Here is a 55,702-nt window from a genome sequence, read left to right as displayed (position 1 = left end):
GCACGTCGCGCAGCACGCGCGGCACGATCCGCCGGCGGTCCAGGGCCGCCCGGTTGGCCCGCGCGGTACTGCCGTTGCCCGCGCTGCCCGCCACATAGCCGACCGGGCCCGGACCGAGCCGCCGCTCGGTCAGTTCCTCCAGGCGGCTCATGTCGGTGGGCAGCCGGAGCACCTCGCCCGTCATGCCGCGCAGATAGATCTCGTACTGGAAGTCCGCCCGGTGCCCCGCCATCCGTACGCCGCCTCTCGTCGTCCGCCGCCTGCCGGCCGCCGCCCATACTGGCGGGCCGGGGCGGGGGCGTCCATGGTCCGGGGCCGCGCACCGGGGCGCACGCGCCGGACGGCGGCATCGGGATACGGAGACGGGGCGCGCGGGTGGCCGGGAGGTGAACCGGGGGCGGAACCGGTCCGGACCAACCGGAATGTTTCAGGCCGATTGCCGAGCGCGCAGATCAGGCCATCCGGCCGGATTCCGTGATCGTCGGGCCCATGGATGGGGGCCCGGCACGTGAAGATTCCGTGACTTCACGCCACTGATTCAACACGCAAGGTTACCGAAAGCAGTGGGTCCGATGTGAGTTTCCGTCGCGGACTCGGCAGACTCCCGCTCGCCGGGCCGGTACCGACCGTGCCGGACCCGCGACCCGACGACACCTTGCGGAAGGAAGCACACAATGCGGAACACCGCGCGCTGGGCAGCCACCCTCGCTCTGACGGCCACCGCCGTCTGCGGACCTCTCACCGGAGCCGCCCTGGCCGCTCCGTCCGGCGCCCCCGCCTCGCTCTACGCACCCTCGGCCCTGGTGCTCACCGTGGGCCACGGCGACAGCGCCGCCACCGCGGCCCCGGAACGCGCCGTCACCCTGAGCTGCGCCCCCACCGCCTCCGGCACACACCCGGCCCCGGCCGACGCGTGCGCCGAGCTGCGCGCCGCCGACGGCGACCTGGCGGCGCTGGCCGCCGGTAGGGACACCGAGGTGCTGTGCACCCGGGAGTACGCCCCCGTGACGGTCACCGCCGACGGCGTCTGGCAGGGCCGCCGGGTCTCCTTCCTGCACACCTATGCCAACGCGTGCGCGAAGAACGCCGCCCTGACGAGCGTCTTCGCCTTCTGAGACCGGGATCGCGCGGTCCCCGCGCAGCAGTCGAGGGTCCCGTGACTGGGGAGTGCGGGGCCCGGCGCGGGGACCGGCGGCGATCCCGCCCCAGGGGCCGGCGGGCGGAGTGGGGCCTTCCGCCGGCTCCTGGCATCGCGGCGTGTCACCCGGGCGCGTCCGGCACGGTACGGTCACGGCCTCCGACCGGCCCGCCGGACGGGCCCGGGGCGCGCCTGCGGTGACTCGTGTCGCACCACGGATAGCGGCGGCTGCGGCGGCAGGTGCACAGCGCCACCCGGAACCGGTCGGAGGAGACCGTGGTGCCGTCCTCCAGTTCCACCTCCACCGGGCCGTCCAGCAGGATCGGGCCCTGCCGCCGCACGGTCACCCGGCACGGCGGAGCCTCCGGCCGCGGCGCGGGCCCGGCGCTGTCACAGGGGTCGTTCGGCACGGATGACCACCAGCTCCTCCTGTTCCTCGGCCGCGTCCAGCAGCCCGCTGGCCCGCAGCCACTCCCGCCGCGTCCGCAGCACCGGCCCGAATCCGATCCAGCGCCTGCGCACCACGGCCGCCTTGCAGCCGCCCGTCCGCAGCAGGTCCAGGGTGCGGTCCGGATCGCTCAGCGCCGAGTGGACCAGCAGCAGGACGCCCGCGGGGCGCAGCAGTGCGGGGCCGTCCCGGCAGATCCGGTCCAGGACGAGCCGCCCGTCGTGCCCGCCGTCCCAGGCGCGTGACCTGCCCCGCGGGGCGTGCCGGGCCGGGGGAGCGGGGACGTAGGGCGGATTGGCGAGGACGAGGCCGAAGGACCGCCCGCGCACCGGCCCGAACAGGTTGCCGCGGCGGGCGCGCACCGGCAGCCGGTTCAGCCGGGCGTTGAGCCGGGTGGTCCACACCGCCCGGCGCGACACGTCGACCGCGGTCACCCGGGCACCGCGCCGGGCGGCCGTCAGCGCCAGCTCACCGCTGCCCGTGCCCACGTCCAGGACCCGCGTCCCCGGCCCGAGGGCCTCGTCGGACAGGGCCTCGGCCAGCAGCGCGGTGTCCTCCTGCGGGGCGTACACACCCGGAAACACGAATCTGCTCACGTCCCGCGAGTACCCCGCGTCCCGCGTTCAGTGCCGTTGGCCCGCCAGGGCCGGTGCGGGCGCGCCGAGCGGGACGCGCAGCGCCGAGCGGCCCGCGCGCCAGTCGGTGAGGAGCCGGTCGCCGAGCCGGTCCTCCAGATGGCCGGTGGCGTCGATGCCGAAGGCGACGTCGGCCGCCAGGTGCGGTTCCTCCGCCAGCAGCCCGGCGATCACCTCGTGGCGCACCACCTGCTCGTGCACCGCGTCCGCCTCGACGTGCTCGTCGTAGAAGAAGACGGCGGCGGGTCCGGCGCCGGTGCGCCGCAGCGCCTCGGCGAGCCGCCGGGAGCCGGGCGAGGAGGTGATCTCGACCGCGGCGAAATGCCCCACCAGCGCACCGCGCAGCGCCCGGTGCAGCCCGAACAGCGACATCAGGTTCACCGTGGCCAGCACCTCCGCCGTGCCCGCTTCCAGATAGCGGCCGTACGACGTGTCGAGGTCCAGGTCCCGCATCAGGCCGGCGAAGAGCCGGGCGTGCACGCGTTCGGCCCGGCCGCCCCCGTACTCGTCGAACTCCACCGCCGCCATCGCCGCCTTGGCCCGGCCCCACAGCCGGGGCAGCACCCAGGCGTGCGGGTCGGCCTCCTTCAGGTGGTACAGGGAGCGCAGGGCGGCGTACTCGCGCAGCTGCCACAGCTCGCCCTCGCCCCGCAGGTAGTGGGAGACGCCGGTGCCGTGCACCGGTTCGACCAGGAGGTCGTCGAGCGCGTCGTCGACACCGGCGTGGCGGGTCGCGTCGGCGCGCAGCGCGGTGAGGAAGCGCCGCTCCAGCGCGGCCCGCACGGTGAGCAGGGCCGGGTCCCACTCACGCTCGGCGGCGACACCGGCGAACGAGCGGTAGTGCAGCTCGTAACAGAGGTAGAGGGCCAGGTGCAGATCGTCGCCGTACGGCGACGCGGCGGCGGCGTCCTCGGCGCGGGGGAGCGGGCCGGTGCCGCGCAGATACTCCCGCACGCCCGCGCTCAGCGGGCCGCGGGCGGACGGCAGCTCGGGTCCTCGGTGATCGTCGTCCATGGCGCACGGGTACCCGGCAACCGCCCCGCCACCCCGGCCCGGCCGGTCCCCGGGCCGTCCCCGCTCAGTCCGTCCCCGCCCCTGTCCCCGTCCCCGTTCTCGTCCTCGTCCGTGGCCTCCTTCTTCGCCTTCCTTCCCCTTCCGCCTTCGCGCCCCTCCGTGGTCCGTGCGGTGACGTCAGCCCCGGGTGGTCGCCGGTGTCCGGGTGGCGGTCGCCGCGGCCAGCCGCAGGGGTACGGGGTCCAGGGGCGCTGCGGGCTCCTCGCCGAGCCGGGACACCCGCTCCCACCAGGTCGCCCCGGCCGCGCCCTCCTCGATCTGGCGCAGCAGCACCCCCTCGCGGATGGCCCAGGGGCAGAGGGTGAGCGACTTCAGGCCCATCAGCTTCATCGCGGTGTGCCCCACCACGGCGCCGGCCAGGCTCTGCGCGGCGCGCGGCGCCGAGATACCGGGCAGCGCGGAGCGTTCGGCGGCGGGCAGGGCGGCCAGCCGGCCCACCGCGCGGCGCAGCGCCGCCCGCTCCAGCCGCCGTTCCACGAACGGACCGTGCCGTCCGGGCGCGGCCCCGCACAGCCGGCCCAGTTGCTGGAAGGTGCGCGAGGTGCCCACGGCGGTGCGCGGCCCCTCCCAGCGGATCCGGGCGGCCACGTCCCGCAGCTGGTGCCGCACATGGCGCCGCAGCTCCTTGAGCCGCTCCGGGGACGGCGGGTCCGCGTCCGCCAGGAACTCATGGGTCAGCCACCCCGCGCCCAGCGGCAGCGAGGCCGCGAAGTCGGGCAGCCGGCCGCGTCCGAAGGCCACCTCGAAGCCGCCCCCGCCGATGTCGAGCAGGGCCAGCGGCCCGCACCGCCAGCCCATCCAGCGCCGGGCGCCGAGAAAGGTCAGCTCGGCCTCGACCTCACCGGGCAGGGTGCACAGCGCGACGCCGGTGCGGGACCGGACGGCGCGCAGCACCTGGAGCCGGTTGGGCGCGGCGCGCACCACGGCGGTCGCGAAGGCGGGCGGGCCGGCCGCGCCCCACCGGGCCGCCGTGCGCCCGGCCTCCGCGACCGCCCGTACGAGGCGTTCCACCGCCTCCTGCGGGATGTCCTCCCCGGGCCGCACCTGCTCGGAGAGCCGCAGCCGCCACTTGGCGGTGTGCACCGGCAACGGTGCTCCGCCCACGGCGTCCGCGACCACCAGCCGGACGGTGTTCGACCCCACGTCCATCACGCTGATTCGCATGGCCCCGTGGCTACCCAGCCCGGTGATCGCCCACGCCTGCCACCGGAGTGAACGGCGGACGGACACCGGGAGAACGGCCGGTTTCGTCCGGGTTGAGTCCCGGTGAAGCGAAGGGGCCGCCGTCGCGTGGACGGCGGCCCCGGTTCGCGGTCGCGCACGGGCGCGGCTCCGGCGGAATCACATGTGCACGACCGGCTCCGCGTGCGTGTCCTGGCGCGGCACGCCGGGACGGAAGAGCAGGAAGGCGATCACCGCCCCGGCCGCGAAGAGACCGGCCGACCACCAGAAGGCGGTGGTGTAGCTCTCGATCGTGGCCTGGGCCCGGACGGCCGGGCTGGTCGCGTCGTGCCCGGTGAGATAGTCCGTGGCGGCGCTCGCGGCCAGCGTGTTCAGCAGCGCCGTACCGATCGAACCGCCCACCTGCTGCATGGCGTTGACCGTCGCGGAGGCGACACCGGCGTCCTCGGCGGCCACGTTGCCGGTGGCGAGCTGCATGGCGGGCGGCATGACCAGACCGAGGCCGACTCCGATCACCACGAGCTGCGGCAGCACCGCGCTCACGTAGTGCGAACCGGTGCCGATGCCGGTCAGCCAGGCCATGCCCGCGGTGGCGACGGCGAAGCCGAGCGGCAGCACGGTCTTCGGGCCGAGCCGGGGCACCAGGACGGTGGTGCCGAGCTGCGCGGTCACCATCAGCGCGCCGACCATCGGCAGGAACGCCGCACCGGTCCTGGTCGGGCTGAAGCCCAGGTTCAGCTGGAGGTAGTAGGTGAGGAAGAGGAACACGCCGAACATGCCGGCGCCGGTGATCAGCACGGTGACGAACGAGGCGGCGCGGTCGCGGTCGAGCAGGATGCGCAGCGGCATCAGCGGGTGCGCCGCCCGGGTCTGCCACCAGGCGAACGCCGCCAGCAGCACCCCGCCCGCCAGCAGGAAGCCCCAGGTCAGCGGGGAGCCCCAGGCGTGGGTCTCGGCGTTGGAGAAGCCGTAGACCAGGGTGAAAAGACCGGAGGCGACCAGGACGGTGCCCGGTACATCGAGCTTGGAGCCGGCGGCGTCGCGGTGTTTGCCGAGCAGGATCCAGCCGCCCGCGAAGGCCACGACCGCGATCACCACGTTGACGTACAGCGTCCAGCGCCAGTCCAGGGCGTCGGTGAGCAGACCGCCCAGGAGCAGGCCGACCGCGCCGCCGGCTCCGGCGATGGCGCCGTAGACGCTGAAGGCGCGGGCGCGTTCGCGCGGGTCGGTGAAGGTGGTGTTGAGCAGGGAGAGGGCCGCGGGGGCGAGCAGCGCGCCGAAGACGCCCTGGAGGGCGCGCGCGGTGACCAGCATGCCGAAGCCGCCGGCGGCGCCGCCCAGCGCGGAGGCCGCGGCGAAGCCGACGACGCCCACGAGGAAGGCGGTCCTGCGGCCGAACAGGTCGGCTATGCGCCCGCCGAGCAGCAGCAGGGAGGCGAAGGCGAGCGCGTACGCCGTCACGATCCACTGCCGGTTCCCGTCGGAGAAACCGAGGTCGCGCTGGGCGGAGGGCAGGGCGATGTTCACGATGGTGGCGTCCAGCACCACCATCAGCTGGGCGACGGCGACGACGGCGAGGATCCACCACCGCCGGGGCGAGGCGCCGGGCACGGTGCCGGGCGCGGCGCCGACGGCGGTCGCCGGGGTGCCGTCGGTCAGGGTCTTGTCGGGCATGTCGGGAACCCATTTCCGGTGAGGTCGGGCGGGGCGTCGCAGCGCCGACCGGATAAAGGAAACGTAAACGAAACGGTTTCGTACACATCGAGCCTAGACGACCGCGAGCGAAACGGCAACGTTTCGCTGCGGCTCAGTCGTCCGGGCGGGCGCGCAGCAGGAGCACCGCCACGTCGTCGACCCGTTCCCGCGCCGCCGCGCTGTGCCGCAGCAGCAGATCGGCCAGGTCGCCCAGCGGCGCGTCACCCGCCTCGCCGAGCCGTCGGCCCAGCTCGGCGAGCGCGTCCTCGATGTCGGTGCCGGGCGATTCGACCAGCCCGTCGGTGTAGAGGGCGAGCACCGAACCGGGCGGAAGCTCCACCCGGGTCGTCGGGTACGCCGCCGCCGGGTCGATCCCCAGCAGCGGGCCCCCGGCCAGGTCCAGCACCCGCACCCGCCCGTCCGGCCTGCGCAGCAGCGGCGGCGGATGCCCGGCCCGGGACATCACGGCACAGCGTTCGGCCGGGTCCAGCCGCAGATACAGACAACTGGCGAACAGTTCGACGCCGAGGTCCATCAGCAGCCGGTTGGTGCTCGCCATGACGTCCTGCGGGTCCTGGCCGACCGTCGTGTACGCCCGCACCGCCGTGCGCAACTGCCCCATCAGCCCGGCGGCGGTCACGTTGTGCCCCTGCACGTCCCCGATCACGGCCGCGGCCCCCGGCCGGGTGGGCACCAGGTCGTAGAAGTCGCCGCCGATCTCCATCCCCTGGGTGGCCGGCAGATAGCGGGCGGCGGCGTCGAAGCCGGGCAGCCGCGGCAGCGTGTGGGGCAGCAGCGCCTGCTGGAGTCCGTGCGCCAGCCGGTGCTTGGCGTCGTACAGCCGGGCCCGTTCCAGCGCCTGCGCGATCAGGCTGCCCAGGCTCGTCAGGACGGCCCGCTCGTCGGCGGGGAAGGGGTGCGGTTCGGCGTAGGCGAGCACACAGGTGCCCACCGGGCGGCCGGACGCGATCAGCGGCAGGTACGCCCAGGCCGCGAAGCCGTCGCGGACCGCCTGGCGCACCGGGTACAGCCGTTCGAGCTGCCGGCGGGACTCGAAGAAGGCCGGAGCGCCGGTGGACAGCACCCGGGCGCTCGGGGTCGGCGCGGTGAGCGGGGTGCCGTGGAAGTCCTCGACGGCGCGGAGGTTGTCGTAGCCGCGATGCCCGAGCACATGCAGCCGCCCCGCCTGGGAGCCGAGGATCATCAGCGCCCTGCTGCCCACGGCCGGTACCACCTCGTCCGCGACCAGCCGGACCACGTCCGCCACGCCCACCGCCTCGGTCAGCGCCCCGGCCAGGCCCAGCACCCGCGAGATGGTCACCAGACCGGCCGCGGGCACACCCGCGCCGGGCCGGGGCGTGCCGCGCCCCGGCTCCGCGACCGGCCGGGCCCGGCTGATCCGCACGGTCAGCCCGGTGGTGCTCGGATACATCCGGAAGGACAGCCAGTCGCCCGGCGGGCGCAGCGCCACGAACGACGTCACATGCTGGCTGAGCAGGGCGGCCCGGTAGCGGTCCTCGTACATGGGGTCGTTCAGCCACGGCACCGACGCCCACAGCCGGGTGCCCAGCAGTTCGCCCGCGGGCAGGCCGAGCAGGTCGGCCGCGGCCGTGTTGGCGAAGGAGAGCCGGCCGTGCAGATCGAGCGAGACCAGCCCGTACGGCAGCCGGGCCGCCATGCGCACCGCCTCGGCCGAGCCGAGCGTCCCGGCCACGCCCCCGGTCGGCGGCGCGGCCAGCAGATCGGGTTCCGGCAGGACCGGCCGGTGTTCCGCCGCCGCCCGTTGCAGCCGCAGCGCCAGCCGGTCGCAGGCCGCCGTCAGATGGTCGCGCTCCCAGTCGGACAGCACCGGCGGATGCGCGTCCGGCCAGGTCACGAAGACGGCCCCGTACGCGGTGGCGCCCGCGGCCAGCGGCATCGCGGCCAGCGCGAAGGGGTAGGGCAGGACCACGGCGATCCGCGGATAGCGGCGGGCCATCTCCTCCTCGCCGCCGACCCAGATCAGCCGCCGCTCGCGCACCGCCTGCGCCACCGGGATCGGCGCGCTCAGCCCGACCCGCTCCCAGGGCGCGGCGAAGGCCCGGGGCATGCCCGCCATGACGGCCATCTCCAGCACCGGCTGGTCGGGGGCCAGCAGATACACGGCACCCGAGTGCGCGTGCACCTCGTCCAGCAGGGCGGCGAGCGCGAGGGACAGCAGCGGACGGCCGAGCGGCCCGGTGGCGGCCGGGCGCTGTCCGGACGTCCGCCCGTCCGACACGGCGACCACCTCCTCGCGGGCCGTGCCATGGCTCCGGCCCCCAGACTCTCTCCTGACGGCCCGGCCCGCACGGCGAGCGGGACGGAACGGCCGGTGAGGCGGCAGCGGGACGGACGCGGTCGCGGCGCGGGCCGTCACCGGGCGGGAGGGGCGGCCGACGGGGCGCGGGGCGCCACCGGACGGGGAGGACGGCTGTCGGCGGGGCACCGGTCGCGGGCCCCGGCCGGGCGGCGGAGGCGGCCGCGCTTACCCCGATGGGGCGCTGTCCATGCACCCCCGCTCGGGCGCGTTGCGGCGGACGACCGCCGTGCGTGCGCCCCCGCGCCTCCCGTTGGCCGATTCTCCGTACCTCCGCCCTGTCCGTCCGCCCAACAATTGGGCACGCGCACACCACCATCACAGAACCCGCGCAAAGCGAACCGAGGGGGCGGCAGTGATACGGATACTTCTGGTGCACGACGCGTGTCTGGTGCGATCGGTCATGGCGGAGTGGCTGCGCCGGGAGCCCGGCCTGGGGGTGTACGACACGCCGTGGCGCGGCGCGCCAGGACTGGTGCGGTCGGTGCGGCCGGACGTGTGCGCCGCCGACCTCGACCACACCAGGGCCCGCGAACCCGTGCCCCTGGGCGAGCTCTGTCCGCGCGAGCCGGGCCACCGCCCGCCCCGCTTACTGGTGCTGACCACGGCGGACCGTCCCGGACTGCTGCGGCAGGCCATCGAGGCGGGCGCGCTCGGCTACGTCGACAAGAAGGGCTCACCGGAGCGGCTGGTGAGAGGCATCCGGCGGGTCGCCGCGGGGGAACGTTTCGTCGACGAGTCGCTGGGCCTGGGCTTCCTCAAGGCCGCCGAGATGCCGCTGACCCAGCGCGAACTGAGCGTGCTGTCACTGGCCGCCGAGGGCGCCTCCGTCGCCGAGATCGCCGGCAGCCTGCACCTGTCCCACGGGACCGTGCGCAACTACATGGCGGCCATCACCCGCAAGACCGGGGCGCGCAACCGGATCGACGCCATCCGCATCTCCCAGGGGGAGGGCTGGCTGTGAACCGGGCACGGCCCAGCCGCCGGTGAGCTCGCGGTAGAGCCGGGAGCCGCGCAGCAGATCCTCGTGCGTCCCGTACGCCGTGTCCCGGCCGTCCATCACCAGGACCCGGTCCGCGCGGCGCGCCGAGCTGAGCCGGTGCGCCACCACCACCAGGGTGCCGCCCGCCCGGACGGCGAAGGCCCGCTCCGCGCGGGCCTCGGCGTCCGGGTCCAGGTGGCAGGTCGCCTCGTCGAGCAGGGCGAGCGGGGCGGGCGACAGATACGCCCGGGTCAGCGCGATCAGCTGGCGCTCCCCGGCCGACAGCGCCGCCGGGTCGACCCGGGCGCCGGGGCCGCCGAGGCGGCGCAGGAGCGGAGCGAGGCCCACCGCTTCCGCCGCGGCCAGCAGCTCCTCCTCCGGCACCGGGTCGGGGCGCAGCTGGCAGAGGTTTTCCGCGAGGGTGCCGCTGTGCACGTACGCCTCCTGCGGGATCAGCACCCGGCACTCCGCGGCGCCGGGCCGCCCGACCGGCCGCCCGCACACGCTGATCTCCCCGGCGGCCGGTGCCAGCAGCCCGGCCACCAGCGAGGTGAGGGTCGACTTGCCGATCCCGCTGGGTCCGACGACCGCCAGATGACCGCCTTGCGGGACGACGAGGTCGAGGTCGCGGACGACGGGCTCGCTGTGCGGGCCGTAGGCGAAGGTCACCCCGGCCAGGGCGAGGGCGGGCGCGGGCCGCGCCCCGGCGGCAGGGACGGCGACGGGGGCGTGCGCCGGGGGGTGTGCCGTGCGGTCCGGGCCGCACCGGGTGTCGTCGGCCGGGGTGAGGCGGCGCAGCACCACCGTCAGCCGGGCGCCGCCCGCGCCCAGGCCGTGGATGAGGTTCTGGAGGGCGGGCAGCAAGGACTGGGTGACATAGGCGAGGGCGCCCACCAGCGCGCCCGGCGAGACGTCGTGGGACAGCAGCCAGGGGGCGGTGACCAGGAGCAGGACGAGCGGCAGATGACCGCCCACCGCGAGTGCCGCCACCCGCACGACCCCCCACCGGGCCAGCGCGCCCGCCGCCCGCCGCTCGGCGTCGACGCGTTCCGCTAGCGCCGCCGCGACCGGCGCCTCGGCACCGAAGGCCGTCACGTCGCGCAGCCCCGGGCACACCGCGCCCAGCCGCTCCGCCAGGGCCTCGTCCGCCGTGAGATACGCCTCCTGGCGCCGGGCGAGCGGGCGCAGGGTCGCCGCGAACAGGACGATCGCGGCGACCAGCGGCGGGGCGACCACCAGCGCGAGCAGCGGCGCCAGCGAGCACAGGCCGATGAGCGCACCGGCGGCGGCGACCACGAACGACCGGGAGACCAGCACAAGACCGGCGAAGGTGTCCCGCGCGATCTCCACCTGCTGGGTCAGCCCGGACAGCGCCCCGTCGTCCGCCTCGCGCACCCCGCGGGCGACGACCCGCTCCACCAGGTGGTCCCGCAGCGGCTCCACCAGCGCGGCGACCGACCGGTAGACCCGCCCGGTGCCGTACGCGCCGAGGACGGCCCCGGCCCCGGCGACCGCCAGCCAGCCGAGCCCGGTCCCGGCCCGGCCGGCGAGGAACCCCGAGTCCAGGGCGCGCGCCAGCGCGAAGCCGAGCAGGAACGTCTGCCCCGTCTCCAGCACCGACCACGCGCCCAGCCGGGCCAGCGCTCCCCACCGCCCGCGCAGCAGCCCGAGCGCCTCTCCGGCCCGCCCCCGCAGGCCGCCGCGGCCGCCGGGCGCGCCGCTGGCCGCCGTGCCGCCCGCCGTCGTGCCGGGGGCGCGCGACGCCGGGCCGTCGGTCTCGGCGGGCGCGTCGGCGCGTACCGGCGCGCCGGGCGTGTCCGCCGGGCCGCCCCGGCGCTCGTACGGCGTGTCGGCGGTGCCGGGGTCCGCGGCGTCCGGCGCGCCGCGCCGCGACGCGGCTCCGTGGAAGCGCTTGCCGCTCACGACCGGCGCCCTCCGGCCGTGCCGACGGCACTGTCGGCCGGACTCCCGGGTTCCCCGGCCGGACTCCCGGCCTCCGCCGCGGACCGTTCGTTTTCGGCCACCTCAAGCGCCCCGTCCGGGGCGCCGTCCCCGCCGAAGACCTGCCGGTAGCCCGCGTGCCGCCACAGCTCGGCGTGCGGGCCCACGGCGCGTACGCGGCCGTCGTCCAGCCAGGCGACGGCGTCCGCGCGGGCCGCCGTCGCGGCGCGGTGGGCGACGACGAGGCGGGTGGTGGAGGTGCCGCCCCGGGTGAGGGCGTGGGCGATGCGGTGCTCGGTGACGGTGTCGAGGCTGGACAGGGCGTCGTCGAGGACGAGCAGCCGCCCCCCGTGCGCGAAGGCGCGGGCCAGCCCGAGCCGCTGCGACTCGCCGCCCGAACGGGGCGCGTCGGCGAGCCGGGTCGCGTACCCCTCGGGCAGGCGGCGCACGAAGTCGTCCGCGCAGGCGGTGCGGGCCGCCCGCCGGACCCGGCCGGGGGCGGGCGCGGCGGGACCGAGCCCGATCGCGTCCTCGACGGTCGTCCCGATCAGCACGGGCCGTTCGAAGGCGTACCCGATGGCGCCGCGCAGCTCGGCGTGGCGCAGCGCGCGCAGCGGCACCCCGTCCAGCAGCACGTCCCCGGCATCCGGGTCGCACAGGCGTCCGGCGACCGCGGCGAGCAGGGACTTGCCGGAGCCGGACCGGCCGACCACGGCGAGGGTCGTGCCGCCGGGCACCGTGAGGTCCACGCCGTCCAGGACGGTACGGCCGCCGCGCCGCGCGGTGACCCCGCGCAGCTCCAGATGTCCGGGCCCGTCGGGCAGCGGGCGGTGGCCGTGGGCCGGGGCGGGCTCGGCCAGCACCTCGGCCAGGCGCCCGGCCGCCGCCCGCGCCCGTACCAGCGCCGAGAGCTGTCCGACCAGCACACCGATGCCGCCGGCCAGCACCGCGTACCGCGAGGCGGCCAGCACATCGCCCACGGACAGCCGGTGCCGGGCGAGCAGCCAGCCGGCCACGGCGACCACGCCCAGGTGCAGCAGCGGGGCCACGGCGACCGCCCGCGCGGCGGCCCGGCCCTGTGCGTGCCACATGGCGTGTCCGGCCCGGGACAGCTCGGGCAGCGGGCGCAGGATCCGTGCCGTCTCCCGGTCGGCGGTGCCGGCCGCCCGGATGGTGCGGGCGCCGCCGACGGCCTCGGCCAGCGCCGCCGCCAGCCGCCCCTGGATCTCCTGGTAGCGGGCCACGCACGCCGACGCGTCCCGGGCGAAGGCCCGCAGCAGCAGCGCGAGCAGCGGCGCCCCGGCGAGGAAGGTCACCGCGAGCCACACGTCGAGCAGACCGAGGGCGACGACGGCGCCGACCGGTCCGGCCACCGCCGCGACCGTCGCGGCCAGCGAGGCGGGCGCGGTACCGGCCTGGGCGGCGCTGCCCACCAGCCGGGCGGTGAGTTCCCCGGAGCCGAAGCGGGCACCGGCCCGCGGGCCGAGCGCCAGGACGTGCCGGGTCAGCCGCAGCCGCAGCCACGCGGTGGCGCGGGCGGAGGTGGTGCCGTCGAGCACGGTCTCGGCCATGTCGAGGGCGGTGAGCAGCGCCAGCAGGCCGACGGAGTATCCGACCCAGCGCCCGGCGGGGGCGCGGGTCAGCAGCAGATCGAGGGTGCGGCCCAGCACCGCGGGCAGCAGCAGCCCGGCGCCGGTCGCCGCCGTGCTCACCAGGACCAGGGCGGCGCAGCGCACCGCGCCGTGCCGCACGGCGCCGCGCAGCACCGCGGCGGGCGTCGCCTCGGGCGCGACCGCGGCGCGGTCGGCGGGGTCCGCCGCCGGGGCGGGCGTCGTCGTACGGCTGCTGCCGGGCATCCGCGGCATCCTCCTGGCCTCCTCGCGCGCGACGGGCTCCGGAGGGCCCGCCCCCGTGAGGGGAGCGGGCCGCCCGGAGCCATGGGTCGTACGGTGTGCGTCAGAGGCAGAGCAGGACGCTGACCGCGCTCACACAGGAGAGCAGGCTCGCGGTGCTGGCGCCGCCGCCACCGCCGTGGTTCTCGTCGGACTCCATCGTCTGCAGGTCGAGCAGGGCCATGTCGTGTCCTTTCGTCGGCCCCGGCGGTGCCGGGGTCCCGGTCGATACCCCATCGGGGACGGGGGTTGAATCACGACTCCGTCAGTCGCGGAGCCGCGTCTGTGAGGGCCGCGCGGGCGGCGGCAGGAAGGGCAGTCCGGCTCCGGTCCCGGTGTCGAGGGCCGCCGCGAGCGCGAGCAGGCACCCGGCCGTGCCGGTGGCGAGGTCCATGGACAGCCGCATCATCTGGTGGCCGGGGAAGGCCAGTTGGCCCTGGTAGGCCATCGCGTACCAGCCGAGCGTGCCGACCTGCTCGGCCAGCCGCTGCGGACTCGCCCCGGGCGCCGTGCTGCGGCTGAGGTGCAGGATCATCCCGGCGCGGCCCTGGAACAGACCGGGCTGGGCGTAGAAGCGGGAGGTGGCGGCGGTGAGCACGGCGTCGCGGGCCCGGGAGAACTCCTCGTCGGGCGCGTGCGCCAGATACTCGTCCAGGACCATGCCGATGCCCGCGCTGCCGTCGCCGAGATACGGCAGGGTCCGCCAGCCCTCGTCGACCTCCAGGCCGCCGCCGCTGGGCTGGACGACGCACTGCTCCAGGTCGCGGCGGAGCGCGGTGGCGGCGGCGTCCAGCAGGGCGCGCTCGCCGGTCCACTCGTACTGCCGCAGCAGGAACAGCGCGGGCCCGCTGGCGCCCCGCAGCAGCCCGGCGCGGCGCCGGGGCGTGTCGGGCAGCGGCTCGGCGAGCCGGGCGGCGAGCAGATGTGCCGCCTCGGCGGCCCGCTCGCCCAGTTCCGCCTCGCCCGTCGTGCGGGCCAGGGAGCCGAGCACCAGGCCGAGCCCGGCGAGCCCGCCGCGCAGGTCGGAGGAGAGCTTCTGCCAGCGTTCGGCGAGGATCCTCTCGGCCAGGTCGAGGGCGCGCTGCCGGTGGCCGAGCCGGTCCAGGACATGGGCGACGCCCGCGAGCCCGTCGTACAGGCCGAACGGTGTGCCCGGCGGCGCGGACGCGGTCCGCTCCAGCAGCCAGCGCTCGCCCTCCTCGTGGCGCCCGGCGCCCGACTCGGCCAGCGCGTACAGGACACCGGCGGCGCCGTGCGCCAGACCGAGCCCGCCGCCGTCGGAGAACTGCGCGATGTCGCCGGGGTAGAGCCGGTCCTCGCGCTCCGGGGTGGCCGAGGCGAGCAGCGCCTTGGCCATCGAGTCGCGGGCGGCCGGCCAGTCGGCCGGGTCGGGGTAGGCGGTGGCGCCGGACACCGGCGCGGCGGTGCCCGCGGGACCCTCCGCCGGGCGGACGTCCCGGGTGATCTCGGCGACGGCCTCGTCGAGGAACTCCCGCGGCACGTCCGGGAACTGCTCGGCGATCACCTCGGCGAGATGCGCCGCCTTGCCCCGGTCGATCACGAACAGCGTGGTCACCGGCAGGAACAGGGCGAGCCGCAGACACGCCAGCGCGTAGCGGTCCACATCGGGTCCGGTGCGGTCCGGCGGGGCGAAGAAGCCCGGGTGGGCCACGACCTGGCGGCCGTTCTCCTCGGCCGGTGCGGCGGCCTCGAAGTCCAGCAGGGACACCGACTCGTCGTCGGGCCCCACGACGATGTTGAACACATGCAGGTCGTTGAAGACGATCCCGCGTCCGTGCACCGCCGCCACGGCCCGCTCGACGGCCCGGTGCACCCGCAGCGCCCACGCCGTGTACGCGGCGACCGCCTCGGGGTCGGGGTCGGGGGTGAGCAGCGGATGCCGGTCGCCGAAGTAGGAGTTGAGGGTCCGGCCCTCGACGAAGTCCATGACCAGGAAGCGGTGGTCGCCGAGCGTGAACCAGTCCCGCACCTCCGGCACGACCCCGGTCCCGGCGACCTGTTCCAGGGCGGCCCTCTCCCGCTCCAGGCGGGTCACGGCGTCGGCGCCGTCGGCGGCGAGCCCGGCGTGCGGCCGGCCCTCCTTCAGGACGACCCGCCGGCCGTCGCGGGAGTCGGTGCCCGCGTAGACCCCGCCGCCGTTGGAGAAGTGCAGCGCCTTCTCGATGCGGTACGGCAGTTCACCGACCGTCGTGGTGTTGCGCGCCGCCAGATGCGGCTGGAGGAACGACGGCAGCGTCACCCACTCCGGCACCTGGAACGACGGGCTGCGCCGGTCCGGGACCAGCCGCCCCTCGCCGTCGCGCACCGCCGGGACCAGCGAGCCGCGCTCGTCGACGACGAAGGCCCGCGCGAAGGCGCCGTAGCGGACGTACAGCGGCCCCTCGCCCCAGCGCAGATCGGTCAGGATGTACGGCCCCTCGAAGCCTTCGAGGAGGGCGCCCAGCTCGGTGAGCACCTGGTGCAGCTGCTCCTCGCCGTCCGGGTAGACGGTGACGAACTTGCCGCTGGTGTCGCGGGCCGCGTACTTGGTGTTCCGCAGGTGCAGCAGATGCGGGCCCGGCACGAACTTGAAGGGGATCCGGCGCGGCACGCAGTAGTCCCAGACGATCGCCGCGATCCGCTCGGCGTTGTCGCGGGTGGCCGAGGCGTGGATCTTCCAGCCCTGCGCCGGGCCGGGCGTGGCGCGGCCGTCGTCGCCGAGCGGGGTCAGCGTCAGCCAGTCGCCGACGCGGGTCGCGTCCCACCCCTGCGGCACCGCGCGCCGGGCCGTCTCGTACAGCGGCGCGGCGACCCGCCCCTCCTCGGACAGCCGGTCGGGCGTGTCGTAGAAGTGCGGATCGGCGAGCGCGTACACCTCGTAGCGCTGGTCCATGTCCGTCCCCTCCCTGGTCGGCACCGAGCCTTCCAGTCGGGCGGGGCCCGCCGACAGTCACGTCTGTCACGAGACCACCGTGCGGAACGCACGCGTCAAGACCCGTTCGTAAAGAACAGTTCGAACAGCGCCGGGCCCGCGGTCCCGCCCGCACCGGGGCACGGCGGAACCGGCACCGGGCCCGCCCTCGGCCCGCCCGGCGTTCCACCCGGCGCACGCTGCGCCCCCGGGGCGTGGGCGAGGGCACCCGCGCCGCTCTCCTCGCCGTCTCCGAAGTGGTCCGGCCCGGCACCACCGACGCGCTGGTGCCCACCGGGGCCATGCGCACCGGGGCCAGGTCCGGAGCGGACTGTCCCCTGATTCCCCTGACCCGCTGACGGTTCCGCCGGACCCACCCGCCGGGCCGCCGACCCGCCACACGGGTGCGCCGCGCCCCCGGCACGGCAGGTCTCAGCCGTGGACCGGGCCGCCGTGCTTAGGGTCCTGGGCTGTGTCACACACCTTCGAAGAGCTTGTGGCGAAACAGCGCGCCGCCGACGAGGCGCACACCCGGGTCGAACAGCTCCGGGAGACCTACGGGCCGCCCGCGCAGGAGCGGTGGACCGGGACGCAGAGCGGGACCTACGAGACGGCCCTGCGCGCCTGGCGCGACCTCGCCCGCGATCTCCGGAGCGCGCTGAGCGAGTACGCGAGCGAGGAGGGGAGGCCCCGCCCCGAGATCGAGGCCGAGGTGGAGCGGGCGGCCGGCTCGGGCCCGGCCGACGGCGGAGAGCCCGGGACGGACGGCGTCTGACTCCGCGCGGACGGCACGGATCCGCGGGCCGCGCGCGGGTACCCGCGCGCCATGGACACCTTCCACCTGCAAGCAGCCGCGAGCGCCGGTTCCGTCTTCGGGATCGTCGTGATCGTCGTCGGCGCCCTCGTCGTCGTCGGCGCCCTCATCTGGGCCGTCCGGTTCGGCATCAGGGTCAAGCAGCACGAGCCGCGCACGCCCAGGGGCGGCGAGCATCCGACGCTGCCGGACTCCGGGCCGGTGCACGAGACCCGGCAGCGGCGTGAACCCGACGAGGTGCCGCGCGCCGAGGAGACCGGCCGCAGGCTCACCCCGCACGAACTCGGCTCGCCCGGCAGCCGCCGCAGCGAGGACCAGTCCCGCCCGCGCTGGGACAGCGGCACCTGACCTGCCGGTCCGCGGGTTTGCCCGCGGCGCGCCCGGGGACCCGGACGGCCTGGGACGGGCGGGTCCGGGTACGGCCCGGGGCGCCGTTCCCGCACACCTCACGCTCATGCGGAAGGAAGTCGAGAAACCGTGGCCGCGCACATGACCGAGAAACCGGCCGTCCAGCCCGCCGAGACGGGCTGGGCCAGATCCCGTCGGCTCAGGCGCGACACCGTACGCACCTGCCTGCCGGCGGTCGCCGTCGAGGACCGCGGCCGGGCGCGGGAGCGCGCCGGGGACGCGGAGGCCAACATCGTCCGCGGCGAGGACTGAGGCGAGAGGTCCGAGAGAGTCTGGTAGGGCCCGAGAAGGTCCGAGGGTGGGCCCGGCGTTGTGTACCGCGCCGGGCCCACCCTCGGGGCATGTTCAGCCGTGGGTCTTGGCCAGCAGTTCCAGGACCTCGTCGGTGGTGCCCGTCTCGCCGAGGCGCGGGAAGATCCGCCGCAGGCTGCCCTCATGGGCCTCGGCGTCCATGTCGGCCATCGCGTCCGTGGCCAGCGTGACGTGGTAGCCGTGCTCATGGGCGGCGCGCGCGGTGGACTCCACGCCGATGCTGGTGGCGATGCCGGTCAGCACGATCTGCGTCACCCCGCGGCGGCGCAGCTGCACATCGAGGTCGGTGCCGTGGAAGGCGCCCCAGTTGTGCTTGGTGACGGTGATGTCGCCCGCGTGCCCGGCCAGTTCGGGCACGATCACGTCCCAGCCGTCGGGCCGGGCGCCGCCGCCCCCGCGCGTCGCCTCCGTACGGCCGGGCACCACATCGCCCTGGTCGTCGGCGAAGGACACCCGGACCAGGACGACGGGCAGGTCACGGGCGCGGAACGCCTCGGCGAGCCGCACGGAGCGGGCGACGACCTCGGCACCGGAGTGGGGCACGACCGGCGCGGCGGCGATGCCCGCCTGGAGGTCGATCACCACGAGGGCGGTACGGGGGTCGAGGGCAGTGAGTGCCATGAGGGGTCAGGCCTTTCCGGGCTTGCGGGGGGTGAGACGGACGAGTGACCGGTCGGTCAGGCTGCTCACCAGGAGCAGCACCGACCCGGCGGTCATGAACAGGGCCAGGCCGTGCAGGCCGCCCGTGTCGGCGCGGTGCGGGAAGTACCCGGCGGTGGCCGCCGAGGCGCCCAGCGCGCCGAGGTACATGAAGGTGCGCAGCAGCCCGGCGGCCGAGGCGATCCGCGCGGGATCGGCCTGCCGGTACAGCGCGTTCTGGTTGGCGAGGGTGATCAGCCCCTGGGGTACGCCCATCACCAGACCGGCGGCGAGCAGCAGCGGCAGCGGACTCGTGGCGCCGATCAGCAGCAGCACGGCACAGGCGGCGACCTGGGCGGCGGCGCCCACCACGAGCTTCGCCCGCACGGCCTCGCGGCGCCCGGTCAGCGTGGAGACGACGAGCGCGGCACCCGACAGGGGCAGCAGCGTCAGCCCGGCCGTGGACGCGCTGAGCCCGCGTCCCTCCTCCAGCCACTGCGTGTAGCCGTACATGAAGGCGTAGGAGGTGAGGGCGCCGAGCAGTTGGCGCACATAGGTGCCGATCAGCGGCCCGTTGCCGCCGAGCACCCGCAGGTCCACGAAGGGCTGCGCGACCCGCAGCTCGCGCACCGCGAAGGCGGCGCCCACCGCGGCGGCGAGCACCGGCAGGTACCAGCGGTCGGCGCGCGGCGCCATCAGGAACAGCATCAGCGACACCAGCGTCCCGGCGAACAGCACCATCCCGGGTACGTCGACGTCGCGCAGCCCGTGCCCGGCGTCCCGCCGCGGCTCCCGGGGCAGCCGCAGCGCGCCCAGGACCAGGCAGGCGGCGGACAGCGGCACGTTCACCGTGAACACGGCGCGCCAGCCGCCCACCCCGATCAGCAGCCCGCCGAGCGCGGGGCCGATCACGGCCACCGTCTGGTTGGCGACGGCGAGCGCGGTGAGGACGCCCGCCGGACTGTCCCGCCCCGTCCGCTCGGCCTCGCGCCGGGTGAGCTGCATGGCCGCCGGATACGCGGCGGAGGTCCCGAACCCGAGCAGCACCCGCGCGCCGATGAGCACGCCCAGCGAGGGGGCGAGCGCCCCGAGCAGACCCGCTGCCCCGACCAGGGCCGTCCCCGTGAGGTAGAGCCGCCGGGGCCCGAACATGTCCGTCAGCCGGCCGATGACGGGCTGTCCGACGGCGGTCGCCAGATAGAGCGCCGAGACCAGCCAGACGGTCTGCGCCGGGGGAGCCCCGAACGCGGCGCCGATCGGGACCAGGGCCACCGCGATCATCGACGAGTTGATCGGGTTCAGCACCGAACCCAGGACCATCGGCGCGATCAGCCTGCGGTCGAAGGCGTCCGGCGCCGGGCGCACGGTGGCGTCCTCGCCGCCCGGCCGCCGGGCGAGCCGGGGCCTCACGGCCTGCTCAGCCGTTCCAGCAGGGTGAACGCCTCGATGATGGTCTGCCGTTCGTCCTCGGTGTACCGCTCGTGCAGGGCCCGGGTCAGCCACTCCGCACGGGTCTGCCGGTCGCCCTCGATGCGCTCGTGTCCGCCGTCCGTCAGGGTCACCAACTGGCGTCGGCCGTCGTCGGGGTCGGGGCTGCGCCGGATGAGCCCGCGCTGCTCCAGGACGGCGAGTGTGGCGGCCATCGACTGCGGCCGGACTCCCTCGGCGGAGGCGAGGGCACTGGCGGTGGCGGCGCCGTGCTTGCCGACCAGGGTGAGCGCCGACACCTGGGACGGGGTGAGGTCCTCGTCCCGGGCGACCTCCCGTATCCGGCGCCGCAACCGGCTGAACACCACGCGCAGATCGCGCGCGGCCCGCGCTGCGGAGGCGGAGACGCCCTCGGGCACCTCGGTGGGCGTGTGGTCCATGGCAGCACCGTAGATCCGCCAGGCGAAACTGTCCAGCCAAGACTGTTCAGCCTTGGCTGTCTATTTACCTGTCCACTTACTTGTCCATTTACCTGTCCATCAGCCTGCCGATCACCACCCGCCCGTCTCCGGGCCCGGCCCGCAGTACGCTGACCAGGTGCGTCTGCTTCTCATGTCGGACACCCACCTCCCGCGCCGCGCCCGGGAGCTGCCCGCCCCGCTGCTCGCCGAACTGCCGCGTGCCGACGTCGTCGTCCACGCGGGGGACTGGGTCGACACCGCGACCCTCGACCTGCTCACCGCGCGCAGCCGCCGGCTCCTCGCGGTGTACGGCAACAACGACGGCCCCGAGCTGCGCGCCCGGCTCCCCGAGGTGGCCCGCGCGGAACTGGGCGGGCTGCGCTTCGGCGTCGTGCACGAGACCGGGGCCGCGCAGGGCCGCGAGGCCCGCTGCGCCGCCCGCTTCCCGGACCTGGACGTGCTGGTCTTCGGTCACAGCCACATCCCCTGGGACACCACTGCCCCCTCCGGGCTGCGCCTGCTCAACCCGGGTTCCCCCACCGACCGCCGCCGCCAGCCCCACTGCACCTACCTGACCGCCACCGTCACCGGCGGCGCCCTCACCGAGGTCGAACTCCACCGGCTGCCGCCGCGCCGGACCCGCTGACGACGCGACGCGCGCGGGCGCAAAGGGTACAGAGGGCACAGAGGGCACAGAAGAGGGCGGCCCGGCGAAAGGGGCCGCCCCGAGGTCACACTTCCCTTTCTCGTTTCCGAATTCTCGGCGAGATCCGGGCCGATCCGTGCGCGGAAGCGACCCGGTGGCTGTGAGTATGCGCTGTCACGGACCTCCTTCCGGAGAGGTGTGCCGCACATGTGCCGCGGAGGCGATGCATGCCTCATCCGCTGTCTGCCGCCTACCCCTTCCGGGGAAGCCGAACCATCTCAAAACAGGAATAAGGGCTCATTTCCTCCGTCGACGGAGCACGCGCGGCCCAGGAGCGCACCCCCCCACTCACCGGCCCCACCGACCCCACCGGCACCGGCGACACGCGCCCGCCAGGCGTCGTCGGCGGGTGCGGGCACGGTGAACGCGTGGTGCAGTTCCATGGCTTCGTCCTCCTGCTCAGGGCCGGGCGCGGGCGGGACCGTGCGCGTGGATGGCGCCCGCGGTCGCGGTCAGGGGCGTCCCGCTGCCGCCCCAGCGCAGCGAGACGATCTCGGCGGCGACCGACACCGCGACCTCCTCGGGCGTACGGGCACCGAGGTCCAGGCCGACCGGGGAGCGCAGCCGGGACAGCTCGGCCGGGGTCACACCGGCCTCCAGCAGCCGTTCCACCCGGTCGTGGTGGGTGCGGCGGCTGCCCATCGCGCCGATGTACGCGGCGGGCCTGCGCAGCGCCTCCTCCAGCAGCGGCACATCGAACTTCGGGTCGTGGGTGAGGACGCAGATCACCGTGCGCTCGTCGGTGTCCGTGGTGCGCAGATAGCGGTGCGGCCAGTCCACGACCACCTCCACGGCGTCCGGGAAGCGCCGGGGGGTGGCGAAGACCGGGCGCGCGTCGCACACCGTCACCCGGTAGCCGAGGAAGGCGCCGATCCGGGCCACCGCGGCGGCGTAGTCGATGGCGCCGAACACCAGCATCCGCGGCGGCGGCGCGAAGGAGTGCAGGAACACCGAGACGGCGTCCTCGCGCCGCTCGCCGTGCGCCCCGTAGTGCCGTGTCCCCGTCGCCCCGAGCGCGAGTCCGCCGCGGGCGTCCGCGGTGACCGCCGCGTCCAGGCCGGGGGTGCCCAGCGTCCCCGCCACCGAGTCCGGCCACACGGCGAGCGTCGCCCCGCGCGGCGCGGGACCGTCGGCCACGGTCGCCAGGGTCACCGGCGCCCCGGCGGCGACCGACGCGGCGACCGCGCCGAAGGCCGGGTCCGACTCCGAGGTCACCGGCCTGACCAGCACCCCGATCTCGCCCCCGCAGGTGAGCCCGACCGCGAACGCGTCCTCGTCGCTGTACCCGAAGACGGCGAGCCGGGCCTCGCCGTCCGCCACCACCTCCTTGGCCAGCTCGAAGACCGCGCCCTCCACACAGCCGCCGGAGACACTGCCCACCACCTCGTCGTCCGGGCCCACCGCCATCGCCGCGCCGGGGTCGCGCGGCGCGCTGCGGCTGACCGTGACGACCGTGGCGAGACCGAACGGCTGCCGCGCCGCGTACCAGCGCCCGAGCACCGGAAGGATGTCACGCACGCTCTCGTCCCTTCGCACCACCGACCCCGACCCCGACCCCACCCTCTACCTCGCCCCCGGCACCGGCACCCGCGCCCGTCCCGGCGCCGCCGTCCGCGCCCCGGACCACCCGGTGGGCCAGCCGGTGCAGCCGGCGCATCCGGGCGGCCGGCAGCGGGGGATCGCCGCGCTCCCACCCGTCGGACGGGACGAGCAGCACCACCCGCCGGGGCCGCTCCGTGCGCGCGTGGAGCCGGGGCGGCGCGGGTTCGCCGCCGTGCCGTAGCAGCTCCCTTGCGGTACGGCGCGCGTCGATGTCCCCGCGCCGGGCCGGGCGCCGCCGCGCGCTGCGCCGTGGCGACCGCACCGCCGTCCGCCTGGACGGCGAGCACGTTGCAGCTCTTGACGCCCGTGCCGTCCACCGTGACGGAGATGTGCGTCATGTGCTCCCCAGGGACCGAACGGGCGTACGCGAGGGATGCCAGCGACCAGCGTGACGTACGTCACTCTATGGCCGGGTCTGTGGCACGGCGAGCGGTGCGGTGCGGACCGCCGGGGGCGTCGGCTCGGCAAGAGAGCATGTCCGGCCTGCTGCCCGAGTCCACCACCCGCGCCCGGAGCGCCGTGTGCGCCCTGGAGGGCGAGGCGTAGATCCCTGTGGATCCCCGTCCGGCGTTTGACCCTGCCCTTGCGTCAGGCCGCACGCTGTACCCCGACGGAGCCGACGAAAGGGCAGGTGGATGAGCTACTCCGTGGGACAGGTGGCGGCGTTCGCCGGAGTGACGGTGCGCACGCTGCATCACTACGACCGGGCGGGGCTGCTGTCGCCGGGCGGCCGCAGCCACGCCGGGTACCGGCTGTACGACGACGCCGACCTGGCACGCCTCCAGCAGATCCTCTTCTACCGCGAACTCGGCTTCTCCCTCGACGAGATCGCCGACATCCTCAAGGACCCGCAGGCCAACGCGCTCGCACATCTGCGGTCCCGGCAGCGGCGGCTCGGCGAGGAGATCACCCGGCTCCAGCGGCTCGCCGAGGTCGCCGAACGGGCCATCGAGGTCCAGCAGACCGGAGTGACCCTCACCCCCGCCGAACGCTTCGAGGTCTTCGGCGAGATCGCCTTCGACCTCAGCTACGCCACCGAGGCCCAGCTCAAATGGGCGGACTCGGAAGGACAGCGGGAGTCCATGGCACGGGCCGCCGCGCACAGCAAGGACGACTGGCGGCGGCTGATGCGCGAGGCCGCAGCGTGGCGCGCCGAACTGCTCGCCGCCTTCGACGACGGCGAGAGCGCCGAAGGCGAACGCGCCATGGACCTCGCCGAGGAGCACCGGCTGCACATCTCCCGCTGGTTCACCTCCTGCCCGCCCGCCATGCACCGGCGCATCGCGGACGACATCGTGGCCGACCCGCGCGCCTTCGCCCTGGTCGTCCCGCCCTCCCAGCAGCGCCCCGGCCTCGCCGCTTATCTGGGCAGGGCCGTGCACGCCAACGCGGCCCGCCGCACCGACCCCGAGGGGGACCGATGAGAATCCTGATCGCCGCCGCCGGATCACGGGGCGACGTCGACCCCTACACCGGCCTCGGCGCCGGGCTGCGCCGGGCCGGACACGAGGTCGTGCTCGCCGCCCCGGACACCTTCGCGCCGCTGGTCCGCGGAGCCGGCCTGGAGTTCCGCGGCCTGCCCGGCCGGCCCGAGGCCCAGGGCGGCACCCCGGACCGGCGGGGCCTGATGCGCGGCGCCGCCGCGTTCGTGAACCGGCTCGCGGGAGGCTTTGCCGCCGCGGTCGGCGACGGCACCGAGCTGCTGGTGCTGTCCACCACCACCGCCCCGCTCGGCTGGCACCTCGCCGAGGCCACCGGCCTGCCGAGCGTCGGCGCCTACCTCCAGCCCACCGCGCCCACCGGCGCCTTCCCGCCCGTCGTCACCGGCATCCGCTCCCTGGGCCGTCTCGGCAACCGCGCCGCGGGCCGCCTCGGACTGCGGACGGCCGACCGCCTCTACGGCGACGCGGTCGCCGCCCTCCGCCGCGAGCTGGGCCTGCCCGCGCGCACCCCGGCCGCCGAGCGGCGCCGCCGGGAGGCCGCGCACTGGCCCGTGCTGCACGGCTTCAGCGAGCACGTGGTGCCCCGGCCGCCCGACTGGCGCCCCGGTCTCGACGTCGTCGGCAACTGGTGGCCGTACACCGACCCGGGCGCCCGGCTGCCCGCGGACCTGGAAGACTTCCTCGCCGCCGGGCCCCCGCCGGTGTTCATCGGGTTCGGCTCCATGGCCGGCGGCCACGGGGAGCGCCTGAGCGGGACCGTCGTACGGGCGCTGCGCCGGGCCGGGCTGCGCGGCGTCCTCCAGTCCGGCGCCGCCGGGCTCGCCGCCGAGGGGGACGACGTCCTCACGGTCGGCGACGTGCCGCACGCCCTGCTGTTCCCGCGCACGGCCGCCGTCGTGCACCACGCGGGCGCGGGCACCTCGGCGGCGGCCCTGCGCGCCGGGGTGCCCTCCGTCCCCGTACCGGTCACCGCCGACCAGCCGTTCTGGGCCGCCCGCCTCACCGCCCTCGGCGCCGCCCCCGCCGCGATCCCCTTCGCGGGCCTTACCCCCGAGCGCCTGGCGGACGCTCTCGACCGCGCGGTACGGGACCCGGCCCACGCCCGGTCCGCCGCCGCCGTCGCCGGGCGCCTCGCGGAGGAGGACGGGGTGGGGCGCGTGGTGGAGGCCGTGGAGGCGGTGGGGCGGCTGAAGAGCTGAGGGGCAGGCTGGGGCGGGCGCGGGCCTCCGCCCGAGCTGTCGGCGGGGCCGGGCGGGATGGGCGGCCAGTGGTGCCTCGGCGTCGCCCCGGCCCGGTGCTTCGCGCGCGGGTGACTGCCGGGCGCCGGGGGGTGGCCCTGGCCTTGCGGCGGGGGGCGGTGCGACCGGGCGGGCGGACCGGCGGACCGGACCGCGGCCCGGGAGGAGCCCGGGGCCGTCGGCCGTCCGTGCCGTCGGGGGGCCGTCGGGACGGACGGCCGGTGGAGCTTCGGCGTCGCCAGAGGCCGGTGCTTCGCGCGCGGGTGACCGCCGGGCGCCAGGGGGGGCGACCCCGGCCGTGCGGCGGGGGTGCCCGGCGCGACCGGCCGCGCGGACCGGCGGACCGGGCGGGGTCCGGGCCCGGCGCAGTGCCGGTGCCAGTGCCAGTGCCGCGCCTGGTGTCCGGCGTGGTGCGGGACGCCGAAGGGCCGCGCGGCCGGAGGGGCGCCCGGCCTCTGGGATCCGGCCGGCCGGGGGTGCCCGGCGCCCCCGGTCCCTCGTCCCTCAGCGTGCCAGCAGGTCGACCGCCCGCAGCACCGGCGCGACGCCGTCCTCCTCGCGGATGCGGGCGCCCAGGGTCTCGGCGCGCTCCCGGTGGAGGGGGTTGCGGGTGGCCCGCGCGAGGGCCGCGGCCAGGCCGTTCGCGGTGAGCCCGCGCAGCGGGACGGCGTGAGGGGCCACCCCGAGGGACACCAGGCGTTCGGCCCAGAAGCCCTCGTCGAACTGGACCGGCAGCGGCACGGCGGGCACCCCGGCGCGCAGCCCGGCCGCGGTGGTGCCCGCGCCCGCGTGGTGCACCACGGCCGCCATCCGCGGGAACAGCGCCGCGTGCGGCACCTCGTCGATGGTCAGCATGTCCTCGCCGGTCGCCGCGAGCCCGCCCCACCCGCGCTGCACCACCCCGCGCAGCCCGGCCAGCCGCAGCGCGCGCACGATGGTCCCGCTCAGCCGGGCCGGGTCGGGCACCGTCGCACTGCCGAGGCCGACGAAGACCGGCGCGGGCCCCGCGTCCAGGAACCGCCGCACATACGCGGGCAGCCCGTCCTCACGGTCGTACGGCCACCAGTAGCCGCACACCCGCAGACCGGGCCGCCAGTCGCGCGGCCGGGGCACCACCAGCGGACTGAACCCGTGGAACACCGGCTGCCGCAGCCCCGCCCGGATGCGGCGGGCGGTGCCGCGCCGGGCGGCCGGAAGACCCAGCCGGGCCCGCACGGTGGGCACGGCCGCCGAGAAGACCCGCTCCATGGCGAGGTTCACCCCGTGGCCCGCGAGCCGGTTCGCCGCCGCGCCCCAGTGGCCGCCGCCGAGCAGCGGAGGGGCGAACTCCCGGGTGGGGGAGAGGGGTTGCAGATGCGTGCCGATGCTGGGCACGCCCAGCGCCTCGGCGATCGCGTGCCCGACCGGCCCCAGCGAGCCGGACAGCAGCAGTACGTCGCTCTTCTCGGCCGCCGCGACCAGGTCGTCCGTCATCCGGGCGAGCGCCGCGCGGACCAGACCGACGGCGCGCAGCATCTTGCCCGTGTCCGTCGCGCTGCGGTGCAGCCCCCGGCCGCGGGTGGACTCCAGTTCGGCCCGCGGATCCACCGGCAGAGCGTGGAAGTCCAGGCCCGAACCGGCGACCAGCGGCTCGAAGCACCCGTGGGTGACCAGGGTGACCGCGTGGCCCGCGCGGGCCAGACCGTGCCCCAGCCCGGTGAAGGGGGCCACGTCACCCCGGGAACCCGCCGTCATGATCGTTACGCGCACGTCGGCCAGTATGGCCGCGCGCGGCCCCGCCGACGGCGAACGACCCGGCCATGTCGGCGCGCCCACCCCCACGCGCCCGCAACGGCCGCACCCGTCCGGACGCCGTACCCGCTCGGGCCCTGCGGCCGGGGGGCCGGGATCACACCCCGAGCTGCCGGGCGGCCGCGTCCACCGTCTGCTCCAGCAGCGTGGCGATGGTCATGGGGCCGACCCCGCCCGGCACCGGCGTGATCAGCGAGGCGCGCTCCACCGCGGTCGCGAAGTCCACGTCCCCGACATTGCCCGCGTTGTAGCCCGCGTCGATCACGACCGCGCCCGGCTTGACGTCCTCGCCGCGCACCAGTCGCGGCCGCCCCGCGGCCGCCACCACGATGTCCGCCTCGCGGACCACGGACGACAGCTCCCGGGTCCGGGAGTGGCAGTACGTCACCGTGGCGTCCCGGGCCAGCAGCAGCATGCCGACCGGCTTGCCGAGGATCGCGCTGCGCCCCACCACCACGGCCCGCTTCCCGGCCGGATCGACGTCGTAGGCGTCCAGCAGCCGCATGATGCCGCCGGGCGTGCAGGAGACGAAGCCGGGCAGGGCGAAGCTCATCGTGGCGAAGGAGGCGAAGGTGACGCCGTCGACGTCCTTCTCGGGCGCGATCGCCTCGAACGCGGCCCGCTCGTCGATGTGGTCGCCGACCGGGTGCTGGAGCAGGATGCCGTGGACCGACGGGTCCGCCGAGAGGTCCCGCAGCGTCCGCACGAGCCGGGCGGTGGTGGTCGCGGCGGGCAGCTCCACGTGCCGGGAGGCGATGTTCGCCGTGCGGCACCGGTTCTGCTTCATCCGGACGTAGGTGACCGAGGCCGGATCCTCGCCGACCAGCACCGTGGCCAGGCACGGCCGGACGCCCGTGCGGGCGGTGAGTTCGGCGGCCCGGTGCGCGGTGCGCTCGACGATGCGGCGGGCGAGGGCGGTGCCGTCCATGAGACGGGCCTGGGACATGTCCACTCCTGAGCGTGCGGCGGATCGCCCAGGCGCGCGGCTGTGACGTCGGCTGGGGCCGCTCCCCGGTGGTGCTCCACCTCAGCGCCAGTCACGGCCCGCCCCCACCCTAGGCGAGGACCGCGCAAGCCCTTCGCCGGGGGTGCGGCCCGCTCACCGGAGCCTGCCCCGCCGTGACCGCCGGGCCCGTACCGCGGCGGGCCGCGCGCCGGGCCGGGCCGCGCGCAGCACCGACCGCAGCAGCGCGGCGGACAGGCACCGGGCCGCCGCCGTGGCCGTCCGGGCCGGACCGGAGCGCCGCGCCAGCGGGGAACGCGCCCGCCCCAGTCCACCGCGGGCCGAAAAGGACCAGGTCAGCCGGGAGCTGACCTGGAACCCCGCGGTCCTCCTCGTCACTCGTCCCACGCCTGGACCATGATCTGGTCGGTGATCCTGCCGTCGCGCAGCGAGACCATGGACTCCGCGAGCACCCGGACGCCGTCCGGATACGCGCAGGACTCCACGTACGCCGCGTGGTCGCCCTCGACGACGCACCGCTCCAGCCGGTGCGTCATGTCCCGGCCGTAGACGTCGTCGAGCATCGCGCCGATCTCCGCCCGGCCCCGCAGGACCCTGGGGTGGCTCGGCCTGCTGTCGCGGTCCACGATGCGGATCTCCGCGTCGTCCGCGTACAGCGACAGCAGCGTGGGCGCCGCGTGTTCCTCGATGCCCCGGCGCAGCGCGCCGGTGTCGAAGGCGGGACCTGCCGTGGTCGCCATGGTGGCCTCCTACGAGCCCCGGCGCCCCGGAGCAGGAGCCGCTTCCGGGGCCTCTCCTTCGAGCGTCCTCCGGCGCGCCGGGACCGGCAAGTGCGGGCGGGGCGACGCGCCGGTGCCCGTCCCGCGCCCGTCCTGTGCCGCCCGCCCCCCACTCGTCCCGCACTCGTCCCGTGTTCGCCGTGTACTCGTCCTGACGGGTGAGCGGGCGGGCGCGCCCGTGTCCGGGCGGGACCGGGCGCCGTTGCTCAGGACATGATCTCCACTCGACGTATCGTCGCCGTCGCCTCCCTCGCCGCCTCGCTCACCGGGCTCGCCGCACTCCCCGCGAGCGCCGCCGGTTCGTCCGTGCCAGTGGTCGGCCGGGCGCTGCCCATGGGCGTGCTCGACTCGCTGGCCCGCACCGGGCTGCCCGCCGACCGGCAGAACGCGGTGCCGCCGGTCTCCGACCAGCTCTCCTCGCTCCAGCACGTCCAGGACCTGAACGAGCTGAGCCGGCTGAACGCGGTCGCCGGTCTCGTCTCCCCCCTGTTCGGGCTGGTCCCCGCCATCCCGAGCTGAGCCGGAGCGGGCCCGCCGGACACCCGGTGGCGGCGCGGGGTTCGCGCCGCCGCCGGCCGGTCACGGCGTAGGGTCGCGGGGACGGACGAACGGCCGACGGAAGGGAACTCCACCATGGCGCAGGAAGTGCGCGGCGTGATCGCACCCGGGAAGAACGAACCCGTACGGGTCGAGACCATCGTCGTGCCGGACCCCGGGCCCGGCGAGGCCGTCGTACGGGTCCAGGCCTGCGGCGTGTGCCACACCGACCTGCACTACAAACAGGGCGGAATCAACGACGAGTTCCCGTTCCTGCTCGGCCACGAGGCCGCGGGCATCGTGGAGTCGGTCGGCGACGGCGTCACCGAGGTGGCGCCCGGCGACTTCGTCGTCCTCAACTGGCGTGCGGTGTGCGGCAGGTGCCGTGCCTGTCTGCGCGGACGGCCCTGGTACTGCTTCGACACCCACAACGCGCGGCAGCGGATGACCCTCACCGACGGCACCGAGCTGTCCCCGGCGCTGGGCATCGGCGCCTTCGCGGAGAAGACGCTCGTGGCCGCCGGGCAGTGCACCAAGGTCGACCCGGCCGTCTCCCCGGCCGTGGCCGGACTGCTGGGCTGCGGGGTGATGGCGGGCATCGGCGCCGCCATCAACACCGGGAACGTCGGCCGCGGCGACAGCGTCGCCGTCATCGGCTGCGGCGGTGTCGGCGACGCGGCGATCGCCGGGGCGCATCTGGCGGGCGCGGCGAAGGTCATCGCCGTCGACATCGACGACCGCAAGCTGGAGACCGCCCGCACCATGGGCGCCACGCACACCGTCAACTCCGAGGACCACGACGCGGTCGCCGCGATCCGCGACCTGACCGGCGGCTTCGGCGCCGACGTCGTCATCGACGCGGTCGGCCGCCCCGAGACCTACAAGCAGGCGTTCTACGCCCGCGACCTGGCCGGGACCGTCGTCCTGGTCGGTGTGCCCACCCCGGAGATGAAGCTCGAACTGCCGCTGCTGGACGTCTTCGGACGCGGCGGCGCGCTCAAGTCGAGCTGGTACGGCGACTGCCTGCCCTCGCGCGACTTCCCGATGCTCGTCGACCTGCATCTGCAAGGGCGGCTGCCGCTCGACAAGTTCGTGTCCGAGACCATCCGACTCGACGAGGTGGAGCAGGCGTTCGAGCGGATGCACCGCGGCGAGGTGCTGCGCTCGGTGGTGGTCCTCTGATGGCCGCCCGCATCGAACGCCTCGTCACCGCAGGGCAGTTCACCCTGGACGGCGGCACCTGGGACGTCGAGAACAACGTGTGGATCGTCGGCGACGACCACGAGGCGATCGTCATCGACGCCGCCCATGACGCCGAGGCCATCGCCGCCGCCGTGGGCGACCGCCGGCTCACCGCCATCGTCTGCACCCACGCCCACAACGACCACATCGACGCCGCCCCGGCGCTCGCGGACCTCACCGGCGCGGTGATCTGGCTGCACCGCGACGACCTGCCGCTGTGGCGGGCGACCCACCCCGACCGGGAACCGGACGAGCACCTCGTCGACGGCCAGGTGATCGAGACGGCGGGCGCCGACCTCACGGTCCTGCACACCCCCGGTCACGCGCCGGGCGCGGTGTGCCTGTACGACCCCGGGCTCGGTGTCGTCTTCACCGGCGACACCCTCTTCCAGGGCGGCCCCGGCGCCACCGGCCGGTCCTACTCCCACTTCCCGACCATCATCGACTCGATCCGCGACCGTCTGCTGACGCTGCCGCCCGGGACGAAGGTGCTCACCGGGCACGGCGACACCACCACCATCGGCGCGGAGGCCCCGCACCTCCAGGAGTGGATCGCCCGCGGCCACTGAGCCGCCGCCGGGGCCCGCCCCCGCCGGAAATACCTGACAGGAGATGTCCGGCTTCCCCGCGATGCTCGGCGTGCACACTGCGCGGACCCACCGCGCGCCGCACGCACGAGCGAGCACAAGGGAGGCCGGACATGTCACGTCCACTGGAGGGCAGGGTCGCGCTGGTCGCGGGCGCGACCCGCGGGGCGGGCCGCGGGATCGCGGTGGAACTCGGCGCCGCGGGGGCCACCGTGTACGTCACCGGACGCAGCACCCGCGCCCGCCGCTCCGAGTACGACCGCCCCGAGACCGTCGAGGACACCGCCGACCTGGTCACCGCGGCCGGCGGATGCGGCATCGCCGTCCCCGTCGACCACCTGGAGCCCGGCCGGGTCCGTGCCCTGGTGGACCGTGTCGACCGCGAACAGGGCCGCCTCGACGTGCTCGTCAACGACATCTGGGGCGGCGAGCACCTCTTCGAGTGGGACACCCCGGTGTGGGAGCACGACCTGGACAACGGGCTGCGGCTGCTCCGCCTCGCCGTGGAGACGCACCTCGTCACCAGCCACCACGCGCTGCCGCTGCTGCTGCGCCGGCCCGGCGGCCTGGTCGTGGAGATGACCGACGGCACCGCCGAGTACAACCGGGACACCTACCGGGTCAGCCTCTTCTACGACCTGGCCAAGGCGTCCGTGCTGCGCATGGCCTTCGCCCTCGGCCACGAACTCGGGCCGCGCGGCGCCACCGCCGTCGCGCTCACCCCCGGCTGGCTCCGCTCGGAGCTGATGCTCGACCACTTCGGGGTGCGCGAGGACAACTGGCGCGACGCCCTGGCGGAGGTCCCGCACTTCGCGATCTCCGAGACCCCCCGCTACGTGGGCCGCGCCGTCGCCGCGCTCGCCGCCGACCCGGACGCGACCCGCTGGAACGGCCGGTCCCTGTCCAGCGGCGCCCTCGCCCGCGAGTACGGCTTCACCGACCTGGACGGCAGCCGCCCCGACGCCTGGCGCTACCTCGTCGAGGTCCAGGACGCGGACCGCCCCGCCGACACCACCGGCTACCGCTGAACGCACACCCACGGACCACCGGCCCCCTCGGCCGCCCGCCGGGGGGGGGAGGGGGAGGGCGGCCTCCGCCAGGAGCGGTTCGGCCTCGGGGGAGAAGGGCGGACATGTGCCGCACCGTGTCTGTCCGGAAGGGCCGTCACCGCACTAGGTTCGGGCCCATGACGGACACAAGGCGGTTCGAGGGGTACGGAGTTCTCGTCACCGGCGGGGCGCGCGGCATCGGCGCGGCCACCGCGCGCAGGCTCGCCGAGGAGGGGGCGCGGGTCCTGGTGACCGACGCGGACGGGGACGCGGCCGAGGAGACCGCGGCGGGCCTGCGGGAGAAAGGGCTCGACGCACGCGCGCGCCCGTGCGACGTGGCGGACCGGGACGCGGTCGAGGCGGCCGTGGCACACGCGGTGGACGCCTTCGGCTCGCTCGACGTGCTGGTCACCGCCGCGGCGCACTGCTCCCCGGACACCCCGCTCTTCGAGGACGACCCCGATGAGGCGTGGGCCCGCGACCTCGACATCACCCTGCACGGCGCGCGCCGCTGCTTCCGCGCCGCGCTGCCCCATCTCGCGGCCTCGGGCCGGGGCGCGATCGTCGGCATCGGCTCGGTCAACGGCCTCCAGGACTTCGGCAACCACGCCTACAGCGCGGCCAAGGCGGCCCTGATCTCGCTCGCCCGCACCCTCGCCGGGCACGCGGGCGCGCGCGGGGTGCGGGTCAACGTCGTCCTTCCCGGCACCGTCCGCACCTCGGCCTGGCAGGGGCGCGAGGCCGCGCTCGACCGGCTCGGCGCCCTGTATCCGCTGGGCCGGATCGGCGAGCCCGACGACATCGCCGCCGCCGTCGCCTTCCTCGCCTCCCGCGACGCGGCCTGGATCACCGGCACCGCCCTGACCGTGGACGGCGGCCTGACCGCCGTGAACACGGGCTTCCACACCGCTGTGGGGACACCCGGCCGCACCGGGTGAGGCCGCCGCGCGGCGCCGAGTGTCACCGTTCCGTCTCGATGCGGACCGTTCCACAACCGGCACGGTCCCGAGGCGGTCTAGCTGTCCGGAAGTGTCCGGAAAGCGCGGACACACGACTGAACCGAGGGGGAAGCCCAGCATGAGGCAGATGGGCAGACGAGGCGCCGTGGTGCTGGGCGTCACCGGACTGGTGACGCCGCTCGCACTCGCGCTCGGCACGGCACCGGCCCAGGCGGCGTCGAGCTGCACGGCGTCGACCGGGCCGTACCAGAAGAAGGTCGAGAAGTTCCTCGGCCGTCCCGCCGACGGCCGGCAGTCGGCCGCCGACTGCAAGGCGATCAAGGCCTTCCAGAGCAAGCACGGCATCACCCCCACGATCGGGTACGCGGGCCCGGTCACCTGGGGCGTGATGGATCTCATGAACAAGCAGAAGGCCGTCGGGAAGAACCCGAACAAGGACGGCAGGTGCCCGACCAACAAGGGCCGCATAGCCTGCGTGAACCTCACGCTCCAGCTCAGCTGGATCCAGGACGGCAAGCGGCTGGTGTACGGCCCCGTGCCGGTGCGCACCGGGCGCGACAAGTACGAGACCCGCACCGGTCTGAAGAAGATCTACTGGCGGCACATCGACCACGTGTCGACGCTGTACCACGTGAAGATGCCCTACAGCCAGTTCTTCGACGGCGGCCAGGCCTTCCACTCGGTCGGCGTGAGCGTGTGGAACCCGCCGGGCTCGCACGGCTGCGTCAACATGACCACCAAGGACGCCAAGAAGTACTGGTCGCTGCTGAAGAAGGGCGACGACGTCTTCGTCTACGGCCGCAAGCCGGGCACCTGAGGTACGGGCGCGGGAGGGGGCGGGGCGCCCCGGATCGACGTGAGCAGCAACACGGTCCGCTATGTCCGGTTCGATCGCACTTACTCACTCCGCCTTCACATCGATCGGCATATGCTTCACAGCATGTCCACCACTGTTGAAGCCGCCTCCGAGCGATCGGCCGCGGAGGTCAACGAGGAGATCCGTGCCTTGTGGCGCAGGTCCGGCGGGACACTGACCACCGAGCAGCGCGAGGTGTACCAGCGCCTCGTGATGGAGTGGGCCACGGCCGCTCCGGTCTCGGACCAGGCGGCCTGACCCGCCGCCGCCCCGGTCGGTGCCCCTGGCCGCCGCCGGGCACCGGTTCCCCGCTCCTCCCGCAGCCCCCGTCCCGCACGCCCCGGCCCTTCCGGCCGGGGCGCACTGTCAGCACCCCCGCACCCGCCGCGCGGCCGCCCGCCGAGGCCACCGCGCCCGCCGTTCCCTGTTCCGGGACCCGGCGCCGAGGACCGGAACCGGCCTAGGATGCCAGGCATGGACGTGGATCCGGTGGCACGGCTCGGGGCCGGCAAGTATGTGCTGATCACCAGCTACCGCAAGAACGGCACACCCGTGGCGACGCCCGTCTGGGTCGTGCGCGACGGCGCCGCGCTCGGCGTGTGGACGGCCGCCGACTCCTGGAAGGTCAAGCGGATCCGGGCCCGCCCCGACGTGCTGGTCGGCCCGTGCGACGTGCGCGGGCACCCGACCGGCGACCAGTTGCCCGCCACCGCGGAGATCTGCGACCGGGACACCACCGCGCGCTACCGGGGCCTCATCGCCCGCAAGTACGGGCTGATCGGCCGCCTCACCCTGCTCGGCAGCAGGCTGCGCCGGGGCGAGCGGGGCACCGTGGGGATCCGGGTGACCCCCGCGCGCTGATCCGCGCACGGGAGCCACCCGGGGTGTGGGCGCCGCCTACGAGGCGTCGAGGACGGTGCCCGTCACCACCGGCAGACCCTCGTGCACCTGCCCGTCGTCGCCGGTCAGCGCGATGCGGACCCGCTCGGGCTGCTCCGCCACCTGGTCCCGGACCGTGGGGACGCTCAGCTCGGTGCTCAGCTCGCCCGCCGGCACGTCGGCCCACAGGTACATGTCCAGTGAGGACAGCGGACGCTCCGGGTCGGGCGACTCACCGGTGGTGTCCGACAGCCACTGCGGGTCGACGTCCTTGGTGGACAGCTCCGGGCCGTCCGGGACGGGCTGCACGACGAAGATGGCCACGATGTCCGAGTCGGCGGCCGCGGACAGGTTCACCCGCCACTTCAGCGTCTCGCCCTCGGTGACCCGGTCGGCGACGGGCGTCACCGTGACCGTCGGCGCCGGGTCGTCGTTCAGGGCGGTCACCCCGCCCCGGTGGGAGCCGACCACCGCGCCGTGCACCGCCTTGACGACGATGTCGTTGGCCACGTCCGCGCCGTAGCGGGTGTTGCCCCGCACCAGGACCGGCACGTCGATCGAGTGCCCGCCGGGCCGCACCGTCACCAGCCGGCCCTTCGCCTCGTTCGTCACCGGATCGATGACGTACACCCGGACCTGGCCGCTGCCGTGCCCGGACACTCGCACGGGCACCCGGTAGGTGCGCTCGCCCGAGTCGCCCTCCTTGACCGTGAGCCGGCCGACGTCCACGCGGGGCAGTGCGGCGGCCCGCACCGCCGGGGTGCCCGGACGCCAGCCCCAGGCGTCCATGAGCCAGGCCCGCCCGGAACGCGTGCGCGGGGTCAGCTCCAGCGACGCGATCCGCCGCAGATCGAGCCCGGCGCGGGTGGCGGCGGCCAGCGGGACGCGTACCTCGCGCGCCCAGTAGGAGGCGGTGCGCTCGGTGCCCGGCAGGCCGTCGGCACGGACCGTGCCGAGGGCCGCGCGGTGTCCGGCGGCGTCGGTGACGGCCACGTCGAGCCGGGTGCCCGTGGTGTTCGGCGGGACGAAGACGCGCAGCGCGAGCTGTTCGGCGCCCTTCAGGGACACCGGGGAGCCCGGCCGGATCCGTACCGCCGAACCGGCGGCGGACCAGCGCAGCGCGACCGCGCGGCGGCCCGCCTCCCGGTCGGTGTCCCACTGCGCGAAGTGCGGCGAGCGGCCGGGCGTGTTCTCGTCGAGGCAGGCGACGGACGCGTCGGGGTCCACCGCCGAGCACAGCCGGGCACCGCCGCCGGTCACGGTGAGCGGGCCGTCGGGCAGCAGACCGCCGGTACGGCCGGCGCCGACCGCGTGGGTGAGCACCCGCGCCGGGTCGGCGGAGGGCGCCCGGACACCGGAGCCGTCCAGCAGCGGACGCACCCGGTCGTCCCCGGCGACGAACAGCCGCGCGGCGGCGGCGATGTAGGTGGCGCCGGCCCGGTGCTGCTGGTCCGCGGTCAGCCGGGTGGCGGTCCCGGGGGAGCAGACCGGGTCGCGCTGGTCCGGGTCCTCGTAGAAGTCGTCGTCGGCGGGCGCCACGGCCTTGCCCGGCGTCCACTCGGTGTTGAAGAAGTTGTGGTCGGCGCCGACCACGTACACGGCGCTGTGCAGGGCGGTGCCGCGGCTGACCCCGCGGGTGCCGTCCACGTACACCTCGCCCTGGAGGTCGGAGACATCACCGTCGCAGCCGGGCAGCAGCGTGGCGGACGGGACGTCGGCGACCGGATTCTGGCCGAAGACCGTCGGACCGATCAGCACGGTGCCGCTGATGTGCCAGCGGGTCTTTCCGTGATAACCGTCCTGGTCGGCGGCGGGCGGGTACAGGCTGTCCATGGCCGCGCGGTTGACGCCCTCGCCGCCGCGCGAGTGCCCGACGAGCAGGACCCGCGACAGATCGGCCACCGGGCCCCGGCGTACGGCGGCCGGTGCCGTGGCCGGGTGCGCGGCCCAGTCCGCCCAGCGGGCCAGGTGCTGCCGGACGAGCGAGGAACGCGCCTGGGCGCCGCCGTCCTCGGCCTGCCAGTCCTGGCCGTTGATGCCGTTGGCCGCGATGGACACGGTCACATACCCCTGCGAGGCCAGCAGTTTCTGGTCCTGGAGGTAGCCGCGGTGACTGGGGATCGGCAGCGATCCGGCCGGGCACGGCCAGTCGCCGGACACCTCGTCGCTGTGCGGGGTGTAGCAGGGGGCGTGGCGGCCGTGCAGGAACAGCGCGAGCGGGCGGCGGCCGGTGGCGCCCTGCGGCGTCACCACCACGGCCTGCATCTCCACCGGGGCCGGGAAGCCGGGCAGCCGGACCGACCCCAGCCGGTACTCGCCGGTCGTGGTGCGGTAGGTGCCCGGCTTGCCCGGGTCGACCTTGCCCGCCGGGAGCGGGGCGGGCGGCCGAACCGCCGCCAGGGCGCCGCTGCGGCCCGGCGCCTGCGCGGCCCCGGACGTGTCCTCGGCGTCCAGTCTGCGGCCGGACGCGCGGACCTGGAGGTCCGTCAGCTTCTTGAGGCCCTTCGTGCGGGCCGCGCTCAGGTCCAGCCGGAACGTACGGCCGTCCCCGCCGGGCCGCGGCCGGCCCAGCAGGCGGTCGCCCGCGTAGAACTCGACGCGCGCGTCGCCCATGGGCACCGGGGTGCCCGTGTGCCACTCCAACTGCCGGGCGTCGCCCGACCCGGTGACGCGCCAGCCGGGCGGGAGCCCGGTGCCGCTGTCACCGGCCGCCGCCGACTGCCCTGCGGCGGACGGCAGTCGGTCCTGCGCCGCCCCCGCCGCCTGTGCGGACGCGGGCGCGGCTCCCGCCATGGCGAGCAACGCCACGGCGGTGACCCCTATTCGACGGACGCGGATCAACGGTCCCCTCCTCGGAACACTCCTCGGAACACGGGCTTCCTCCGGTGCTCGGACGCGGCGCCCCGTCGGTACCGGGGGCCACTGGTGCTCCGGAGGACGGGGCAGGTGGGCTGTGGGTTGCCTGTGAGGCGTGAGTTGCGCGACGTCAGCGACATGATCACGCCAGTGTCAACACGGCGCGGCCACCGTGCGGTTCGCGTCCTCGGCCCGTCGTCGGCCGCGGGCCGCCCGGAGTACACCCGCACCACACTCCGTCGGCGTATCACCGGTGACGCCGGTGGGCCACCGGTCGTTCCTGGGGCGGGACACGGACGAGACGGGCGGCCGGGGCGACCGGTGGCGCGGAGGCGACGGAGCTGGTGCGGTGAAGAGGATCGCGGTCCACGGGCGGCGCGCGGGCCGGTGGCTGACGCGCCGGGCCGGGTGGTGTCTGGCCGGATCCCTCGCGCTGTACGCGCTGACCGCGCTCCTGAGTCCGGCCGAGCCGCTGGACCTGCGCGTCTACCACGAGGCCGCGCCGCACGTCCTGACCGGCGGCCTCTACGACCAGGTGGTGCGCACCGGGCCGCCCATCCCCGAACTCCCCTTCACCTATCCGCCGTTCGCCGCGCTGGTGCTGCTGCCGCTGGCACACCTGCCCTGGACGGCTGCGGTGGTGCTCTGGCGGGCCGCCTCCCTGGCCGCGGTGCTCGTCGTCACGGCGGGCGCGCTCCGGCTGCTGCCGCACAGGTTCGGCGGCGACCGGGACCGCGCCCTGCTCTGGGCCGCCGCCGCGCCCTGGCTGGAACCGGTGCGCCACACCCTCGACCAGGGCCAGATCAACCTGCTGCTGGGCGCGGCCGTCGTCGGGGGCCTGGCGTTCGGCCGCCGCGCGACCGTCCGGGGCACGTCCGTCGCGCTGGCCGCCTCGCTGAAACTGACCCCGGCCGTCGCGGGCGCGTATCTGCTGGCCACACGGCAGTGGCGGGCGGCCGGCTGGGCGGTCGCCACCGGCGGCGCGGCCGTGGGGCTCGCCTGGTGGATCGCCCCGGGCGAGTCGGAACGCTACTGGTCGGGTCTGGTGACGGACACACGGCGCGTCGGCCCGGTGTGGTCGGTGCGCAACCAGTCGCTGCGCGGCGCGCTCACCCGGCTCCTCGGTCACGACGCGGGCGGCACCGCGCTCTGGTGGGCCGCGCTCGCCCTGGTCACCCTGGCGGCGGCCGGTGCCCTGCGCGCCGCCCTGCGCCGTGACGACCCGCTGGGCGTCCTCGTCACGGTGGAGCTGTACGGGCTGCTGGTGTGCCCGGTCTCCTGGAGCCACCACTGGATCTGGTGCCTGCCCGCCATGATCTGGCTGGCACACGGCCCGCACCGCACCCGGGCGGCGGCCCGGACCGTGCTCGTCCTGTGGGCGGCCGTCACCGGGGCCCGGCTGGTGCCGCGGCTGATCGGGGCCGAGGACCGGCTCGCCCGGCCCGGCCCGTATCCGTGGGCGCTGGCCTGGCCCGGATGTGTCTACGCGGGCTGCGCGCTGCTGACCTTCCTCGTGCTCGCCCTCCCCGCCCGGCGCACGGGAGCCGCCGGGTCCCCGGAGTACGACCGCGACGCCGCCGCGGGGCGCTCACCGCTCCGGCCGGACGAAGCCGCCGTCAGCTCCAGGCGCGGTAGGGCTCGTCCAGCAACTGGAAGACCGGTTCGCCGCGCACCGGATCCTTGGCGGTGGTCAGCCGGACCCGGTCGCCGCCGTGGATGGCGATGAGCGGCCCCATGACCCTGCCCCGCACGACGAAGCCCTCGCTCATCTCCACCATCGACACATTGCGCGCGGCGGGGGTGTTGCGGTGCACGATCGCGGCGTGCCGGACCGTGCCGGTGCCCGCGCTGCGCTCGGTGCGCAGTTCGCTGCCCCCGCACACCGGACACAGCAGCCGGTGGTACATCGCCGTACCGCACCAGGTGCAGCGCTGGAAGGTCAGCGCCTCGCGGTCACCGGCCGCGGGTTCGAGCAGAGCGGTCGCGGAGCCGGCCGCCGCACCGGTCTCGTTTCCAGAGGGGTGGTACACGCTGGTCAACTCCCTGCGCTGGGCCGGAATCCCGCGTGCCGGGGAACCCGTGCACGGGCGGGGGCGGCTCGCGGTGCCGCCGTGCACACGACAGAGTATGGCACTCAGTGCCGCCCGTAAAGGTACTGGGTACCATCTCGCGGGAGCGGGAGCGGAAGCGGAAGCGGGCAGGGAGCAGGACACGCGGGACGCACCGGGTGCACCGGGCATGGACGGGTCCGCCGTTCGTGCCGGATGCGCAGGCCGTGCCGCCTACGCGGATCCGCCCGGTACGCGTACGTCCAGCACGCACACGTCGTCGCGCCGTTCGCCCTCCAGCATCGACCCCAGGAGCGGCACCAGGGAGCCGGGCGCGTCCGCGTGGTGGGCGGCCGCGTTCCGGGCCAGCCGCTCCAGACCCCGCTGGATGTTCTCGCCGGGCCGTTCGACCAGTCCGTCCGTGTAGAACAGCAGCCGGTCCCCGGGTTCGAGACGGCACTCGGCCTCCGCGTAGACCGGTGTCTCGGTCGCCCCCAGCAGCACGCCGAACGGACGCTCCAGGTAACGCGGTTCGCCCCGGCGCAGCAGCAGCGGCGGCGGGTGGCCCGCCTGGGCCCAGACGAGGCGGCGCTCGCGCGGTGCGTAGCGCGCCAGGACGAGGGTGGCGGTGCCCTTGGTGTCCCGGGAGTGCAGCAGCAGTGTGTTGAGGCGGGCCAGCGCCCCGGTGAGCGACGAGCCGGTGAAGATCATGCCCTTGGCGGTGAACCGGAGCTGCGCCATCGTCGCCACCGCGTCGATCCCGTGCCCGGCGACGTCGCCGACCACGAACAGCGCGTCCCCGTCCGGCAGTTCGACCGCGCTGAACCAGTCGCCGCCGACGTGGATCCCGGACTCGGCGGGCAGATAGGTGACGTCGACCCGCAGCCCGGCCAGGCGCACCGCGTGGCGGGGGAGCGGCAGCAGCGCGTGCTGGAGGCGGCCCGCGAGCATCCGCTCGGCCCGCAGGACCCCGTCCTGGGCGAGCATCGTCCGCTCACTCTCCACCAGGGCCAGCTCCGCGCTGCGCTGGGCGGTGAGGTCCTGGACGAAGCCGTGCACCTCCACCGGCCGGCCCCCGGTGTCCACGACGGTCTCGGCGACCGCCCGCAGATGCCGCAGCCCCGCCCTCGTCCGCACCCGGAACGGCACGTCGAAGGGTGTGCCGTCGCGCAGCAGCTCCCGTACGGCCCGGCCGAGCGCCGGTCCGTCCTCCGGCACGGCGAGGTCCGGCAGGCGCTCCACCGCGACCGGGCCGAGCGCGGGGTCGCGGTCGAGCAGCAGGTGGACCTGGTCCGACCAGGCCGCCTCGTGCGTGTCCAGGTTCCAGACGGCCCAGCCCAGCCGGCCGAGACGCTGTAGCTCGGCCAGGCGCTGCGCCTGCCGGTCCGAGGCGTCGTGCCGCAGCCAGCTCACCACCAGCGCGTCGCCCAGCGGGGCCGCCCGCACCACGTACCGCGGCGGTTCCCGCCGGTCGGTGCCCGGCCCCGGCAGGGTGAACGGCTCGCCCTCGCGGGGTTCCCCGGTGTCGAGGACCGTGAGCCAGCTCTGCCACAGCGGTTCCCCGGCGGCGGTCGGCCAGCACTCCAGGAGCCGCCGCCCGACGAGGTCGCCCGCGTCGCGGCCGAGCACGTCGGCGCCCTGCGCGGTGGCGGCGTCCACGCGGTAGTCCGTCACGTCACCCGAGGGCGAGCGCAGCGGGGAGAGCAGCAGGACCGCGCCGGGCAGCGCCGCGAACAGGCCGTCCACCGGCAGGGACGCGGGCGCGGGAACCGGCGGCCGCGACGATCCGGAGGAGCCGGGCCGGCTCTGTCCCGCGCCGAGGTCGCGCAGCCGCCCCGCGCACAGCCAGGACACGTGGCGCAGCAGCTCCCGGGCGCGGGGAGTGAACGGGTCCGCCCGCTCCCGCAGCACACCGATGACGACCTCGGCGTCGTCCGTACCGCCCACGGGCAGCCAGACGGCGTTCTCCGTCCGGCGCGGGGCGCGGCCGGTGCGGTCCCCGGCGCCGCCGGTCCCGGCCGGCGGCGGCACGTCCCGCCACCGCCGCGCCCGCGTCCCGTCGATGTCCGCGTACCCGATCGGCACCGGCTCGCCCGACGGCGGGCGGCGATGGATCAGCACGGCGTCGGCGCCGACGGGCCCGGCGAGGTGGGCCAGCAGGCACCGGGCGAGGTCCGGCGGGGTCTCCACCTGGGTCAGCGCCCGCCCGAGCCCGGCCAGGACGGCGCCCTCGGCCTCCTCGTCGGCGGTCGCGGCCCCGGCGGCATGGCTCAGCGGCGGGACCAGCGTGCCCAGGGCGATCCAGCACTCCTCGGTCAGGGTGCGGTGCGCGGCCTTGGCCCGCCGCAGAAGATCCTCGTGCGCGGCCTCGGGGGAGCAGCCGGTGAGCGCCATCAGCGCGCCCTTGGCCCGCTCGACCACGGCAGCCGTACCGGTCGGCGCGGCCGGGCCGGGCGCGCCGCCGGACTCCCCGGGGAACACGGATTCGCCGGTCACGGGACGAGCATCGCACAGATGACCTGATCCGATCACGGCCCGATCGGATACTTGTGCGAGCGGGCGTTCCGGGGGCGTCAGGTGCGTCTCGGGCCCCGGCGGCGGTGTCTCAGCGGCCCGCGCCGCCGTGCCGCATCAGGGCCTCGGTGACCGCCCGGACGCTGCGCGCGATGTGCTGGAGCTGGAGCAGCTCCCCGGCGTACAGCTTGATCGTGTGCTCGATCACCGACTCGGGCAGGCCGAGCCGGGGCAGGTCGGCGCGCGCGGTCTGCAAAGCGGTGCGGGCCACCCGGACCTCCTGCTGCACCTGGATCTGCGCGTGCCGGGCGAGGAGCACGGGATGGCGCAGCAGCGCGGGGTAGCTGCTGTAGCGGGCGGGGACCAGGTCCCGCAGCCATCTGACCGCCGAGCGCTCCCAGTCGTAGCTGCCGGGCGGCTTGACCTGGCAGGGCCAGTCCGGGCTGACACGCGTGGTGGTCACAGGCATGGTCATCGCTTCCGGGTGTGCGGCGTGCGTCGTGGAGGGGGCCGACGCAGGGAGCCGGGCCGCGATCCGTGAGCAGTATTTATATATGCCATCCGCTTTGCAAGGCGTATGAAAACATTCATGCCGGGTTTACGGGGGCTGGTCCGTGTACGTTCCGACCACCGCGGCGCCGGACCGGCCCGAGGACCGGAGCCGGTCAGTCCTTGAGGAAGAACTGGTGCTGGTCGGCGACCTGCTCGTACTCCTCCAGCCGGGCCTGGGTCCGCTCGGGGTCGGCGTCGGTCATCGCCTGGAGCAGGGCGGCGCAGACGATGCCGGGCGCCGCGTAGGAGTCGAAGACCAGCCGGGAACCGGTGCCGGTCGCGAAGGTCACGTCGGCCTCGTCCGCCACCGGCCCCAGCGCCAGATCCGTCACCAGGGCCACCTTGAGCCCGGCGCCGCGCGCCACCCGGACCGCGGTCAGCGTCTCCTGGGCGTGCCGGGGCATGGAGAACGCCAGCACCCAGGTGCCGCCGGCCTCCCGGGACTGGAGCAGCGCGTCGTAGGCGACGCTGCCGCCGTGGGTCACCAGCCGCACGTCCGGGTGGATGCGCCGGGCCGCGTAGGCGAAGTACTCGGCGAGCGAGACCGAGATGCGCAGCCCCAGCACGGTCAGCGGCGCCGACCGGGACAGCGCGCGGCCCACGCTGATCACCCGCTCGGGATCGGCCAGGTCGCGGCGCAGGTTCTCCAGGTTCTCGATCTCGGCGTCGACGGCCGCCTGGAGTTCGTTGCCCCGGTCCTCCTCGACCGGTCCGGGACCGCCGGCGAGCCCGGCCAGCGCGAGGGACTGGAGCCGCTCGCGCAGCGCCGGGTAGCCGCTGAAGCCGACCGCGCCCGCGAACCGCGTCACCGAGGGCTGGCTGACCCCCACCCGGTCCGCCAGTTCGGTGACCGACAGGAAGGCCGCCTCGGCGAGGTTCTCGATCAGGTACTGGGCGATGCGGCGCTGCCCGGGGGACAGCTGGGGGCCGTCGAAGAGCGCCCTGAGCTGCGAGGCCGGTGCGGCCTGCGTCCGCGGGACCGACCTGCCCGAGGTGATCGCGGACGCCTGGGCGCGGGCCTGCTGCGGCGATGGCACCGAGGCGCCTCCTTTGTCTCCCACAGCGCTTCAACATAGCTCACTCACCGTCATGACCGGTGGTCGCGCGGGCGGATCCGTACGGGTCAGGGCCACACCGGCAGGGCGGTCGCCGGGACGAGGAGATCCGCGCGGGCGCGGGTCGCGGCCACCAGCTCGGCGTTGCGCGCGTCGCTCCGGCGCACCCAGGCCACGGCCTCCGCGTGCCCCTTGCCGAACCGCTCGTGCCGGGCCACCAGGCGCCGCACCCGCTCGGCCTCGTCCAGCTCGCAGAACCACACCTCGTCCAGCCGGGCCCGCACCCGCCTCCAGGGACCGGAGTCCAGCAGCAGGTAGTTGCCCTCCGTCACGACCAGCCGGGCGGACGGCGGCACCGGGACCGCGCCCGCGAGCGGCTGTTCGAGGACGCGTTCGAAGCCGGGCGCGTAGACGGTCTCGCCGTCCGCCTCGCTCCCGCCCGCCGCGCTGCCCGGGTACTCCTCGCGCAGCCGCCGCAGCAGCGCCGCGTACCCCGCCGCGTCGAAGGTGTCCGGTGCGCCCTTGCGGTCCCGGCGCCCGAGCCGGTCGAGTTCGGCGTCGGCCAGGTGGAAGCCGTCCATCGGGACATGCGCCACCCAGGGCTCGGCCGTGCCGTTCAGGGCCCGTACCAGCCGCTCGGCCAGGGTCGACTTGCCCGCGCCGGGGCTGCCCGCGATGCCGAGGATCGCGCGGTGGCCGGGGCGGGGCAGGGCGCGGGCACGGGCCAGGAGGTCGTCGAAGGCGAGCGGCACATCCGCCAGTGTGTCACCCGGCCGGACGCGCTCCCCGGCGGGCGGCGGGCGCCCGAAGGCCGGAAAGTGACCCCGGGGCAGGGATGAAGTCCGCCGGATGTGGCATGCGACACTCCGTCGACACCGCGTCGCGGGGAAGGGTGCCTGTATGACACAGCTCGGACTGCCCGATGAGATCCTGGCCTGCCTCTTCGACCTCGACGGGGTCGTCACCAGGACGGCCGTGGTGCACGCGGCCGCCTGGAAGGAGGCGTTCGACGCGTTCCTGCGCGAGCGGGGCGGTGACCAGCGGCCCTTCGACGCGGCCGCCGACTACGACGAGTACGTCGACGGACGGCCCCGCGCCGACGGGGTGCGCACCTTCCTCGCCTCCCGCGGCATCGAACTGCCCGAGGGCACCCCCGACGACCCGCCGGACGCGCAGACGGTCAACGGCCTCGGCAACCGCAAGAACGCGCTCGTCCTGGAGAAGATCCGCACCGAGGGCGTCCAGCCCTACGAGGGCACGCTGCGCTACATCGACGCGGTCCGGGCCGCGGGCCTGAAGACCGCGATCGTCTCCTCCAGCGCCAACACCGTCGACGTGCTGCGCTCCATCGAAGCCGAGCATCTGTTCGACGTACGGATCGACGGGGTGGTCGCCCGCGAGCGCGCGCTGCCCGGCAAGCCGCATCCGGACACCTTCCTCGCCGCCGCCCGCGACCTGGGCGTCGACGCCGCACGGGCCACCGTCTTCGAGGACGCCCTGGCCGGGATGGACGCCGGACGCTCCGGCCGCTTCGGGTACGTCGTCGGCGTCGACCGCGTCGGCCAGCGCGACGCCCTGTACGCGCACGGCGCCGACGTGGTCGTGGACGACCTCGCCGAACTCCTCGCCGGACCCCCCGGGCCCGCCGGACCCGCCGCGAAGGGAGGCGCCGCGTGATCACCCACCGCTCGTACGCCGTCGAGCCCTGGTCCGTGCGCGAGACCGAACTGAGCCTGGACGTCCTCGCCCAGAGCGAGTCGGTCTTCGCGCTCTCCAACGGCCACGTCGGCTGGCGCGGCAACCTCGACGAGGGCGAACCGCACGGCCTCCCCGGCTCCTACCTCAACGGCGTGTACGAGGTGCACCCGCTGCCGTACGCGGAGGCCGGCTACGGCTACCCCGAGTCGGGCCAGACCGTCATCAACGTCACCAACGGCAAGGTGCTGCGGCTGCTCGTCGACGACGAGCCGTTCGACCTGCGCTACGGCCGGCTCCTCTCCCACGAGCGCGTCCTGGACCTGCGCCGCGGGGTGATGGAGCGGGTCTGCGAGTGGGTCTCCCCGGCCGGTACCAAGGTCCGGGTGCGCGCCACCCGCATGATCTCCCTGACCCAGCGCTCCATCGGCGCCATCGCCTACGAGGTGGAGCCGGTCGACTGCCAGGCCCGGGTGGTCATCCAGTCCGAACTGGTCGCCAACGAGCAGCTGCCGCAGGCCGACGGCGACCCGCGCGCGGCGATGGCGCTCCAGGCCCCGCTGGAACCGGAGGAGGACTTCGCCTCCGGCCACCGGCTGCGGCTGGTGCACCGCACCCGGCGCAGCGGACTGCGGGTGGCCGTCGCCGCCGACCACGTCGTCTCCGGCCCCGAACGCACCTCCACCAGCAGCGAGAGCCACCCCGACCTGGCCCGGCTGACGGTCGCCGCCGTCCTGGAGGCGGGGCAGACGCTGCGGGTGGAGAAGCTCGTCGCGCACGGCTGGTCCGGCACCCGCTCGCTGCCCGCCATGAGCGACCAGGTCGACGCCGCCCTGGCCGCCGCCGCGCACGGCGGCTGGTCGGGCCTGGTCGCCGAGCAGTGCGCCTACCTCGACGACTTCTGGGCCCGCGCCGACGTCGAGGTGGACGGCGACGAGGAGATCCAGCAGGCCGTCAGGTTCGCCCTGTTCCATGTGCTCCAGGCCGGGGCCCGCGCCGAGGAGCGCGCCATCCCGGCCAAGGGGCTGACCGGCTCGGGCTACGACGGGCATGCCTTCTGGGACACCGAGATGTTCGTGCTGCCGTTGCTCACCTACACCTCGCCCGACGCCGTGGCCGAGGCGCTGCGCTGGCGGCACAGCACCCTGCCCGCGGCCCGCGAACGGGCGGCCCAGCTCGGCCTCGGCGGCGCCGCGTTCCCCTGGCGCACCATCGAGGGCCAGGAGGGATCCGCGTACTGGCCCGCCGGGACCGCCGCCTTCCACGTCAACGCCGACATCGCGCACGCCGTGGTGCGCTACGTCGCGGGGACCGGCGACGAGGACTTCGAACGCGACACCGGGCTCGAACTCCTGGTGGAGACCGCCCGGCTGTGGCGCTCGCTGGGCCACCACGACCACCGCGGCACCTTCCACATCGACGGCGTCACCGGCCCCGACGAGTACAGCGCCGTCGCCGACGACAACACGTACACCAACCTGATGGCGCGGGCGAACCTGCTGGCCGCCGCCGACGCGGTCGAACGCCACCCCAAGGAGGCCGAACTCCTCGGCGCCGACGACGAGGAGAGCGCGGCCTGGCGGGACGCCGCCGAGGCCATGAACATCCCGTACAACGCCGAACTGCGGGTGCACGAGCAGAGCGCGGGCTTCACCCGCTACCAGCGCTGGGACTTCGCCGGCACCCGCGCCGACCAGTACCCGCTGATGCTGCACTTCCCCTACTTCGACCTGTACCGCAAGCAGGTGGTCAAGCAGGCCGACCTGGTGCTGGCGATGTACACCTGCGGCGCCGAGTTCGACGACGAGCACATCGCCCGCAACTTCGCCTACTACGAACCGCTGACCGTGCGGGACTCCTCGCTGTCCGCGTGCGTCCAGGCGGTCATCGCCGCGCAGGCCGGCCATCTGCGGCTCGCCTACGACTATGCCGCCGAGGCGGCGCTGATGGACCTGGCGGACCTGGAGCACAACACCCGCGACGGGCTGCACATCGCCTCGCTGGCCGGGACATGGATGGCGCTGGTGACCGGCTTCGGCGGCACCCGCAGGAAGGGCGAAACCCTCCAGTTCTCCCCGCGGCTGCCGGAGAAGTTCAGCCGGCTGGCCTTCACGCTCCAGTTCCGCGGCAGCCTGCTGCGCGTGGAGATCACCCAGCAGAACGCCACGTACACCCTGCTGTCCGGCCCCGCCCTGACGGTCTGCCACCACGGCGAGGACGTACCGCTGCGCCCGGACGCGCCCGCGGTCCGCGCGGTCCCGCCGCCCCGGCACCTGCCGGCCCCGGAACAGCCCCCGCACCGCAGCCCGGGAGCCCACTGACCCGGGCGCCGCGCGCGGGACGCCCGGTCCGCGTACGGGACCGGGCGCGCGCCGGTCCTACGCGGGCCGGGCGGCGAGCAGTTCGCGCAGGGCCCGCTCGCGGTCGGGGCTCAGACCGGTCACGAACTGCCGCAGCGCCGCGACCGGGTCGGGGCCGCGGTCCAGGGCCTCGTGCATGGCCTGGGCGGTCAGTTCGGCGGCGTCCTTCGCGGGCCGGTAGGCGCCGCGGCGCCCGTCGACCTCCCGCAGCACCAGACCCTTGTCGTAGAGCCGCTTCAGGATGGTGTGCACGGTGTTGTAGGCGAGGTCCCCGGCGATCTCCACCTGGATCTCGGCCGGTGTCAACGGACGCTCCGTGGACCACAGCGCGGCGAGGACCTCGCCCTCCAGCTCACCCGGGCTGCGCCGTTCCGTCCTGCCGTGAGGCCCTCTGCCAGCCATGCCCTCAACCTTACAGCGCGTAGGGGTGCCGGATGTCCGGCGGTGTCCCGCCCGGCGCGGGGCCCGGAGCGGGTTAGCTTGTCCCTGATCGACGAGCGATCCACGAGCGATCCGCGAGTGACCGCACGAGGGAGGCCCGCGCCGCGCCGAGCCCGCCGCCAGGGTTCGCGGATTCTTCCGCGACGTTTTCCCGGGGGTTCCCCGGCGTCTTGCCGGCTCCCGCGCACGGTCGCGCACACTGAGGAGCGGAAGACCCTACAGTGCGTAGGGACGAGGGGTGGACATGGCCGACCACACGCAAGCCGTTCTCGCCGGGCCCCGGCGCACCGCGCCGAGCCCCGGCACCGGCCGGGCGGCCCGCCGCCGCGGCGATCCGCTGCTCGCCGCGGTGGCCGCCGCCTTCGTCCTGGCCCAGCTCCTCCTGGTCGGCCCCGCGACGGGCCTCGGCTGGGACGAGGTCGTCTACGTCAGCCAGGTCAGCCCGCACGCCCCGGCCGCCTTCTTCAGCGCCCCGCGCGCCCGCGGCGTCCCGCTGCTGGTCGCCCCCGTCGCCGCCTGGTCGTCCTCCACCGTGCTGCTGCGCTGCTACCTCGCGCTGCTGTCGGGCCTCGCCCTCTACCTGTCGCTGCGGGTGTGGCGCCACCACTTCCCGGCCCGCGTCCTGGCCCTCGCGGGCGCCCTGTTCGCCTCCCTGTGGGTGACCCTCTTCTACGGCCCCCAGGCCATGCCCAACTACTGGGTCGCCGTCGGCGCGCTCGGCTGCGCGGGCTGCCTCGTGCGCGCCCGCGCCGACCGGCACGACCGGGCGGCGCTGTGGGGCCTGGCGGCCGGTGGCCTCCTGATGGCCCTGATGCGCCCCATGGACGCCGTCTGGGCGGCCCTCCCGCTGCTGCTCCTCGCCCTGGCCGGACGCCACTGGCGAGCGCTGTCCGCGCTCCTGGCCGGGACGGTCGCGGGCGGCGCCGAGTGGATCGCCGAGTCCTTCGCCGGCCACGGCGGCCCGCTGCGGCGCCTCGCGGACGCCTCCGCCATCCAGGGCGACCTCGGCTGGCACGTCGCCGTGACCGACCAGCTGCGCAGCCTCGGCGGGCGCACCCTGTGCCGCCCGTGCACCGGAGCCCTGCCGGGCCCCCTGGTCACCGCCTGGTGGTACGCCCTGCCGCTGCTCGCCCTACTGGGTCTGCTCGCCGCCCGCCGCGCCCGGCGCACCACGCCCACCCTGGTCGCGCTGGCCTGCGCCGCCACGGCCGCCTTCCCCTACCTGTTCCTCATCGGCTACGCCGCGCCCCGCTTCCTGCTGCCCGCCTACGCCCTGCTCGCCGTCCCCGTCGCCGACGGCATCGTCCACCGCGTCACCACTCCGGCGGGCACCTGGCGGCCACGGGCCCTGACCCTCACCGCGCTGGCACTCGCCGTGCACCTCGGGGCCCAGTACACCGTCCTGGACCGCACCGCCGAGCGCACCGCGGCCGACCGCCGTGCCTGGGACCGCACCGCCGACGCGCTGCACGCCCTGGGCGTGCGCCCGCCCTGCCTGCTCACCGGCGAGGAGGCCATCCCGCTCGCCTTCCACACCGGCTGCGGCTCCGCCGCGACCGGCGGCCACAACGCCAACTCCACCTCCGCCGCCATCGAGGAGACCGCGCGGCACACCCCGGTCGCCGCGCTCGTCCCGCCGGGCGGCGAACCGCCCGCGTACGCCCGCGGCTGGCCCGCCCACCGACTCGGCGACGTGCTCGCGTACGTCGCGCCGACGGCGCAGAAGGGTCCCGGCACATGACCTCCCCGCTGCTCACTCCCGCCGCTCCCGCCCCGCCCGCCGCCGCCCCGCGGCGCCGCACCCGGTGGCACACCGCGGCCCTGCTCGCGGTCCTGCTGTGCGCCGCCTACCTCGGGCAGCGCCACTGGCCGGTGGTCGCCTCCGGCGCCGACCGGCTCGCCGCCGCCGACCGGGGCTGGCTGCTGCTGGCCGCCACCGCTGCCCTGGCCACCTGGGCGTGCGCGGCCCTCGCCCAGCAGGGCGCCGTCGCCGAACGGCTGCCGCGCGGGCGGCTGCTGGCCGCGCAGTTCGCCGCCTCGGCCGCCAACCACGTGCTGCCCGCCGGGCTGGGCGCGGGCGCGGTCAACCTGCGGTTCCTGATGCGCTGCGGGCTGCCCGCGGGACGCTCGGCGGGCGCCCTCGCCGTCAAGGCCGTGGCCGGGGCGCTGGCCAGGGGCGTCCTGATCGCCGTGCTCGCCGTGCTCTGTCCGGGCGTACTGAGCCTGCCCGAGGTCCCGGTCACCGCGCTGGCGGCGGCCGGGGCGGTGGCGGTGCCGGCGGCGGTCCTGCTGTGCGGCCCGCTGCGCGCCCGGTGGGGGCGCGCGGTCGGCGCGGTGGGGGCGGACATCCGGGCCGTGCACGCCCGGCCGCACCGGGCCGCCGCCCTGTGGGGCGGCTCGTTCGCCTTCGCCGCGGCGCACGCGCTGGTGGTGATCGCCGTCGTCCAGGCCGTCGGACTGCCCCTGTCCCCGCTGCGGGTGGCGCTCCTCTACCTCGCCGCGAGCAGCGCCGCCGCCCTGCTGCCCACCCCCGGCGGCCTCGGCTCGCTGGACGCGGCGCTCGCCTTCGCGCTGACCTCCGCGGGCGCGCCCGGCACCGCGGCGGCCTCCGCCGTCCTCGGCTACCGCCTCCTGACGGTCTGGCTGCCCCTGATCCCCGGACTGCTGGTCCTCGGCGTCCTGATCCGCCGCCGGGCGGTGTGAGCGGCCCGCACCCCGGCCCGCGCCGTGTGTGCGCCGGGCGCCGTCCGCGCCTCAGCGCGCGTGCGAGCGTCCGAGCCCCTCGGGCGTCACCGGCGGCTCCGGCTCGTCGGCCATCGGTCCCCGCCCGGTGAACGCCGCGAGGCAGCGGGCGGGCAGCCACCGCAGCGCCGCGCACAGGCACACCCCGGACCAGCCGGCCGCGAACAGCCAGCCCCCGGCCACGTCGGTGCCCCAGTGCACCCCGAGATACACCCGGCTCACCCCCACCAGGACGGCCCAGCAGCCCACCGCCGCGCACAGCGCCGTACGGCCGCGCGGGGCGCGCAGGAGCACCGCGAGCACCAGCAGCGCGGCGGTCAGCGCCGACGTGGTGGTGTGCCCCGAGGGGAAGGCCCAGCCCGAGGCGTGCGTCGCCCAGTCGGGGCGCGGCGGACGCGGGCGGGCGACCAGTTCCATCACGCCCCGGCGCGCCAGCTGCCCCGTGGCCAGGCAGACCAGGCCCAGCAGTGCGGCGACCGCGCGCCGCCGCGCCGTCCGTCCGGCGACCGCACCGGCCACGGCGACCAGCACATAGGGGACGACGCCCGTCCCGGTGGCGGTCACGCCCCGGGCCACGGCCACCGCCGTCGCGGGCCGGTGGCCGACCGACCAGGACAGCAGCGTCTCGTCCACCCGCAGCGGTGCGCCGTGGCCACCGGCCACCACCAGCGCGACGACGGTGAACGCGGCCCAGGCGCCGACCGCGGCGCTGCCCGCCAGATCGGCGGCGTCCCGGCGCCTCACGGGCGCGCGGGCGCGGACGCGGCGGCAGTGACCGGTGTCATCCGCCCGCCTCCTCGGTCTTCGCCGCGCGCCGGGAGCGCACCACCTCGGCGGCGACCGGGATCAGCGAGACCGCCACGATCAGCGCGATCACGGGCAGCAGATACCGGTCGACGTCCGGCACCGACGAGCCGAGCGCGTACCCCGCGAGGGTGAGACCGACGCTCCACAGCAGGCCGCCGGCCACCTGCCACACCGTGAACGTCCGGACCGGCACGCCCAGGGCGCCCGCCATCGGATTGAGCACGGTGCGCACCACCGGCACGAAGCGGGCCAGCACGATCGCCTTGGCGTACCCGTACCGGCCGAGCAGTTCCTCGGCGCGCCGCGCGCCCTCGTGCAGGCGCCGCGAGCGGCTGCGCGCCAGCAGCGCGCCCCCGGCCCTGCGGCCCAGCACGAACCCGCACTGCGACCCGGCGAGCGCCCCCGCCGCCGCGGTGAGCAGCAGCGGCAGGAGGGAGAGCCGTACGCCCCGGTCCGCCGTGCCCGTGCACAGCAGGCCCGCGGTGAACAGCAGCGAGTCGCCGGGCAGGAAGAAGCCGATCAGCAGTCCGGTCTCGGCGAACATCACGGCACCGACGCCCAGCACGCCGAAGGCGGCCAGCAGCGACTGGGCGTCGAGCACGTTCACGGCGAGCGGTGACGACAGGAGCGGGGAGGGGTTCATCGGCGCGGGGCTCATTTCGTCCGGGTGACGAGCGACGGTGGCCGGTGGCGACCGACTACAGGCCGGTAGACCGTCTACGCCACTGTAGACGATATCGTCCGTCGCGGACGGCCCCCCGATCGGCCGGACGGGTGAAGACCTGGCGCCCGGCACACCGGACCGCTCCCCACCTGGACTTTTCCGTCCCATGGTCAAGAACGGTGGTCGCCTTTACTGCACATGGTGCGCAGGTGGGTGACGATGGCAGAAGGCGGCCCCGGCCCGGGTCCGCCCGCACGACCCCACCCGAAGGAACACCTCTCCCATGACGGCCGCCCCTGGTTCCGCTCCGCCCCTCCCCGCCACGACCGGACCGAAGGGCCCGCTCTGGCACCGCGTCCGCACCTCGATGACGCGGCAGGAGTGGACCAGGGTCGGCGGGATGGCCGCCTTCGTGCTCGCCCTGCATGTGATCGGCTGGTTCACGCTCGTCTGGATCGTGGCGCCGCAGCACTACAGCCTGGGCACCAAGTCGTTCGGCATCGGCATCGGCGTGACCGCCTACACCCTGGGCATGCGGCACGCCTTCGACGCCGACCACATCGCCGCCATCGACAACACCACCCGCAAGCTGATGCACGAGGGGCAGCGCCCGCTCTCCGTCGGCTTCTGGTTCTCCCTCGGCCACTCCAGCGTCGTCTTCGGCCTGGCCTTCCTGCTCTCCCTCGGCATCCGGGCGCTGGCCGGACCCGTGCAGAACGACGACTCCCGGCTGCACGACATCACCGGCCTGATCGGCACGACGGTCTCCGGCGCCTTCCTGTACGTCATCGCCGCCGTCAACCTGGTCATCCTGGCCGGCATCTGGAAGGTGTTCCGCGAGATGCGCTCGGGCCACTTCGACGAGGCCGCCCTGGAGGAGCAGCTCGGCAGCCGGGGCCTGATGAACCGCATCCTCGGCCGGTTCATGAAGTCGATCACCAAGCCGTGGCAGATGTACCCGCTCGGCCTGCTCTTCGGCCTCGGCTTCGACACGGCCACCGAGATCGCCCTGCTGGTGCTCGCGGGCTCGGGCGCCGCCTCCGGGCTGCCCTGGTACGCGATCCTGTGCCTGCCCGTGCTGTTCGCGGCCGGTATGTCGCTGCTGGACACGATCGACGGCTCGTTCATGAACTTCGCCTACGGCTGGGCGTTCTCCAAGCCGGTCCGCAAGGTGTACTACAACCTCACCATCACCGGTCTGTCCGTGGCCGTCGCCCTGATCATCGGCACGGTCGAACTGCTGGGCCTGCTCGCCGACAAACTCGATCTGCACGGCGCCTTCTGGGACTGGGTCGGCGGCCTGGACCTGAACGTCATCGGCTTCGTCGTCGTCGGCCTGTTCTTCGTCACCTGGGTGCTCGCCCTGGTCGTCTGGAAGGTCGGCCGGATCGAGGAGAAGTGGACGGCGGACCTGGCGGCCCCCGCCGACTCCCCGGCCGAGTGAGCCCCGAGGACGACGGCGCCCTCCCCGGCGAGGACACCGCACCCTGAGGGGAGACCCGGCCCCGCGCTCAGTCCCCGAGCCGGTCGACCTGGCGCAGCTTGTTCGTCGCGTCCAGCGCGGCCACCTTGTACGACTCCGCGAGCGTCGGGTAGTTGAACACCGCGTTGACCAGGTAGTCCACGGTGCCGCCGCAGCCCATCACCGTCTGCCCGATGTGGATCAGCTCGGTGGCGCCGCTGCCGAAGCAGTGCACCCCGAGCAGGGTGCGGTCCTCGGGCGAGACCAGCAGCTTCAGCATGCCGTGCGAGTCGCCGACGATCTGCCCGCGCGCCAGCTCGCGATAGCGGGAGACACCCACCTCGAAGGGCACGCACTCCTCGGTGAGCTGGTCCTCGGTCCGCCCGACGAAGCTGATCTCCGGGATGGTGTAGATGCCGATGGGCTGGAGCCCGTCCATCCGGCCCGCCGGTTCCCCGCAGGCGTGGTAGGCGGCGGCCCGCCCCTGCTCCATGGAGGTCGCCGCCAGCGCCGGGAAGCCGATCACGTCACCGACGGCGTAGATGTGTGGCACCTTGGTCCGGTAGTGCTCGTCGACCGCGATCCGGCCGCGCCGGTCGGCCGCAAGACCGGCCCGGTGCAGATCGAGCCCGTCGGTCAGACCCTGCCGGCCCGCCGAGTACATCACCGCGTCCGCCGGTATCTTCTTGCCGCTCTCCAGCACCGTGAGCGTGCCGTTCTGATGCCGCTCGACGGCCGCCACCGTCTCCCCGAACCGGAAGGTGACGGCCAGGTCCCGCAGGTGGTAGCGGAGCGCCTCGACGATCTCGGCGTCGCACATGTCCAGCATCTGCGGCCGCTTCTCCACCACCGTCACCCGGGAACCGAGGGCGGCGAACATCGAGGCGTACTCCATGCCGATCACGCCCGCGCCGACAATGACCATCGAGCGCGGCACCCGCTCCAGCGCGAGCACGTTGTCGGAGTCCATGACGGTCCGCCCGTCGAACGCCACGCTGTCCGGCCGCGCCGGGCGGGTGCCGGTCGCGATCACGATGTGCTCCGCGCTCAGCAGCCGCTCCTCGCCCGAGGACTCCCGCAGGGCCACGGTGCGGTCGTCGACGAAGCGCCCGGTGCCCGCGAACAGCGCGACCTGGTTGCGGGAGAGCTGGCTGCGGACCACGTCCACCTCGCGGCCGACCACGTGCTGAGTGCGCGCGGTCAGGTCGGCGACGGTGATGTCCTCCTTGAGCCGGTAGCTCTGCCCGTACAGATCGCGCTGGGTGAGGCCGGTCAGGTACAGCACCGCCTCGCGCAGCGTCTTGGACGGGATGGTCCCGGTGTGGATGGAGACCCCGCCGACCATGTCGGGGCGGTCGACGACGGCGACCCGGCGGCCCAGCTTGGCCGCGGCGATGGCGGCCTTCTGGCCGCCCGGTCCGGATCCGATGACGAGCATGTCGTAGTCAGGCACGTGCGGAGTCTGCCAGCACGCCGACGCGGCGGGAAGGCCGGGCGGACAGCGGTGGGACCGGAGCGCGCCCCGGCCGGCCCCCCCGTGGCGCCCCCGCCACCGGCAGGCCCACAGCACCTGCCAG

Annotated in this window: 50 protein-coding genes, 1 pseudogene and 1 riboswitch (1 of these 52 cut by a window edge); of the genes and pseudogenes, 22 read left to right on the top strand and 29 right to left on the bottom strand. The window is 75.5% G+C overall.

The features are described from left to right. On the bottom strand, nt 1-232 hold the start of the coding sequence (locus ACWDYF_RS29630) for an alpha-hydroxy-acid oxidizing protein (RefSeq protein ID WP_389470645.1). The gene continues 938 nt to the left of window position 1, outside the view; 232 of the gene's 1,170 nt are visible here — the first part of the coding sequence; it begins with the start codon at nt 230-232; the stop codon falls past the left edge of the window. A 442-nt stretch (nt 233-674) separates the two neighbouring features. On the opposite strand from ACWDYF_RS29630, the gene ACWDYF_RS29625 reads away from it, so the two are divergent. Beyond that, the gene (locus ACWDYF_RS29625; RefSeq protein ID WP_389470648.1) at nt 675-1,115 is read left to right on the top strand and encodes a subtilase-type protease inhibitor; all 441 of its coding nucleotides are present in this window, start codon (nt 675-677) and stop codon (nt 1,113-1,115) included. Nucleotides 1,116-1,260: 145 nt separating this feature from the next. Here ACWDYF_RS29625 and ACWDYF_RS29620 read toward each other — a convergent pair whose 3' ends face one another. From ACWDYF_RS29620 to ACWDYF_RS29595, 6 genes are all read right to left on the bottom strand, one after another. Further along, complete coding sequence (locus tag ACWDYF_RS29620; protein WP_051576188.1) at nt 1,261-1,548, bottom strand: CDGSH iron-sulfur domain-containing protein; 288 nt, start codon at nt 1,546-1,548, stop codon at nt 1,261-1,263. Beyond that, a complete protein-coding gene (locus ACWDYF_RS29615) occupies nt 1,529-2,158 on the bottom strand; it encodes a HemK2/MTQ2 family protein methyltransferase (RefSeq protein ID WP_389470752.1) in 630 nt (209 codons plus the stop codon). The genes ACWDYF_RS29620 and ACWDYF_RS29615 overlap by 20 nt, the downstream gene beginning before the upstream one ends. A 51-nt stretch (nt 2,159-2,209) precedes the next feature. Continuing rightward, complete coding sequence (locus ACWDYF_RS29610) at nt 2,210-3,235, bottom strand: iron-containing redox enzyme family protein (RefSeq protein WP_389470650.1); 1,026 nt, start codon at nt 3,233-3,235, stop codon at nt 2,210-2,212. Between the two features lie 177 nt (nt 3,236-3,412). Continuing rightward, entirely contained in the window at nt 3,413-4,459 is a 1,047-nt protein-coding gene (locus ACWDYF_RS29605) for a Ppx/GppA phosphatase family protein (RefSeq protein WP_381744237.1), read from the bottom strand. Nucleotides 4,460-4,636: 177 nt separating this feature from the next. Next, a complete protein-coding gene (locus ACWDYF_RS29600) occupies nt 4,637-6,151 on the bottom strand; it encodes an MFS transporter (protein WP_389470654.1) in 1,515 nt (504 codons plus the stop codon). A gap of 133 nt (nt 6,152-6,284) precedes the next feature. Continuing rightward, nucleotides 6,285-8,441, bottom strand: coding sequence for a SpoIIE family protein phosphatase (locus ACWDYF_RS29595; protein WP_389470656.1), 2,157 nt, complete (start codon nt 8,439-8,441; stop codon nt 6,285-6,287). A 259-nt stretch (nt 8,442-8,700) separates the two neighbouring features. Here ACWDYF_RS29595 and ACWDYF_RS29590 point away from each other — a divergent pair. Next, nucleotides 8,701-9,390: pseudogene (locus ACWDYF_RS29590) on the top strand (LuxR C-terminal-related transcriptional regulator); the annotation flags it as partial. On the opposite strand, the gene ACWDYF_RS29585 reads toward ACWDYF_RS29590, so the two are convergent. The 4 genes from ACWDYF_RS29585 to lanKC form a co-directional block, all read right to left on the bottom strand. Continuing rightward, nucleotides 9,316-11,415, bottom strand: a complete 2,100-nt coding sequence (locus ACWDYF_RS29585; RefSeq protein WP_389470658.1) for an ATP-binding cassette domain-containing protein — start codon at nt 11,413-11,415, stop codon at nt 9,316-9,318. The pseudogene ACWDYF_RS29590 and the gene ACWDYF_RS29585 overlap by 75 nt on opposite strands. Further along, entirely contained in the window at nt 11,412-13,289 is a 1,878-nt protein-coding gene (locus ACWDYF_RS29580; protein WP_389470662.1) for an ABC transporter ATP-binding protein, read from the bottom strand. The genes ACWDYF_RS29585 and ACWDYF_RS29580 overlap by 4 nt, the downstream gene beginning before the upstream one ends. Before the next feature lie 100 nt (nt 13,290-13,389). Then, nucleotides 13,390-13,509, bottom strand: coding sequence for a SapB/AmfS family lanthipeptide (locus ACWDYF_RS29575; RefSeq protein ID WP_018569989.1), 120 nt, complete (start codon nt 13,507-13,509; stop codon nt 13,390-13,392). 81 nt (nt 13,510-13,590) lie between these two features. Further along, the gene (gene lanKC, locus ACWDYF_RS29570) at nt 13,591-16,218 is read right to left on the bottom strand and encodes a class III lanthionine synthetase LanKC (RefSeq protein WP_389470665.1); all 2,628 of its coding nucleotides are present in this window, start codon (nt 16,216-16,218) and stop codon (nt 13,591-13,593) included. 490 nt (nt 16,219-16,708) lie between these two features. On the opposite strand from lanKC, the gene ACWDYF_RS29565 reads away from it, so the two are divergent. From ACWDYF_RS29565 to ACWDYF_RS29555, 3 genes are all read left to right on the top strand, one after another. Further along, nucleotides 16,709-17,011, top strand: a complete 303-nt coding sequence (locus ACWDYF_RS29565; RefSeq protein WP_381744243.1) for a hypothetical protein — start codon at nt 16,709-16,711, stop codon at nt 17,009-17,011. Nucleotides 17,012-17,062: 51 nt separating this feature from the next. Further along, nucleotides 17,063-17,398, top strand: coding sequence for a DUF6479 family protein (locus tag ACWDYF_RS29560; protein WP_389470668.1), 336 nt, complete (start codon nt 17,063-17,065; stop codon nt 17,396-17,398). Nucleotides 17,399-17,527: 129 nt separating this feature from the next. After that, entirely contained in the window at nt 17,528-17,710 is a 183-nt protein-coding gene (locus ACWDYF_RS29555) for a hypothetical protein (RefSeq protein ID WP_037890289.1), read from the top strand. Between the two features lie 93 nt (nt 17,711-17,803). Here ACWDYF_RS29555 and ACWDYF_RS29550 read toward each other — a convergent pair whose 3' ends face one another. The 3 genes from ACWDYF_RS29550 to ACWDYF_RS29540 are packed head-to-tail and all read right to left on the bottom strand — an operon-like array spanning nt 17,804 to nt 20,277. After that, nucleotides 17,804-18,391, bottom strand: a complete 588-nt coding sequence (locus ACWDYF_RS29550; protein WP_018569983.1) for a hydrolase — start codon at nt 18,389-18,391, stop codon at nt 17,804-17,806. A gap of 6 nt (nt 18,392-18,397) precedes the next feature. After that, a complete protein-coding gene (locus ACWDYF_RS29545; RefSeq protein ID WP_389470673.1) occupies nt 18,398-19,819 on the bottom strand; it encodes an MFS transporter in 1,422 nt (473 codons plus the stop codon). Beyond that, nucleotides 19,816-20,277 (bottom strand): MarR family winged helix-turn-helix transcriptional regulator, encoded by a 462-nt coding sequence (locus tag ACWDYF_RS29540; RefSeq protein ID WP_381744247.1) that lies wholly within the window; start codon nt 20,275-20,277, stop codon nt 19,816-19,818. Before ACWDYF_RS29540 ends, ACWDYF_RS29545 begins: the two co-directional genes overlap by 4 nt. A 157-nt stretch (nt 20,278-20,434) precedes the next feature. Between ACWDYF_RS29540 and ACWDYF_RS29535 the strand changes: the two genes are divergently transcribed. Further along, entirely contained in the window at nt 20,435-20,944 is a 510-nt protein-coding gene (locus ACWDYF_RS29535; protein ID WP_389470677.1) for a metallophosphoesterase family protein, read from the top strand. A 459-nt stretch (nt 20,945-21,403) separates the two neighbouring features. Here ACWDYF_RS29535 and ACWDYF_RS29530 read toward each other — a convergent pair whose 3' ends face one another. Both ACWDYF_RS29530 and ACWDYF_RS29525 read right to left on the bottom strand, forming a co-directional pair. Next, nucleotides 21,404-22,522, bottom strand: a complete 1,119-nt coding sequence (locus ACWDYF_RS29530; protein WP_389470681.1) for an XdhC family protein — start codon at nt 22,520-22,522, stop codon at nt 21,404-21,406. After that, on the bottom strand, nt 22,515-22,868 hold the full coding sequence (locus tag ACWDYF_RS29525; protein WP_389470684.1) for a VWA domain-containing protein: 354 nt from the start codon (nt 22,866-22,868) through the stop codon (nt 22,515-22,517). Before ACWDYF_RS29525 ends, ACWDYF_RS29530 begins: the two co-directional genes overlap by 8 nt. Nucleotides 22,869-23,241: 373 nt before the next feature. Here ACWDYF_RS29525 and ACWDYF_RS29520 point away from each other — a divergent pair, with 373 nt between their 5' ends. Both ACWDYF_RS29520 and ACWDYF_RS29515 read left to right on the top strand, forming a co-directional pair. Then, a complete protein-coding gene (locus tag ACWDYF_RS29520; protein ID WP_389470686.1) occupies nt 23,242-24,030 on the top strand; it encodes a MerR family transcriptional regulator in 789 nt (262 codons plus the stop codon). Beyond that, nucleotides 24,027-25,247: a glycosyltransferase gene (locus ACWDYF_RS29515; RefSeq protein ID WP_389470689.1), complete on the top strand. Its 1,221-nt coding sequence runs from the start codon at nt 24,027-24,029 to the stop codon at nt 25,245-25,247. The genes ACWDYF_RS29520 and ACWDYF_RS29515 overlap by 4 nt, the downstream gene beginning before the upstream one ends. Before the next feature lie 543 nt (nt 25,248-25,790). Here the strand turns inward: ACWDYF_RS29515 and ACWDYF_RS29510 are convergent. The 3 genes from ACWDYF_RS29510 to ACWDYF_RS29500 form a co-directional block, all read right to left on the bottom strand. Beyond that, nucleotides 25,791-27,020, bottom strand: a complete 1,230-nt coding sequence (locus ACWDYF_RS29510; protein WP_026252879.1) for a glycosyltransferase — start codon at nt 27,018-27,020, stop codon at nt 25,791-25,793. Between the two features lie 154 nt (nt 27,021-27,174). Next, the gene (locus ACWDYF_RS29505) at nt 27,175-28,023 is read right to left on the bottom strand and encodes a bifunctional 5,10-methylenetetrahydrofolate dehydrogenase/5,10-methenyltetrahydrofolate cyclohydrolase (RefSeq protein ID WP_389470692.1); all 849 of its coding nucleotides are present in this window, start codon (nt 28,021-28,023) and stop codon (nt 27,175-27,177) included. A 19-nt stretch (nt 28,024-28,042) separates the two neighbouring features. After that, nucleotides 28,043-28,128: riboswitch (ZMP/ZTP riboswitch) on the bottom strand. A 287-nt stretch (nt 28,129-28,415) separates the two neighbouring features. Next, nucleotides 28,416-28,781, bottom strand: a complete 366-nt coding sequence (locus ACWDYF_RS29500; protein ID WP_018569972.1) for a nuclear transport factor 2 family protein — start codon at nt 28,779-28,781, stop codon at nt 28,416-28,418. A gap of 252 nt (nt 28,782-29,033) precedes the next feature. On the opposite strand from ACWDYF_RS29500, the gene ACWDYF_RS29495 reads away from it, so the two are divergent. From ACWDYF_RS29495 to ACWDYF_RS29460, 8 genes are all read left to right on the top strand, one after another. Beyond that, on the top strand, nt 29,034-29,339 hold the full coding sequence (locus tag ACWDYF_RS29495) for a hypothetical protein (RefSeq protein ID WP_389470695.1): 306 nt from the start codon (nt 29,034-29,036) through the stop codon (nt 29,337-29,339). Between the two features lie 114 nt (nt 29,340-29,453). Continuing rightward, complete coding sequence (locus tag ACWDYF_RS29490; protein ID WP_037890306.1) at nt 29,454-30,539, top strand: S-(hydroxymethyl)mycothiol dehydrogenase; 1,086 nt, start codon at nt 29,454-29,456, stop codon at nt 30,537-30,539. Then, nucleotides 30,539-31,168 carry an MBL fold metallo-hydrolase gene (locus ACWDYF_RS29485; RefSeq protein ID WP_355478976.1) on the top strand — a complete coding sequence of 210 codons (630 nt, stop codon included), beginning with the start codon at nt 30,539-30,541 and terminating at the stop codon, nt 31,166-31,168. The genes ACWDYF_RS29490 and ACWDYF_RS29485 overlap by 1 nt, the downstream gene beginning before the upstream one ends. 131 nt (nt 31,169-31,299) lie before the next feature. Further along, nucleotides 31,300-32,214 (top strand): SDR family oxidoreductase, encoded by a 915-nt coding sequence (locus tag ACWDYF_RS29480; protein WP_381744255.1) that lies wholly within the window; start codon nt 31,300-31,302, stop codon nt 32,212-32,214. 158 nt (nt 32,215-32,372) lie between these two features. After that, nucleotides 32,373-33,173, top strand: coding sequence for an SDR family NAD(P)-dependent oxidoreductase (locus ACWDYF_RS29475; RefSeq protein WP_389470699.1), 801 nt, complete (start codon nt 32,373-32,375; stop codon nt 33,171-33,173). A gap of 139 nt (nt 33,174-33,312) precedes the next feature. Further along, complete coding sequence (locus tag ACWDYF_RS29470) at nt 33,313-34,011, top strand: L,D-transpeptidase family protein (protein WP_026252878.1); 699 nt, start codon at nt 33,313-33,315, stop codon at nt 34,009-34,011. 111 nt (nt 34,012-34,122) lie between these two features. After that, nucleotides 34,123-34,308, top strand: a complete 186-nt coding sequence (locus ACWDYF_RS29465) for a hypothetical protein (RefSeq protein ID WP_026252877.1) — start codon at nt 34,123-34,125, stop codon at nt 34,306-34,308. 216 nt (nt 34,309-34,524) lie between these two features. Next, the gene (locus ACWDYF_RS29460) at nt 34,525-34,911 is read left to right on the top strand and encodes a PPOX class F420-dependent oxidoreductase (protein ID WP_018569963.1); all 387 of its coding nucleotides are present in this window, start codon (nt 34,525-34,527) and stop codon (nt 34,909-34,911) included. Nucleotides 34,912-34,947: 36 nt separating this feature from the next. Here ACWDYF_RS29460 and ACWDYF_RS29455 read toward each other — a convergent pair whose 3' ends face one another. Continuing rightward, nucleotides 34,948-37,770: an alpha/beta hydrolase family protein gene (locus ACWDYF_RS29455; RefSeq protein WP_389470703.1), complete on the bottom strand. Its 2,823-nt coding sequence runs from the start codon at nt 37,768-37,770 to the stop codon at nt 34,948-34,950. Between the two features lie 364 nt (nt 37,771-38,134). On the opposite strand from ACWDYF_RS29455, the gene ACWDYF_RS29450 reads away from it, so the two are divergent. Next, the gene (locus ACWDYF_RS29450; protein ID WP_389470705.1) at nt 38,135-39,511 is read left to right on the top strand and encodes a glycosyltransferase 87 family protein; all 1,377 of its coding nucleotides are present in this window, start codon (nt 38,135-38,137) and stop codon (nt 39,509-39,511) included. On the opposite strand, the gene ACWDYF_RS29445 is transcribed toward ACWDYF_RS29450, so the two are convergent. The 5 genes from ACWDYF_RS29445 to ACWDYF_RS29425 all read right to left on the bottom strand — a co-directional run bounded on the left by ACWDYF_RS29445 (nt 39,402) and on the right by ACWDYF_RS29425 (nt 44,706). Then, nucleotides 39,402-39,815, bottom strand: a complete 414-nt coding sequence (locus ACWDYF_RS29445) for a Zn-ribbon domain-containing OB-fold protein (RefSeq protein WP_381744259.1) — start codon at nt 39,813-39,815, stop codon at nt 39,402-39,404. The two genes, ACWDYF_RS29450 and ACWDYF_RS29445, sit on opposite strands and share 110 nt — an antisense overlap. A 252-nt stretch (nt 39,816-40,067) precedes the next feature. Beyond that, nucleotides 40,068-42,329, bottom strand: a complete 2,262-nt coding sequence (locus tag ACWDYF_RS29440; RefSeq protein WP_389470713.1) for a SpoIIE family protein phosphatase — start codon at nt 42,327-42,329, stop codon at nt 40,068-40,070. Nucleotides 42,330-42,438: 109 nt separating this feature from the next. Beyond that, nucleotides 42,439-42,822 (bottom strand): hypothetical protein, encoded by a 384-nt coding sequence (locus ACWDYF_RS29435; protein WP_389470716.1) that lies wholly within the window; start codon nt 42,820-42,822, stop codon nt 42,439-42,441. Between the two features lie 190 nt (nt 42,823-43,012). Further along, entirely contained in the window at nt 43,013-43,936 is a 924-nt protein-coding gene (locus ACWDYF_RS29430) for a MurR/RpiR family transcriptional regulator (protein WP_389470718.1), read from the bottom strand. Between the two features lie 86 nt (nt 43,937-44,022). Continuing rightward, the gene (locus ACWDYF_RS29425) at nt 44,023-44,706 is read right to left on the bottom strand and encodes a nucleoside/nucleotide kinase family protein (protein WP_389470721.1); all 684 of its coding nucleotides are present in this window, start codon (nt 44,704-44,706) and stop codon (nt 44,023-44,025) included. 148 nt (nt 44,707-44,854) lie between these two features. Here ACWDYF_RS29425 and ACWDYF_RS29420 point away from each other — a divergent pair, with 148 nt between their 5' ends. Together ACWDYF_RS29420 and ACWDYF_RS29415 are read left to right on the top strand one after the other, a co-directional pair. Further along, a complete protein-coding gene (locus tag ACWDYF_RS29420; protein ID WP_389470724.1) occupies nt 44,855-45,631 on the top strand; it encodes an HAD family hydrolase in 777 nt (258 codons plus the stop codon). Continuing rightward, a complete protein-coding gene (locus tag ACWDYF_RS29415; RefSeq protein WP_381744264.1) occupies nt 45,628-47,970 on the top strand; it encodes a glycoside hydrolase family 65 protein in 2,343 nt (780 codons plus the stop codon). Before ACWDYF_RS29420 ends, ACWDYF_RS29415 begins: the two co-directional genes overlap by 4 nt. 57 nt (nt 47,971-48,027) lie before the next feature. Here ACWDYF_RS29415 and ACWDYF_RS29410 read toward each other — a convergent pair whose 3' ends face one another. Then, the gene (locus tag ACWDYF_RS29410; protein ID WP_026252875.1) at nt 48,028-48,411 is read right to left on the bottom strand and encodes a BlaI/MecI/CopY family transcriptional regulator; all 384 of its coding nucleotides are present in this window, start codon (nt 48,409-48,411) and stop codon (nt 48,028-48,030) included. A 283-nt stretch (nt 48,412-48,694) separates the two neighbouring features. On the opposite strand from ACWDYF_RS29410, the gene ACWDYF_RS29405 reads away from it, so the two are divergent. After that, nucleotides 48,695-50,191 (top strand): hypothetical protein, encoded by a 1,497-nt coding sequence (locus tag ACWDYF_RS29405; protein WP_389470727.1) that lies wholly within the window; start codon nt 48,695-48,697, stop codon nt 50,189-50,191. Further along, nucleotides 50,188-51,153, top strand: coding sequence for a lysylphosphatidylglycerol synthase transmembrane domain-containing protein (locus ACWDYF_RS29400; protein ID WP_389470730.1), 966 nt, complete (start codon nt 50,188-50,190; stop codon nt 51,151-51,153). The genes ACWDYF_RS29405 and ACWDYF_RS29400 overlap by 4 nt, the downstream gene beginning before the upstream one ends. A gap of 51 nt (nt 51,154-51,204) precedes the next feature. Here the strand turns inward: ACWDYF_RS29400 and ACWDYF_RS29395 are convergent, their stop codons facing one another. Together ACWDYF_RS29395 and ACWDYF_RS29390 are read right to left on the bottom strand one after the other, a co-directional pair. Beyond that, nucleotides 51,205-51,936 (bottom strand): phosphatase PAP2 family protein, encoded by a 732-nt coding sequence (locus tag ACWDYF_RS29395; protein WP_389470734.1) that lies wholly within the window; start codon nt 51,934-51,936, stop codon nt 51,205-51,207. 37 nt (nt 51,937-51,973) lie between these two features. Beyond that, on the bottom strand, nt 51,974-52,642 hold the full coding sequence (locus ACWDYF_RS29390) for a DedA family protein (RefSeq protein ID WP_389470737.1): 669 nt from the start codon (nt 52,640-52,642) through the stop codon (nt 51,974-51,976). Between the two features lie 304 nt (nt 52,643-52,946). Between ACWDYF_RS29390 and ACWDYF_RS29385 the strand changes: the two genes are divergently transcribed. Continuing rightward, nucleotides 52,947-54,107 (top strand): Nickel transporter NicT, encoded by a 1,161-nt coding sequence (locus ACWDYF_RS29385; protein WP_018569948.1) that lies wholly within the window; start codon nt 52,947-52,949, stop codon nt 54,105-54,107. A 67-nt stretch (nt 54,108-54,174) separates the two neighbouring features. On the opposite strand, the gene sthA is transcribed toward ACWDYF_RS29385, so the two are convergent. Beyond that, nucleotides 54,175-55,578 carry a Si-specific NAD(P)(+) transhydrogenase gene (sthA, locus tag ACWDYF_RS29380; protein ID WP_389470741.1) on the bottom strand — a complete coding sequence of 468 codons (1,404 nt, stop codon included), beginning with the start codon at nt 55,576-55,578 and terminating at the stop codon, nt 54,175-54,177. Nucleotides 55,579-55,702 lie beyond the last annotated feature (124 nt).

This window comes from Streptomyces sp. NPDC003284 (assembly GCF_053589675.1).
Note: the sequence above shows the minus strand (reverse complement) of the source record. Positions and strands in the feature narration are given on the sequence as shown.

Excerpts from the sequence above, each read along its gene's own strand:
- ACWDYF_RS29405 (WP_389470727.1), top strand. The coding sequence starts at position 48,695 with ATGGCCGACCACACGCAAGCCGTTCTCGCCGGGCCCCGGCGCACCGCG.
- ACWDYF_RS29465 (WP_026252877.1), top strand. The coding sequence starts at position 34,123 with ATGCTTCACAGCATGTCCACCACTGTTGAAGCCGCCTCCGAGCGATCG.
- ACWDYF_RS29610 (WP_389470650.1), bottom strand. The coding sequence starts at position 3,235 with ATGGACGACGATCACCGAGGACCCGAGCTGCCGTCCGCCCGCGGCCCG.
- ACWDYF_RS29390 (WP_389470737.1), bottom strand. The coding sequence starts at position 52,642 with ATGAACCCCTCCCCGCTCCTGTCGTCACCGCTCGCCGTGAACGTGCTC.
- ACWDYF_RS29460 (WP_018569963.1), top strand. The coding sequence starts at position 34,525 with ATGGACGTGGATCCGGTGGCACGGCTCGGGGCCGGCAAGTATGTGCTG.
- ACWDYF_RS29480 (WP_381744255.1), top strand. The coding sequence starts at position 31,300 with ATGTCACGTCCACTGGAGGGCAGGGTCGCGCTGGTCGCGGGCGCGACC.
- ACWDYF_RS29385 (WP_018569948.1), top strand. The coding sequence starts at position 52,947 with ATGACGGCCGCCCCTGGTTCCGCTCCGCCCCTCCCCGCCACGACCGGA.
- ACWDYF_RS29510 (WP_026252879.1), bottom strand. The coding sequence starts at position 27,020 with ATGACGGCGGGTTCCCGGGGTGACGTGGCCCCCTTCACCGGGCTGGGG.
- ACWDYF_RS29575 (WP_018569989.1), bottom strand. The coding sequence starts at position 13,509 with ATGGCCCTGCTCGACCTGCAGACGATGGAGTCCGACGAGAACCACGGC.
- ACWDYF_RS29560 (WP_389470668.1), top strand. The coding sequence starts at position 17,063 with ATGGACACCTTCCACCTGCAAGCAGCCGCGAGCGCCGGTTCCGTCTTC.
- ACWDYF_RS29550 (WP_018569983.1), bottom strand. The coding sequence starts at position 18,391 with ATGGCACTCACTGCCCTCGACCCCCGTACCGCCCTCGTGGTGATCGAC.
- lanKC (WP_389470665.1), bottom strand. The coding sequence starts at position 16,218 with ATGGACCAGCGCTACGAGGTGTACGCGCTCGCCGATCCGCACTTCTAC.
- ACWDYF_RS29580 (WP_389470662.1), bottom strand. The coding sequence starts at position 13,289 with ATGCCCGGCAGCAGCCGTACGACGACGCCCGCCCCGGCGGCGGACCCC.
- ACWDYF_RS29605 (WP_381744237.1), bottom strand. The coding sequence starts at position 4,459 with ATGCGAATCAGCGTGATGGACGTGGGGTCGAACACCGTCCGGCTGGTG.
- ACWDYF_RS29400 (WP_389470730.1), top strand. The coding sequence starts at position 50,188 with ATGACCTCCCCGCTGCTCACTCCCGCCGCTCCCGCCCCGCCCGCCGCC.
- ACWDYF_RS29475 (WP_389470699.1), top strand. The coding sequence starts at position 32,373 with ATGACGGACACAAGGCGGTTCGAGGGGTACGGAGTTCTCGTCACCGGC.
- ACWDYF_RS29625 (WP_389470648.1), top strand. The coding sequence starts at position 675 with ATGCGGAACACCGCGCGCTGGGCAGCCACCCTCGCTCTGACGGCCACC.
- ACWDYF_RS29470 (WP_026252878.1), top strand. The coding sequence starts at position 33,313 with ATGAGGCAGATGGGCAGACGAGGCGCCGTGGTGCTGGGCGTCACCGGA.
- ACWDYF_RS29410 (WP_026252875.1), bottom strand. The coding sequence starts at position 48,411 with ATGGCTGGCAGAGGGCCTCACGGCAGGACGGAACGGCGCAGCCCGGGT.
- ACWDYF_RS29515 (WP_389470689.1), top strand. The coding sequence starts at position 24,027 with ATGAGAATCCTGATCGCCGCCGCCGGATCACGGGGCGACGTCGACCCC.
- ACWDYF_RS29435 (WP_389470716.1), bottom strand. The coding sequence starts at position 42,822 with ATGACCATGCCTGTGACCACCACGCGTGTCAGCCCGGACTGGCCCTGC.
- ACWDYF_RS29420 (WP_389470724.1), top strand. The coding sequence starts at position 44,855 with ATGACACAGCTCGGACTGCCCGATGAGATCCTGGCCTGCCTCTTCGAC.
- ACWDYF_RS29540 (WP_381744247.1), bottom strand. The coding sequence starts at position 20,277 with ATGGACCACACGCCCACCGAGGTGCCCGAGGGCGTCTCCGCCTCCGCA.
- ACWDYF_RS29485 (WP_355478976.1), top strand. The coding sequence starts at position 30,539 with ATGGCCGCCCGCATCGAACGCCTCGTCACCGCAGGGCAGTTCACCCTG.
- ACWDYF_RS29520 (WP_389470686.1), top strand. The coding sequence starts at position 23,242 with ATGAGCTACTCCGTGGGACAGGTGGCGGCGTTCGCCGGAGTGACGGTG.
- ACWDYF_RS29600 (WP_389470654.1), bottom strand. The coding sequence starts at position 6,151 with ATGCCCGACAAGACCCTGACCGACGGCACCCCGGCGACCGCCGTCGGC.
- ACWDYF_RS29495 (WP_389470695.1), top strand. The coding sequence starts at position 29,034 with ATGATCTCCACTCGACGTATCGTCGCCGTCGCCTCCCTCGCCGCCTCG.
- ACWDYF_RS29500 (WP_018569972.1), bottom strand. The coding sequence starts at position 28,781 with ATGGCGACCACGGCAGGTCCCGCCTTCGACACCGGCGCGCTGCGCCGG.
- ACWDYF_RS29490 (WP_037890306.1), top strand. The coding sequence starts at position 29,454 with ATGGCGCAGGAAGTGCGCGGCGTGATCGCACCCGGGAAGAACGAACCC.
- ACWDYF_RS29505 (WP_389470692.1), bottom strand. The coding sequence starts at position 28,023 with ATGTCCCAGGCCCGTCTCATGGACGGCACCGCCCTCGCCCGCCGCATC.